The organism is Cellulomonas phragmiteti, from assembly GCF_016862775.1.
Classification (GTDB): Bacteria; Actinomycetota; Actinomycetes; order Actinomycetales; family Cellulomonadaceae; genus Cellulomonas; species Cellulomonas phragmiteti.
Genome location: NZ_BONP01000013.1, coordinates 1 through 57,395, shown reverse-complemented (window position 1 = coordinate 57,395; position 57,395 = coordinate 1). Strand labels below are relative to the sequence as shown.

At 75.2% G+C, this 57,395-nt stretch carries 47 protein-coding genes (1 of these 47 running past the window's edge); 23 read left to right on the top strand and 24 right to left on the bottom strand.

The genetic code is table 11. The annotated features are described in order from the left end of the window. A protein-coding gene (locus tag Cph01nite_RS11880) for a class I SAM-dependent methyltransferase (RefSeq protein ID WP_239069228.1) crosses the window boundary here: on the bottom strand, positions 1-408 show its 5' portion. Its footprint begins 147 nt before the window's first position; only the first 408 of its 555 coding nucleotides appear in the window; it begins with the start codon at positions 406-408; its stop codon lies beyond the left edge, outside the window. Here Cph01nite_RS11880 and Cph01nite_RS19095 point away from each other — a divergent pair. After that, positions 365-571: a hypothetical protein gene (locus Cph01nite_RS19095; protein ID WP_239069219.1), complete on the top strand. Its 207-nt coding sequence runs from the start codon at positions 365-367 to the stop codon at positions 569-571. The genes Cph01nite_RS11880 and Cph01nite_RS19095 overlap by 44 nt on opposite strands. Before the next feature lie 56 nt (positions 572-627). Here Cph01nite_RS19095 and Cph01nite_RS11875 read toward each other — a convergent pair whose 3' ends face one another. The 5 genes from Cph01nite_RS11875 to Cph01nite_RS11855 all read right to left on the bottom strand — a co-directional run bounded on the left by Cph01nite_RS11875 (position 628) and on the right by Cph01nite_RS11855 (position 15,867). Next, positions 628-1,413 (bottom strand): thioesterase II family protein, encoded by a 786-nt coding sequence (locus tag Cph01nite_RS11875; protein ID WP_203674424.1) that lies wholly within the window; start codon positions 1,411-1,413, stop codon positions 628-630. Next, positions 1,410-2,525: a Gfo/Idh/MocA family oxidoreductase gene (locus tag Cph01nite_RS11870; protein WP_203674422.1), complete on the bottom strand. Its 1,116-nt coding sequence runs from the start codon at positions 2,523-2,525 to the stop codon at positions 1,410-1,412. Before Cph01nite_RS11870 ends, Cph01nite_RS11875 begins: the two co-directional genes overlap by 4 nt. Beyond that, positions 2,522-3,655, bottom strand: a complete 1,134-nt coding sequence (locus tag Cph01nite_RS11865; protein WP_203674420.1) for a saccharopine dehydrogenase NADP-binding domain-containing protein — start codon at positions 3,653-3,655, stop codon at positions 2,522-2,524. Before Cph01nite_RS11865 ends, Cph01nite_RS11870 begins: the two co-directional genes overlap by 4 nt. Next, positions 3,652-9,165, bottom strand: a complete 5,514-nt coding sequence (locus tag Cph01nite_RS11860) for a non-ribosomal peptide synthetase (protein ID WP_239069218.1) — start codon at positions 9,163-9,165, stop codon at positions 3,652-3,654. Before Cph01nite_RS11860 ends, Cph01nite_RS11865 begins: the two co-directional genes overlap by 4 nt. A gap of 90 nt (positions 9,166-9,255) precedes the next feature. Then, positions 9,256-15,867: a non-ribosomal peptide synthetase gene (locus Cph01nite_RS11855; protein ID WP_203674418.1), complete on the bottom strand. Its 6,612-nt coding sequence runs from the start codon at positions 15,865-15,867 to the stop codon at positions 9,256-9,258. Between the two features lie 82 nt (positions 15,868-15,949). Here Cph01nite_RS11855 and Cph01nite_RS11850 point away from each other — a divergent pair, with 82 nt between their 5' ends. From Cph01nite_RS11850 to Cph01nite_RS11830, 5 genes are all read left to right on the top strand, one after another. Beyond that, the gene (locus tag Cph01nite_RS11850) at positions 15,950-17,587 is read left to right on the top strand and encodes a (2,3-dihydroxybenzoyl)adenylate synthase (RefSeq protein WP_203674416.1); all 1,638 of its coding nucleotides are present in this window, start codon (positions 15,950-15,952) and stop codon (positions 17,585-17,587) included. Then, positions 17,584-18,399, top strand: a complete 816-nt coding sequence (locus Cph01nite_RS11845) for an SDR family oxidoreductase (RefSeq protein ID WP_203674414.1) — start codon at positions 17,584-17,586, stop codon at positions 18,397-18,399. The genes Cph01nite_RS11850 and Cph01nite_RS11845 overlap by 4 nt, the downstream gene beginning before the upstream one ends. Further along, positions 18,396-19,538: an isochorismate synthase gene (locus tag Cph01nite_RS11840; protein WP_203674412.1), complete on the top strand. Its 1,143-nt coding sequence runs from the start codon at positions 18,396-18,398 to the stop codon at positions 19,536-19,538. The genes Cph01nite_RS11845 and Cph01nite_RS11840 overlap by 4 nt, the downstream gene beginning before the upstream one ends. Then, positions 19,535-20,188, top strand: a complete 654-nt coding sequence (locus tag Cph01nite_RS11835; protein ID WP_239069217.1) for an isochorismatase family protein — start codon at positions 19,535-19,537, stop codon at positions 20,186-20,188. Before Cph01nite_RS11840 ends, Cph01nite_RS11835 begins: the two co-directional genes overlap by 4 nt. Before the next feature lie 215 nt (positions 20,189-20,403). Continuing rightward, positions 20,404-21,828: a glycoside hydrolase family 10 protein gene (locus tag Cph01nite_RS11830; RefSeq protein ID WP_203674410.1), complete on the top strand. Its 1,425-nt coding sequence runs from the start codon at positions 20,404-20,406 to the stop codon at positions 21,826-21,828. Positions 21,829-21,946: 118 nt separating this feature from the next. Here the strand turns inward: Cph01nite_RS11830 and Cph01nite_RS11825 are convergent, their stop codons facing one another. Further along, complete coding sequence (locus Cph01nite_RS11825; RefSeq protein ID WP_203674408.1) at positions 21,947-22,207, bottom strand: hypothetical protein; 261 nt, start codon at positions 22,205-22,207, stop codon at positions 21,947-21,949. Between the two features lie 66 nt (positions 22,208-22,273). Between Cph01nite_RS11825 and Cph01nite_RS11820 the strand changes: the two genes are divergently transcribed. Together Cph01nite_RS11820 and Cph01nite_RS11815 are read left to right on the top strand one after the other, a co-directional pair. Beyond that, positions 22,274-23,218, top strand: a complete 945-nt coding sequence (locus tag Cph01nite_RS11820) for a pseudouridine synthase (protein ID WP_203674406.1) — start codon at positions 22,274-22,276, stop codon at positions 23,216-23,218. 170 nt (positions 23,219-23,388) lie between these two features. Next, positions 23,389-25,563, top strand: a complete 2,175-nt coding sequence (locus Cph01nite_RS11815) for a cellulase family glycosylhydrolase (RefSeq protein ID WP_203674404.1) — start codon at positions 23,389-23,391, stop codon at positions 25,561-25,563. A 60-nt stretch (positions 25,564-25,623) separates the two neighbouring features. Here the strand turns inward: Cph01nite_RS11815 and Cph01nite_RS11810 are convergent, their stop codons facing one another. Beyond that, positions 25,624-26,496, bottom strand: a complete 873-nt coding sequence (locus tag Cph01nite_RS11810; RefSeq protein ID WP_203674402.1) for an oxidoreductase — start codon at positions 26,494-26,496, stop codon at positions 25,624-25,626. Between the two features lie 122 nt (positions 26,497-26,618). Here Cph01nite_RS11810 and Cph01nite_RS11805 point away from each other — a divergent pair, with 122 nt between their 5' ends. Together Cph01nite_RS11805 and Cph01nite_RS11800 are read left to right on the top strand one after the other, a co-directional pair. Continuing rightward, the gene (locus Cph01nite_RS11805; protein ID WP_203674399.1) at positions 26,619-27,044 is read left to right on the top strand and encodes a winged helix-turn-helix transcriptional regulator; all 426 of its coding nucleotides are present in this window, start codon (positions 26,619-26,621) and stop codon (positions 27,042-27,044) included. Between the two features lie 157 nt (positions 27,045-27,201). Further along, positions 27,202-29,523 (top strand): glycoside hydrolase family 9 protein, encoded by a 2,322-nt coding sequence (locus Cph01nite_RS11800; RefSeq protein ID WP_203674397.1) that lies wholly within the window; start codon positions 27,202-27,204, stop codon positions 29,521-29,523. A 164-nt stretch (positions 29,524-29,687) separates the two neighbouring features. Here Cph01nite_RS11800 and Cph01nite_RS11795 read toward each other — a convergent pair whose 3' ends face one another. From Cph01nite_RS11795 to Cph01nite_RS11775, 5 genes are all read right to left on the bottom strand, one after another. Beyond that, positions 29,688-29,984, bottom strand: a complete 297-nt coding sequence (locus Cph01nite_RS11795; RefSeq protein ID WP_239069216.1) for a hypothetical protein — start codon at positions 29,982-29,984, stop codon at positions 29,688-29,690. Continuing rightward, positions 29,981-30,310, bottom strand: a complete 330-nt coding sequence (locus Cph01nite_RS11790) for an ArsR/SmtB family transcription factor (protein WP_203674395.1) — start codon at positions 30,308-30,310, stop codon at positions 29,981-29,983. The genes Cph01nite_RS11795 and Cph01nite_RS11790 overlap by 4 nt, the downstream gene beginning before the upstream one ends. Positions 30,311-30,414: 104 nt before the next feature. Then, positions 30,415-31,080, bottom strand: a complete 666-nt coding sequence (locus Cph01nite_RS11785) for a hypothetical protein (RefSeq protein ID WP_203674393.1) — start codon at positions 31,078-31,080, stop codon at positions 30,415-30,417. Positions 31,081-31,082: 2 nt separating this feature from the next. Beyond that, complete coding sequence (locus Cph01nite_RS11780) at positions 31,083-31,655, bottom strand: SigE family RNA polymerase sigma factor (protein WP_203674391.1); 573 nt, start codon at positions 31,653-31,655, stop codon at positions 31,083-31,085. Between the two features lie 229 nt (positions 31,656-31,884). Next, a complete protein-coding gene (locus tag Cph01nite_RS11775; protein WP_203674389.1) occupies positions 31,885-32,550 on the bottom strand; it encodes a TetR/AcrR family transcriptional regulator in 666 nt (221 codons plus the stop codon). Positions 32,551-32,646: 96 nt separating this feature from the next. Between Cph01nite_RS11775 and Cph01nite_RS11770 the strand changes: the two genes are divergently transcribed. Beyond that, positions 32,647-33,543 carry an SDR family NAD(P)-dependent oxidoreductase gene (locus Cph01nite_RS11770; RefSeq protein ID WP_203674387.1) on the top strand — a complete coding sequence of 299 codons (897 nt, stop codon included), beginning with the start codon at positions 32,647-32,649 and terminating at the stop codon, positions 33,541-33,543. Positions 33,544-33,723: 180 nt separating this feature from the next. On the opposite strand, the gene Cph01nite_RS11765 is transcribed toward Cph01nite_RS11770, so the two are convergent. Beyond that, positions 33,724-34,383 carry a Type 1 glutamine amidotransferase-like domain-containing protein gene (locus Cph01nite_RS11765; RefSeq protein WP_203674385.1) on the bottom strand — a complete coding sequence of 220 codons (660 nt, stop codon included), beginning with the start codon at positions 34,381-34,383 and terminating at the stop codon, positions 33,724-33,726. An 81-nt stretch (positions 34,384-34,464) separates the two neighbouring features. Then, positions 34,465-35,043 (bottom strand): hypothetical protein, encoded by a 579-nt coding sequence (locus tag Cph01nite_RS11760; RefSeq protein WP_203674383.1) that lies wholly within the window; start codon positions 35,041-35,043, stop codon positions 34,465-34,467. A gap of 258 nt (positions 35,044-35,301) precedes the next feature. Here Cph01nite_RS11760 and Cph01nite_RS11755 point away from each other — a divergent pair, with 258 nt between their 5' ends. Continuing rightward, positions 35,302-36,159, top strand: a complete 858-nt coding sequence (locus Cph01nite_RS11755; protein WP_203674381.1) for an NAD-dependent epimerase/dehydratase family protein — start codon at positions 35,302-35,304, stop codon at positions 36,157-36,159. 50 nt (positions 36,160-36,209) lie between these two features. On the opposite strand, the gene Cph01nite_RS11750 is transcribed toward Cph01nite_RS11755, so the two are convergent. Next, positions 36,210-36,758 carry a TetR/AcrR family transcriptional regulator gene (locus tag Cph01nite_RS11750; RefSeq protein WP_203674379.1) on the bottom strand — a complete coding sequence of 183 codons (549 nt, stop codon included), beginning with the start codon at positions 36,756-36,758 and terminating at the stop codon, positions 36,210-36,212. An 83-nt stretch (positions 36,759-36,841) separates the two neighbouring features. Here Cph01nite_RS11750 and Cph01nite_RS11745 point away from each other — a divergent pair, with 83 nt between their 5' ends. Further along, positions 36,842-37,765: a ketopantoate reductase family protein gene (locus Cph01nite_RS11745; protein ID WP_203674377.1), complete on the top strand. Its 924-nt coding sequence runs from the start codon at positions 36,842-36,844 to the stop codon at positions 37,763-37,765. 33 nt (positions 37,766-37,798) lie between these two features. Here the strand turns inward: Cph01nite_RS11745 and Cph01nite_RS11740 are convergent, their stop codons facing one another. Together Cph01nite_RS11740 and Cph01nite_RS11735 are read right to left on the bottom strand one after the other, a co-directional pair. After that, on the bottom strand, positions 37,799-38,731 hold the full coding sequence (locus Cph01nite_RS11740; protein WP_203674375.1) for an SDR family NAD(P)-dependent oxidoreductase: 933 nt from the start codon (positions 38,729-38,731) through the stop codon (positions 37,799-37,801). After that, entirely contained in the window at positions 38,728-39,162 is a 435-nt protein-coding gene (locus tag Cph01nite_RS11735; protein ID WP_203674373.1) for an NAD(P)-dependent oxidoreductase, read from the bottom strand. The genes Cph01nite_RS11740 and Cph01nite_RS11735 overlap by 4 nt, the downstream gene beginning before the upstream one ends. Positions 39,163-39,218: 56 nt before the next feature. Between Cph01nite_RS11735 and Cph01nite_RS11730 the strand changes: the two genes are divergently transcribed. Further along, complete coding sequence (locus Cph01nite_RS11730; RefSeq protein ID WP_203674371.1) at positions 39,219-39,785, top strand: TetR/AcrR family transcriptional regulator; 567 nt, start codon at positions 39,219-39,221, stop codon at positions 39,783-39,785. A gap of 49 nt (positions 39,786-39,834) precedes the next feature. On the opposite strand, the gene Cph01nite_RS11725 is transcribed toward Cph01nite_RS11730, so the two are convergent. Then, the gene (locus Cph01nite_RS11725; RefSeq protein WP_203674369.1) at positions 39,835-41,067 is read right to left on the bottom strand and encodes a GNAT family N-acetyltransferase; all 1,233 of its coding nucleotides are present in this window, start codon (positions 41,065-41,067) and stop codon (positions 39,835-39,837) included. A gap of 392 nt (positions 41,068-41,459) precedes the next feature. Here Cph01nite_RS11725 and Cph01nite_RS11720 point away from each other — a divergent pair, with 392 nt between their 5' ends. The 3 genes from Cph01nite_RS11720 to Cph01nite_RS11710 all read left to right on the top strand — a co-directional run bounded on the left by Cph01nite_RS11720 (position 41,460) and on the right by Cph01nite_RS11710 (position 48,390). Next, positions 41,460-45,746 (top strand): DUF7933 domain-containing protein, encoded by a 4,287-nt coding sequence (locus Cph01nite_RS11720; protein ID WP_203674367.1) that lies wholly within the window; start codon positions 41,460-41,462, stop codon positions 45,744-45,746. A gap of 124 nt (positions 45,747-45,870) precedes the next feature. Next, on the top strand, positions 45,871-47,394 hold the full coding sequence (locus Cph01nite_RS11715; protein ID WP_203674365.1) for a SpaH/EbpB family LPXTG-anchored major pilin: 1,524 nt from the start codon (positions 45,871-45,873) through the stop codon (positions 47,392-47,394). 120 nt (positions 47,395-47,514) lie between these two features. Then, positions 47,515-48,390, top strand: coding sequence for a class C sortase (locus Cph01nite_RS11710; protein WP_203674363.1), 876 nt, complete (start codon positions 47,515-47,517; stop codon positions 48,388-48,390). A 49-nt stretch (positions 48,391-48,439) separates the two neighbouring features. Here Cph01nite_RS11710 and Cph01nite_RS11705 read toward each other — a convergent pair whose 3' ends face one another. Both Cph01nite_RS11705 and Cph01nite_RS11700 read right to left on the bottom strand, forming a co-directional pair. Beyond that, complete coding sequence (locus Cph01nite_RS11705; protein ID WP_203674361.1) at positions 48,440-48,637, bottom strand: hypervirulence associated TUDOR domain-containing protein; 198 nt, start codon at positions 48,635-48,637, stop codon at positions 48,440-48,442. 90 nt (positions 48,638-48,727) lie between these two features. Further along, a complete protein-coding gene (locus Cph01nite_RS11700) occupies positions 48,728-49,918 on the bottom strand; it encodes a glycosyltransferase (protein WP_239069226.1) in 1,191 nt (396 codons plus the stop codon). A 184-nt stretch (positions 49,919-50,102) separates the two neighbouring features. Between Cph01nite_RS11700 and Cph01nite_RS11695 the strand changes: the two genes are divergently transcribed. Beyond that, a complete protein-coding gene (locus Cph01nite_RS11695) occupies positions 50,103-50,987 on the top strand; it encodes a UbiA family prenyltransferase (RefSeq protein WP_203674357.1) in 885 nt (294 codons plus the stop codon). 28 nt (positions 50,988-51,015) lie between these two features. Beyond that, on the top strand, positions 51,016-52,428 hold the full coding sequence (locus Cph01nite_RS11690; protein WP_203674355.1) for a phytoene desaturase family protein: 1,413 nt from the start codon (positions 51,016-51,018) through the stop codon (positions 52,426-52,428). Between the two features lie 72 nt (positions 52,429-52,500). On the opposite strand, the gene Cph01nite_RS11685 is transcribed toward Cph01nite_RS11690, so the two are convergent. Then, the gene (locus Cph01nite_RS11685; protein ID WP_203674354.1) at positions 52,501-52,830 is read right to left on the bottom strand and encodes a transcriptional regulator; all 330 of its coding nucleotides are present in this window, start codon (positions 52,828-52,830) and stop codon (positions 52,501-52,503) included. Between the two features lie 7 nt (positions 52,831-52,837). Next, positions 52,838-53,293, bottom strand: a complete 456-nt coding sequence (locus Cph01nite_RS11680; protein WP_203674352.1) for a hypothetical protein — start codon at positions 53,291-53,293, stop codon at positions 52,838-52,840. Positions 53,294-53,475: 182 nt separating this feature from the next. Here Cph01nite_RS11680 and Cph01nite_RS11675 point away from each other — a divergent pair, with 182 nt between their 5' ends. Further along, positions 53,476-53,919, top strand: a complete 444-nt coding sequence (locus Cph01nite_RS11675) for an OsmC family protein (RefSeq protein ID WP_203674350.1) — start codon at positions 53,476-53,478, stop codon at positions 53,917-53,919. Between the two features lie 68 nt (positions 53,920-53,987). On the opposite strand, the gene Cph01nite_RS11670 is transcribed toward Cph01nite_RS11675, so the two are convergent. After that, positions 53,988-54,866, bottom strand: a complete 879-nt coding sequence (locus tag Cph01nite_RS11670) for an expansin EXLX1 family cellulose-binding protein (protein ID WP_203674348.1) — start codon at positions 54,864-54,866, stop codon at positions 53,988-53,990. Positions 54,867-55,012: 146 nt separating this feature from the next. Between Cph01nite_RS11670 and Cph01nite_RS11665 the strand changes: the two genes are divergently transcribed. The 3 genes from Cph01nite_RS11665 to Cph01nite_RS11655 are packed head-to-tail and all read left to right on the top strand — an operon-like array spanning position 55,013 to position 57,338. Next, positions 55,013-56,131: an alcohol dehydrogenase catalytic domain-containing protein gene (locus Cph01nite_RS11665; protein ID WP_203674346.1), complete on the top strand. Its 1,119-nt coding sequence runs from the start codon at positions 55,013-55,015 to the stop codon at positions 56,129-56,131. Then, entirely contained in the window at positions 56,128-56,883 is a 756-nt protein-coding gene (gene fabG, locus Cph01nite_RS11660) for a 3-oxoacyl-ACP reductase FabG (protein WP_203674344.1), read from the top strand. The genes Cph01nite_RS11665 and fabG overlap by 4 nt, the downstream gene beginning before the upstream one ends. Continuing rightward, the gene (locus Cph01nite_RS11655; RefSeq protein WP_203674342.1) at positions 56,880-57,338 is read left to right on the top strand and encodes a MaoC family dehydratase; all 459 of its coding nucleotides are present in this window, start codon (positions 56,880-56,882) and stop codon (positions 57,336-57,338) included. Before fabG ends, Cph01nite_RS11655 begins: the two co-directional genes overlap by 4 nt. Positions 57,339-57,395 lie beyond the last annotated feature (57 nt).

Sequence of the window (57,395 nt, the reverse complement as noted above, 5' to 3'; positions counted from 1 at the left end):
GTCGCGGAACACCCGCCACTCGGTGCGCCAGCGCATGACGCCCTCACCGGCCGGGTCCCCGCTGATCCACCACTCGTAGTCCTGGTCGCCCAGCGACTCCCTGCACATGCGCACGAACGGGATGTGGCGCGGGGTGTCGACGCCCATGAGCTCGACGACGATGGGCGCCCCGACGGGCAGCCGCTCGGCCAGCCGGCGCCACAGCCGCACCCGCTCGGGCCGGGGGATGTGCCCGGCGACGCCGAAGATCACCACGGCCGAGAGCGAGTCGGGCAGCTCGAGCTCCTGCGCGGGCTCGGGCACCACCGTGACGCGCTCGCGCAGTGCGGGGTCGGAGAACACCCGGCTGGTCAGCACCGCGCGCATGACCGGCGACGGCTCGGCGGAGATGATGCGCGCCGAGGGCAGGATCTCGGCGATGGTCGCCGTGACCAGCCCCGACCCGGCGCCGATGTCGAGGACCGGGCCGTGCGAGGTGTCGAGGCCGGCCAGGGCGGTGCGCAGCGCCGGGGCGCTCGAGACGAGGTGGCGGTGGCCGACGAGGTCGAAGAACTCGGCGGCCGGCGAGTAGTAGTCGGCGGCGGGGATGGTGTCCTCCAGGAGGGGGTCGAGGTCCGGGGGTCGTGGTCAGGGCGTGCTGGGCCACGGCGAGGCGTCGGCGACCAGCACGGGGTCGAGGCGTCGCAGCAGCGCGTGGACGACGTCGCGTCGCACGTGGTCGAGGTAGAAGTGGTCGCCCGGGAACACCTGCACGTCGAGGCGCCCGGTGGTGGTGCGCGCCCAGCCCTCGGCACCCGCGGCGTCGACCTCGGGGTCCGCGTCCCCGAGGAAGACCGTCACCGGGCAGGTCAGCGGCGCGCCGGGGAACGGGCGGTACGTCTCGACGAGGCGGTAGTCGGCGCGCACGTTGCGCAGCACGGCCTCCCGCAGGCCGGGTTCGGCGAGCACCTCGGGCGACGTCCCGCCGAGGCGGACGAGCTCGGCGACGATCGCGTCGTCGCTGCTGCGGTGCACGGATCCGGGCACCGCGTCGGCCGGCGCGCGGCGGCCGGAGGCCACCAGCCGGGCAGGCTCGTCGGCGCCCAGCGCGCGCAGCCGCCGCGCGAGCTCGACGGCGACGGCCGAGCCCATCGAGTGCCCGAACAGCACGTACGGGCGGTCCAGCAGCGGGAGCAGCGCGTCGGCGACCCGGTCGACGAGGGTGGCCATGTCGTCGACGGGTGGCTCGGTGAACCGGTCCTCGCGGCCGGGCGGCTGCACGCACACCAGGTCGACGCCCGCGGGCAGCAGCGGCGCCCACGGGCGGTAGGCGCCGGCGGAGCCGCCGGCGTGCGGCAGGCAGACCAGGCGCACACCGGCACCGGGCCGGGGGCGGGGCCGGCGCAGCCACGGGTCGGGTGAGTGGGGGGTCATCGGGCTCCGTCCTCGGGGGCGGGCAGGATCTGGTCCAGCCGCCACGGGGTGGGGGCGTCGGGGCGGACGAGCTCGGGGCGGCCCAGCCGGGCGACCACGTCCAGCCAGAGCCGGCACACGGACAGGTCGCGCTGACCGCGGGGCATCGGGTCCGCCCCGGCACGGACGTCGGCGACCAGGGCGCGCAGGGCGGTCGCGACGGTCTGCGGCCACGTGGCGGCGAAGACCTCGCGCCACGGCGGGGGCTCGGTGCCCGGGACGACGGACACGGGCGGCTGCGCCAGGTGCTCGGTCCCCGGTCCGGTGGACAGCAGGCGCCCGTGCTCGTCGCGCGGTGCGTGCAGGCGCGGCTGCCACAGCACCGGGCCGTGCGTGTCGGTCAGCGTGAGCGTGCCGCCCTCGCCGCTGAGGGCCAGCCGGTGCCACACGAGCGCGTGGTTGTCCCCGTCGGAGGGGTGCAGCTGGTTCTGCACGCGCAGGGTCACGGGCACCCCGGCGACCGCCCCCTGCAGCACGCGGTACGGCTGCGACGTCGCGGACACCGCGGCGACGCGGTCGTCCACCGGCGCCGGGTCACCGAACGCCGCGGGCCGCACACCGCCCAGCGCGAGCGCGAGGACGTCCAGCAGCGGGTGCAGCACCTGGATCGCGCTCGTCGCGTCCACGTGCACGACCGCGCCGCGACGCCGCAGCTCACGCGCGCCGTCCAGGAACCGCGCGACGGGCTCGACGTACCGGTAGAACGGGTCGAGGTGGTAGACCACGCCGTGCCGGCGCGCGGCGCGCAGCAGGTCGGCCAGCTCGTCGTGGTGGACGGGGTGCTCCTGCAGCACGTGGACCCCCCGCGCCATGAGCGCGTGCGCGAGCTGCGTGCCCGGTCCGCCCTGCACGGCCGAGCCGACGGCCACGCACGCGACCTCCACGTCGTCCGGCAGGTCCTCGACGCGCGCGTAGAACGGCACCCCCTGCTCCTGGGCGTAGGCGCGGGAGAACGCGCTGCCCCGCGCGAGCACGCCCACCAGCTCGAGGTCGTCGGGCACCAGGCGCACCCCCTCGAGGTGGAAGCGTCCGAACCCGGTGCCGCACACCACGGTCCGCAGGGGTCGGGTCACAGCACGCCCGTCTCGACCTCGTGCCGCACCGGTCCCCCGGTCCCGACGACCTCGCGCAGGGTCGCCGCGTCGCCGTCGGACAGCAGCGCGTCGACGGCCCGCGCCGGGTCGAGCACGTCCGCGGCGTGGTGCACACCGGTCGGCACACGACCCCCGAGCACCTCGCGGGTCGTCCACGCGGCCACGTGCCCGGTGAGCCGGTAGCTGTCCGGGGTGCGCAGCACGAGGGTGCGCCGCCCGCCGTCGGCGTCGGTGGCCTCGAGCACCAGCAGGTACCACGGCGAGCGTCCGGCCAGGTCGAGGTCGGCCGCCCGCCGCAGGGTGTGCGCCGTCGTCTCCAGGTCGGCGACCGGCGCACCCGCCGCGGCGGTGAGCACCTCGCGCACGCGCCGGCCCACGTGGACCGCGTACCACTCGAGGTCCGTCACGCCCAGGTCCGGTGCGAGGCGCTGCGCCTCCCGGGTGAGGAACGGCTGGACGAACCCCGGCTCGTCGAAGTGCGGTGCCACGTGCCCGTCCCGGGACCGGAGCGCGCGCGGCTCCACCCGCCCGGCGCGCCACGCCGCGCCGGGGGTGCCGAACACCGCCGCGGCGTCCCCGGCGCCCGGCAGGGACAGCAGCAGGTCGCCCGCGGCGGCCGGTGTGCACCGCTCCAGACCGCCCGCGTACGCGCGCAGCGCGTGCAGCCCGTGCCGGGCCGCGAGCCAGCGCGGCAGCAGCGCCGACAGCCCGGGCAGCAGACCCGCCGAGACCACGACCCGGCGCCTCGCCGGCAGCGGGTCACCGGCCAGCGCCGTGCGCACGGCCTCGTCCCCCGTGACGTCCACGTGGTCCGCCCCGGCGGCGAGCGCGGCGCGGGCGACCCGGTCGCCGAGCGCGTACGACGGGCCGGCGCACCCGAGGACGACGTCGCAGCCCGCGCTGAACACCGCCAGCGAGGCCGCGTCGCGGACGTCCGCCGTCGCGACCTGCGCGTCGCCACCGAGCTCGCGCGCGAGGTCGTCCAGGGGCTCGGGCCGCCGGCCGCCGAGGCGCAGCCGCACCTCGCCCGACGCGTGCAGCGCGCGCGCCGCGGCCGAGCCGACGGCCCCGGACGCGCCCACGACGCCGACGAGCGGCAGCGGTGTCACGCGACCACGTCCCCGCCGGTGATCGCGTCCAGGTGCGTGAGGATCCCCGGCGCGTACGGCACCGACAGCATGCCGAAGTGGTCGCCCGGCACGTCCACGATGCGCAGGTCCCCGAGCACCAGCCGCTCCCAGTAGGTGGTGACGGACTCCTTGTTGCCCGGGAACGGGTACGCACCGCCGTGCCGCAGGAACGTGATGTCCCCGGCGTACGGCTCCGGCTCGTACCGGGAGATCGAGAACACGCTCTGGCGGAAGATGCGGAACACCTCCTCGAGCGCCTCCGGCGTGTAGCTGCCGCCCGAGGGCGGCACCGCGGCGCACATGCGCGCCACCCGCTCCGCCCGCGGCACCTCCGCCAGCGCGCGGAAGCTCGCCGCCACGTCGGCGTACTCACCCTCCAGGCGGCCGATCGCCCCGTCGGGCAGGAGCCCGGGGGTGGCCTCCAGCAGCTGGTCGGACGCCGCCGAGACGCGGTTCTCGTCCGCCGGGAAGCCGACCGCGACCGGGTCGATGCCCATCATCACGGCGAACGCGTACTCCGAGATCAGCTCGTCGTCCAGGCGGAACGGCGGGCGGTGCGTGCTGATCGCGGTGAGCGACGCGACGTGCGCCCCCGCCTCCGTCAACGTCCGGGCGACCTCGGTGGCGATCAGCCCGCCCAGGCAGTAGCCCACGACGTGGAACCGGTCCCCGCCGCGCTCGAGCAGCGCGTGCGCGTAGTCCGCCGCCCACCGCGTGATGACCGTCGCGGGGTCGGCGTCGAGGAACGCCGCGACGTCGGGCAGCTCGAGCCCGACGAGCGTGCCCTGCCCGGCCGAGCGCCGGCGGATCTCGGTGATGAGCGCCCGGTAGGGCACCAGCGTCCCCGTGCCGGCGTGCACGAGGGCCGTCACGACGCCCCCGCCCGGGCCGTTGAGCGGCACGTACGGGTCCCGCGACCGGTCGGCCGCGGCCTCGACCTGACCCGACAGGTCACGCAGGTACTCCGCCAGCCCCGCGACCGTGGGGGTGCGCAGCATGCGCCGCAGCACGACCTCCCACTCGATGTCCTCCCCGGTGCCGGGCAGCACCTCGCCGAGCCGCCCGACCATGCGCGCGACGAGCAGCGAGTCACCCCCGAGGTCGAAGAAGTCGTCGTCACGGCCCACGTGCGCCCGCTCCAGCAGCTCGGCCCACAGGGCCGCCAGGGAGCGCTCGAGGTCGTCGGCCGGCGCGGCGCTGACCGACTCGACGACCGCGGCCGCACCCGAGGGCAGCCGCTCCAGCAGGCCGCGGCGGTCGACCTTGCCGTTCGACGTCAGCGGCAGGCGGTCCAGCACCTGCCACTGGCCGGGCACCATGTACTCGGGCAGCCGCGCGGCGCAGTGCCGCACCAGGTCGTCCGCGTCGACGGGCACCCGGTCGGTCTTCAGCCGCGCCACCAGCAGCGACTGCCCGGTGCCGGTGAGCCGGTCCCCCTCCTCGGGGAGGACCAGCGGGTCGACCGCGCCGACGCCGCCCAGCGCGTCGTGCCACTGCGCGCGGGTGAGGAACGTCTGGTCCTGCGCCGTGCGGGCGTCGTGGTGCCCGCCGTCCAGTCCCTCCATGAGCTCCATGGAGACCAGCAGCGCCGGGTCGTGCTCCAGGGTCGTCTCGAGGACCACGAGGTGGCCACCCGGGACGAGCACCTCCCGCAGCCGGGCGAGGGCCGCGTCGACGTCCACGGCGTCGTGCAGGACGTTCGCCGCGACGACCACGTCGAACGAGTTGGGCGCGTGCCCCTGCTCGTGCGCGGGCCGCTCGATGTCGTACAGCCCGAAGGTCACGAACGGGAACTCCGCGAAGCGCTCGCGGGCCTCGGTGAGGAAGAACGGCGACAGGTCCGTGAACAGGTACTGCGCGGGCAGACCCGCGATCGCCTGCACGGCCGCGTCGCTGGTCCCGCCGACGCCCGCCCCGACCTCGAGCACCCGCAGCGGGCGGTCCGGTGAGCGCTGCGCCGCCAGCGCGGCGAGCGCGCTCGCGGCCGCCGCGTTGAGGTGCCGCACCGCCAGGTTGTCGCGGTACGCCCCGCCCGCGGTCTCGGTGGACGCCCCGGGGAACAGCAGGGACCGCACGTCGAGCTCGGCCCGCAGCAGCTCGGGCAGGCGCGCGGTGCACGTGCGCATGTACTCGAGCACCTGGGTGCCGTACGTGGTGCGGGCCTCCAGGTCGCGCAGGTCCTGCCAGCCGCGCTCGTGCTCCTGCGGCGTCACGGACACCAGGTCGTGCAGCAGGTCGCCCGTGCGCTGCAGCCGCCCGGCGGCGTGCAGGGCGTGCAGCCAGCGGCCGACGAGCCGGTGGTGGCGCCGGTCGGCCCGCAGCGCCTGCAGCACCTCCTGCTCGGTGTGCGTGCGGCCGTCGAACAGGCCCGCACCCGTCAGCGTGAGCGTCATCGCCTCCAGGGCGGTGGTGCGCATGCGCGTGAGGAACGCGTCGAGGTCGTCCCGGTCGAGGTCGGCGACCGTCGCGTCCGCCGCGGCCCGCACCGCGTCCCGGACGTCGGCCGGGACGCCCTGCGGCGTGGCACCGGACGGCGCCGCGGAGACGGCGGCGGTCTCCACGACGCCCACCAGGCGCCGGTCCTCCCGTCCGCCCGGGGCCAGGACGGTGGCCGCCGCGACACCAGGGTGGGCCAGCAGCGCCGCCTCGATCTCGGCGAGCTCGACGCGGTGGCCGCGGATCTTGACCTGGTCGTCCTCCCGGCCGAGGAACTCGATCAGCCCGTCGGGCCGGTACCGCCCCAGGTCACCGGTGCGGTACAGCCGCTGGCCGGTGCGCGGGTGCACCACGAAGCGGGCGGCCGTGCGCTCGGCGTCGCCGAGGTAGCCGAGCGCGACACCGGCCCCGCCGATGACCAGCTCGCCGGCCACCCAGTCGGGGCGGTCGCGCCCCGCAGGGTCGAGCACGTGGAACGTCTGGTTCGCCAGCGGCGTGCCGTACGGCACGCTCGGCCAGGTGGCGTCGGGCTCCCCGACGGCGTGGTGGATGGACCAGATAGCGCCCTCGGTCGCCCCGCCGAGGCTGTGCACCTGCGCGCCGGGCAGCAGGTCGCGGATACGTCCCGGCAGCGTCACGGGGATCCAGTCGCCCGAGAGCAGCACGGCGCGCAGGGTCGTCGGGACGCTGCCGGGGGTGGTCCCGAGGTAGTCGACGAGCATCGACATCTGCGCCGGCACCGAGTTCCACAGCGTCACGGCGTGCTCGGCGACCAGCTCGGCCCAGTGCGACGGGTCGCCGCGCCGTGCCGCGTCGGGCAGCACGAGGGCGCCCCCGCGGGACGTGACGGCGAACAGGTCCCAGACGGACAGGTCGAACCCCAGCGCCGCGAGCGCGAGCACGCGGTCGTGCGGGCCGACGTCCAGCAGGCGGTCGACGTCGTCGACCGTGTTGAGCGCGGCCCGGTGCGTGACGACCACGCCCTTGGGCGTGCCGGTCGAGCCCGAGGTGTAGATGACGTAAGCCGGCTCGTCGGGTCCGACCACGCGGCCCAGGTCCTCGCCGGGGGCGGTGCCGGGCGGCACCTCGTCCACCGCGACCACGGCCGGGACGTCGACGTGCTGGTCGAGCAGCCACGACTGCGTGAGCACGACGCGCACACCCGCGTCGGTGACGATCGCCGCACGCCGCGCGGCCGGCTGGGTCGTGTCGACCGGCACGTAGACGGCGCCCACGACCGACGTCGCGTGCACGGCGACGACCTGCTCGACGCCCTTGTCCATGACCACGGCGACCCGGTCCCCCGGCTCCACGCCCGCGGCCCGCAGGGCACCGGCGACGCCGTCGACCCGGGCCCACAGGTCGCGGTGCGTCAGCTCACCCTCCGGGTGCACGACGGCGACCGCGTCGGGGGTCGCGAGCATCGCCGCCAGGGGGCCCTCGTGCAGCAGCGCGTCGGGCAGGGGCGCGGCCGTCGCGTTGACGCGCTCGCGCGTCGCGCGCTGGTGCGCGGGCAGCGTCACGGGGTCGGCGTCGACCCACGCGTCGTCCGCGGTCGCCAGGCGCCGCAGCAGGTCGTGGTACGCGGCGAACGCGTCGCGCGCGACCCCGTCGACCAGCACGCCCTCGCGCACGTCCCAGCGCAGCGCGAGCCCGTCGGCGTCGCGCGACACCTGGCAGTCGAGCCACACCTGCGGGGTCTGCGACAGGCCGTGCACCTCGCGCGACGTCCAGGAGTCCGCCGGGGCGTCCTCGTCGTCCGCGCCCAGGGCGCCGGTGAACACCACGGGCATGACGACGCCCGACTCGCCCCGCCGCCGGGACAGCTCGGCCAGCACCTCGCTGCCGGAGAACAGCCCGTGGTCGAGGTCCTCGACCAGGCGCCCCTGCCGGGTGCGCGCCCGCTCGACGAACGTCGCGCCGTCCTCGGCGCGGACCGCGAGCAGCGTCAGGGTGGTGAAGTCGCCCACGAGCGCGTCGACGTCCGGGTGCAGCGGCAGCCGCTGCGGCACGGGCAGGTTGAGCGTGAGGTCCGCGCGACGCGACCACAGGGCCACGACCTCGGCGTACGCGGCCAGCGTGACCGCCGACGGCGTCAGCCCGTGCGCGGCCGCCCGCTCGCGCAGGCCCTGCCACTCGGGCGCGGACAGCCGCCCGGCCAGGCGGGTGAACCGCCCCGAGGAGTCCGCGGCGTGCTCGGCGAGCGGCAGCTCCGGTGCCGGCGGCAGGTCCTCCAGCCGCTCGGCCCAGTAGGCGCGGTCGCGGTGGTAGCCGGCGCCCTCGCGCAGCGCGCGCCGCGCGAGCACGTAGTCCCGGAACGTCACGGCCGGTGCGCCCAGGTCGCGGTCGGGCTGGTCGTACAGGTCCCGCAGCTCGCGCAGCAGCAGGCGCACGGACGCGTGGTCGGCGACCAGCAGGTCGACCGACAGGTGCAGGATCGTCGTCCCGGCGCCGCGCGTGGCGTGCAGGCGGACCAGCGGCCACGTCTGCGGGTCGGGCACCAGGTCGCGCAGGCGCTCGCGGGTGCGCTCGGCGTGCGGGTGGGGGTCGGCGTCCCCGACGTCGGTGACGGTGAACGACTCCCCGGGCGCGCGCGGGTGCACCTCCTGGTGGCCCTCGGTGCGCACCACGGCGCGCAGCATGTCGTGGCGGTCGACCAGCGCGCCCCACGCACGGCGCAGCCGGTCGGGGTCGAGCTCCCCCAGCTCGAGCTCGACGTACGCGTGGCAGGCCACACCGCCGTAGTCGTAGGCGGCCCCGCGCCCGACGAGGTAGGCGACCTGGACCTCGGTGAGGGGGAACGGGTCGTACCGGGTGGCGGGCGAGGGGGTCAGGGTCGGGGTGCGCCGCTGCTCGAGCAGGGAGACGACCGTCGCGCGGTGCGTGCGCAGCACCTCGCGCCGCTCCTCGGTGAGCGTGCCCTGGGGCGCACGGAAGTGCAGCTGCCCGTCCTGGGTCCACAGGTGGACGCCGTCCTGCGTGAGCCGGGCCAGGAGCTCCTCGACGTCGACGCCGGCGGTGCCGGCCAGGGTGCTGGGGGGTGTGTGCTGCACGATCGGGCTCCTCGGGTCGGGCGGGCCTGGCGGGTGCTGCGGAGTGGTGCTGCGGAGTGGTGGTGCGGGGTCGTCGTCGGGCGTCGGGCGTCACAGGACGCCGGTGACGACGTCCTCGCTGCTCGCCGCGCGCACCTGGTCGGCCAGCGCGGCGAGCGTGGGATCGGTGAGGAAGTCGCGGGTCGACACGTCGGGAGCGAGCGCGGTGCGGACCTGCGTGAGCATCCGCAGGGCGAGCAGGCTGGTGCCGCCGAGCGCGAAGAAGTTCGCGGTCCGGTCGGTGACGGGTGCTCCCAGCAGGTCGGCCCACGTGCGGGCCAGCGAGCGCTCGACGTCGTCGGCCGGCTCGACCGACGCCGCCGGGGCGGCCGCGTGCTCGACGGCCCGGGCGGTCAGGGCGGCGGTGTCGACCTTGCCGTTGGCCGTGAGCGGCATCGCCGGCAGGACGTGCAGCGTGCCCGGCACGGCGTGGGCCGGCACGTGCGCGCGCAGGTGGGCGGTGAGCACGTCGGGCAGGGCGTCGCCCGGCCCGGCGGCGTCGGGAGCGTCGGCGGGCACGACGAACCCGACGAGCCGACGGTCCGCCCGCTCGCCGACCGCGACGACCGCGGCCCGCCGCACGGCGGGGTGCTCGACGAGCGCCGCCTCGACCTCCCCGAGCTCGAGCCGGTGCCCGCCGATCTTGACCTGCCGGTCGGCGCGGCCCAGGAACTCCAGGAGCCCGTCGGGCCGGTACCGACCCAGGTCCCCGGTGCGGTACCAACGCCCGTCGTCGGTGGTGACGAACTTCTCCGCGGTCCGGGCCGGGTCGCCGCGGTAGCCGACCGCGACCCCGGCGCCGCCGATCCACAGCTCGCCGGGCACCCAGTCCGGGCAGTCGCGCCCGTGCGCGTCGACGACCCGGAACCGCTGGTTGGTCAGCGGCAGCCCGTAGGGCACCGACGTCCACCCGGCGGGGGCGCGGCCACCGTCGTGCGCGTTGGACCACACCGACGCCTCGGTCGCCCCGCCGAGCGCGACGAGCCGGGCGCGTCCGTCGGTCGCCACGGCCAGGCGGTCGGCGAGGTCGGTGCCGACCCAGTCGCCCGAGACCAGGGCCAGCCGCAGGGGCAGGGGCGTGCCGTCGGCGGCCAGGAGCAGCATGTCCAGCAGCGCCGGCACCGTGTTCCACAGCGTGACCCCGTGCGTGCGGCACAGCGCCAGCCAGCGGTGCGCGTCGGTGCGCTCGTCCTCCGTGGGCAGGACGAGCGCACCCCCGGCGCCCAGCACCCCGAGGACGTCGAGCACCGACAGGTCGAAGGCCAGCGCGGACAGCGCCAGGACGCGGTCCTGCGGCCCGATGCCGTAGCGCGCGACGACGTCCGCGACGGTGTTGAGCGCGGCGGCGTGGGTGACCTCCACGCCCTTGGGCTCCCCCGACGACCCGGACGTGAAGATCACGTACGCGGTGCTGCCCGCCGCGACGGGGACCGGCGCCGGCAGCGGCTCGTGGGCCAGCAGCTCGGCCACGGTGCAGGACCGGGCCGCACCGGGGTCGTCGCCCACGACGAGCACGGTCCGGGCGGCGGCGTGCACGCGGGCGCGCCGCGCGGGCGGCTGACTGACCCCGACGGGCACGTGCACGGCCCCGGCGGCGAGCACGCCGAGCGTGGCGCACACCTGGTCCGCGCCCTTGGGCAGGTGCACCGCCACCGCGTCCCCGGGCGCGACCCCGCGGGCGCGCAGACCGGCGGCGACGCGCAGCGCCCGGTCGGCGACCTCGGCGTGCGAGAGCGTGCCGGTCGCGGCGACGAGGGCGGGCGCGTCGGGGCGCTGCGACACGCGCTCGAAGAACGCGGCGTGCAGCGTGCCGCGCGGGGCGGGGGCGTCCGTGGCGTTGACCCTGGTCCGCACGCTGCGCTGGTCGGGCGGCAGCAGCTCGCCCACCAGCCGGGGCCACGCGTCCGCGCCCGCGTCCGCCAGCCCGCGCAGGAGCGCGGTGTAGGCCGCGAACATCGCGTCGAGGACGCCGGGCGCGAACAGCTCCTCGACAGCGTCCCAGGACACCTCGAGCCCGCCGGCGCTCTCCAGCACCTGGTTGTCCAGGTGCACCTGGGGGGACTGCGACAGGCCGCGGACCCGCGTCACGAACCCGCCGGGCAGGTCCAGCCCGTTCCCGTCACCGAGGCCCAGCGAGCTGGTGAACACGACCGGGACGCCGGCGTGCGCGGTCCCGTCGCGGCGCGAGATCTCCCGCAGCACGCGCTCGGCGGAGACGTCCCGGTGGTCGAGGTCCTCCCCCAGGCGCCGGTGCAGCGCGCGGGCGGCGTCCGCGGGACCCGTCCCCGGTGCGCGCTCGTACCCGGCCAGCGAGAGGGTCGTGAAGTCGCCGAGGACCCGGTGCACGTGCGGGTGCACGTCCTCGCGGTTGAACAGCGTGAGGGTCACCGCCACGCCGTCGCGGCCGCTCCAGGTGGCGAGCACCTCGCCGTAGCACGCGAGCAGCAGCGTCGACGGTGTGAGGCCCGCCGCGCGGGCGGCGGCGGTCAGCGCGGACCAGGTGGCCGCGTCGAGGTGGTCGGTCCGGCGCGTGAACCGCGGCCGGCGCACCTGCCCGGGGTCGACGGCCAGCGGCAGCGTCGGCGCGGGCGGCAGGTCCCGCACGCGCGACGACCAGTGCTCCAGGGCCCGCCGCTCGCGCTCCGGGTCGGTCTGCCGCTGGATGAGGTAGTCGCGGAACGTGACGTCGACGGCGGGCAGCGTCGCGTCGGGGTCGCGGTACAGCGCGTCGAGCTCGCGGTAGAACGTCATGATGCTCAGCGCGTCGAGGACGAGGTAGTCCAGGCCGACGCCCAGGCGCACGTGCGTGCGCCCGTCGACGGTCCAGCGCACCGCGCGCACGTCGAGCAGGGGCCAGCGCGTCGGGTCGAGCACCTGGTGGGACATCGCGTCGTGCAGGGCGGCGAGCGCCGGGCGCGGGTCGGCCGGGTCGGCCTCGACGACCGGCAGGCCCAGCGGGGGGACGTCCGGCAGCACGCGCTGGCGGCCGTCGGCGTCGAAGACGGCCCGCAGCATGTCGTGCCGCGCCACGAGCCGGTCGAGCGCGCGGCGCACGCGGTCCAGGTCGACGTCGACGCCGTCGAGCTCGGTGTAGTGGTAGGTGCCGACGCCGCCGAGCGTGAACTCCGGGTCGCGCCCGGTGAGGTACGCCTGCTGCACGCCGGTCGCGTCGAAGGGGTCGTGCCGGTGCGCGGCGTCGTGCGTGAGCACGGGTGCCGGCTCGGGTGCCGGTGCGTCCGGCGCACCACCCGCCAGCCGCGTGGCCAGGTCGGCCAGCACCGGGCGGACGAACACGTCGGCGACCGTCACGTCGCCGTGACCGCGGGCCCGCAGCGTCGCGACGAGCCGGGTCGCCAGCAGCGAGTCGCCGCCGAGCGCGAAGAACGCGTCAGTGCGGGAGACCCGCGGCACGTCGAGCAGCTCGCACCACACGGTGGCGAGCTCGTGCTCCGCGGCACCCCGCGGCGACTCGCCGGCCGCGCCCTGCCCGGCGGACCTCGTGCGCAGGTGCACCACGACCGCGGCCCGGTCGGGCTTGGCGTTGGGCGTCAGGGGCATCCGCTCGAGGACCTCGACCACGGCCGGGACCATCGTGGGCGGCAGCAGCGTCGCGGTGTGGTCCCGGACGGACCGTGCGTCCGGCGCGCGTCCGGCGGCCGGGGTGACGACGGCCGCCAGCGTGGGTGCGGGGGCGTCGAGGACGACGACGACGGCGCCGTCGACGTCGGGGTGGCTGCGCAGCGCCGCCTCGACCTCGCCGGTCTCGACGCGCACGCCGTTGACCTTGACCTGGTGGTCGGTGCGCCCCAGGAACTCCAGGGTGCCGTCGGGCGCGTACCGCGCGAGGTCGCCCGCGCGGTACCAGCGCCGCCCGTCGACCTCGACGAACCGGTCCGCGGTGACCTCCGGTGCGCCGCGGTAGCCGCGGGCCAGGCCCGCGCCGCCGACCCACAGCTCCCCCGGCACCCCGTCCGGGCGGTCGTGCCCGTGCACGTCGACCACGCGGCAGCGCACACCGGGCAGCGGGCGCCCCCACGGCACGCACGTCCACGCGGGGTCGACCCGGTCGACCTCGAGCAGCGTGGAGTGGATCGCGGCCTCGGTCATGCCGCCCAGCGCCAGGAAGCGCGCGCCCGGGGCGACGGCGCGCAGCCGCGCGGGCAGGTCGGTGCCGACCCGGTCGCCGCCCAGCAGCACGGCCCGCAGCGGCGGCGCGGGCGCGTCGCCGGACTCCACGACGGTCAGCAGCATGTCGAGCAGCGTGGGGACGCAGTTGACGACCGTCACCCCGTGCTCGGCGGCGGCCCGCGCCCAGGTGGTGGCGTCCCGGCGGTCGGCGGAGGCCACGAGCACCGCGGCCCCGCCCGTGGACAGCGGGAGCAGCAGGTCGACGACGGACATGTCGAAGTCGGTCTCGGCCAGCGCGAGCGTGCGGTCCTGCGGTCCGGTGCCGAGGACCGCGGCGAGCACGTCGACGGTGTGCGCCGCCCCGCCGTGGGGCACCTCGACGCCCTTGGGCACGCCCGTGGAGCCGGACGTGAACAGTACGTACGCCACGTCGTCGGGCGCGCACGGGCGGGTGGTGCCGGGGGCGCCGGCAAGAGCGTCGGAGATCCGGAGCACGGGCGTGCCGTGCGGGGCGTCGCCGCTGTCGTCGCCGTCGGCGGGGTCGACCAGGAGCAGCGCCGGCCGCGCGACCTGCAGGATCGCCCGGCGGCGCGCGGGCGGCTGGTGGTCGCCGGCGGGCAGGTACGCGCAGCCGGCGGCCAGCACGCCGAGCAGCGCGGCGACCTGGCGGGCCCCGCGCGGGAGCGTGAGCGCCACCGTGCTGCCGGCGGGCACGGCGCGCGCCACGGCCCCGGCCACCCGCAGCGCGTCCTGCGCCAGCTGCCCGTAGGTGACCGGCGTGCCGTCGACGTCCACGAGCGCGACCGCGTCCGGAGCGGCCTGGGCGTGCTCCAGGAAGGCGGCGTGCAGGGTGCGGGCGGCGGGCGCGGGCAGGTCCACGGCCGGTCGGTCGCGCGTGCCGTCCGTGGCCGCCGGCACCGGCGCGACGACGTGCCGGTCCCAGGTCGCCGGGTCGTCCACCAGCAGGTCGACCAGGTCCCGGTAGGCGGCGAAGGCGGCCTGCGCGGTCCCGGGGACGAACAGGTGCTCGCGCAGGTCCCAGTTGAGCAGCAGACCGCCGTCGAGCTCGGTGACCTGGGCGTCGAGCCACACCTGGGGGCCCTGGGAGATGATGTGGACCGCCGGCCCGAACGTGTCCTGCACGTCCTCGCTGAACAGCGGGCCGAGCCCGATCGCGCTGGTGTAGACCACCGGGGACGGCACCGTGGGGCGTCCGTGCAGCCGGGCCAGGTCCCGCAGGACCTCCACGCCGCCCCACGCGCCGTGGTCGACGGCGGCGTGCAGCTCGCCCTGCAGCGCACGGGCGTGCGCGGTGAACGTGCGGTCCTGCCCGGTGTCGACCGCGAGCAGCACCGAGCTGCTGAAGTCCCCGACGACGCGGTCGACGTCCGGGTGCAGCGGCGGGCGGTCGAAGAGCGGGAGGTTGAGGCTGAACCGCGGCTCCGCGCTCCAGGCCGCGAGGGTCAGGGCGAAGGCCGTGGCGAGCGCCGCCGCGGGGGTGACACCCGCCGCGCGCGACCGCTCGGTCAGGACGCGGGCCCGCTCCGGCGACAGGCGGTGGTGCAGACGGGTGGAGCGGGTGAACGGGCTGCCGGGGGGCGTCGGGGCGGTGGCGTCCTGCACCGTGGGCAGCGCCGGTGCCGGGGGCAGCGCGGGCAGACGGTCCTGCCACCACCGCCGGGCGCGGTCCGTCTCGGCCGCACGGGCCAGGGCGCGGTCGCGCAGCGCCGTCGCGTAGTCGTAGCGCGGCGCGGACCGCGGCCGGCCGCGGTAGGCGGCGCCCAGGTCGTCGAGCAGGACCCGCAGGCTCAGCGCGTCGGCGGCGACCATGTCGAGGTCGACGTGCAGGCGGGTGCGCCCGTCGGCCAGCAGCGTCAGCGCCACGTCGAGCACGTGCCCGGCGCGCACGTCCATGCGGCGGTGCGTGCCCTCGTCGCGCAGGGCAGTCAGGGCCTCGGCGGCGGCAGCAGGCCCGAGGTGGCGCAGGTCCTGCACGCGCAGCGGTGAGCCGGTGCTGCCGTAGCGCTGGCGGCCGTCGTCGTCGATGCGCACCCGCAGCATGGGGTGCGCGGCGACGACGACGTCGAGAGCGCGGGCGAGGCGGTCGGGGTCGAGCCCGTGGCCGTCGAACTCGGTGTAGAAGTGCGCGGCGACCCCGCCGAGCGGCTGCTCGTCGCCGCGGCCCACCCAGTACGCGTGCTGCATGGTCGCGAGGTCGAACGGCTCGGACGTGGGCGGCGCCGTGTCCCGGGCGACGGGGTCGGCGGGGTCGGCCGGGTCGGCCGGAACGGGGCGCACGGTGCTCGGCCCCGCCGCGAGCAGCCGGCCCCAGGCCGTGACGGTCGCATCGGCCGCCAGGTCCTCGAACGTCACCTCGTGGCCCTCGTCGCGCCACCGCCCGACCAGGCGGATCAGGCCCAGGGAGTCGATCCCGTGGTCGAAGAGGTCGTCCTCGTCGCCGAACGTGTCCGTGCCCAGCACCGCCGCCACCTGGTCACGGACGGAGGTGCGCGGCTCGACGGAGGTCTGCGACAAGGGGGCTGCTCGCTCTCGTGCGGGGACGTCGGAGTCATGCGGACGGGTGAAACCGTAATGCATATGAGTATCATTAGCATCCATGTCCTCCCCTCCTCGTCCGACCCGCGACGCCCAGGGGCTGACCCACGGGCCCACCTGGCTCCCCGTGCCGCGCACCCATGCCGAGCACCTCGTCAAGCGCGGCTGGCGCGAGCGCCGCACGCTCTCCGAGCTCCTGCGCGCACAGGTCCGGTCGCGCCCGGAGCACCTGGCCCTGGTCGCCGGGGACGTCCGGCTCACCTACGCCGACCTGGACCTTCACGCCGAGCGGTGCGCGGACGTGCTCCGCACGCACGGCGTGCAGCCCGGTGACCGGGTGCTCCTGTGCGTCGGCAACCGCGCCGAGCACGTCGTCGCGTTCTACGCCGCCGTGCGGGCCGGGGCGGTGCCCGTCCTCGTCCTGCCCACGCTCGGCGACGCCGACGTCCGGGCCGTCGCCGTCGCCGCCGAGGTGTCGGCCGCGGTCGTCGTCGAGCGTCAGGGGCGCCGTGACCTGCGTGATCTCGCCGTGTCGCTGCGCGCCCTGCCGCACGTCCGGGCGGTCCTGCGCCCGCAGGACCTGGACGTCCGGTCCACCCCCCGCGCGACGCCCCCGACGGGGTCGGGCCGCGACGACGCCGACGCCGAGGACCTGGCCCTGCTCACCCTGTCGGGCGGCACAACGGGCACGCCCAAGCTCATCCCGCGCACGCACGCCGACTACGGGTACAACGCGCTCGCATCCGCCCGCGCGTGCGGCGTCGGCCCGGACGCGGTGTACCTCGCGGTGCTGCCCGCCGCGCACAACTTCACGATGGTCTCGCCCGGGATCGTCGGTGTGCTCTCGAGCGGCGGCACCGTCGTGCTGTCCCCCGACCCGAGCCCGACGACCGCGTTCGCCCTGGTCGAGCGCGAGCGCGTCACGCTCACCTCGCTGGTCCCGGCCCTGGTCCCCGCCTGGCTCGACGAGGCGCGCCGCACGCCGGCCGACCTGGGGTCCCTGCGGATCCTGCAGGTCGGCGGGGCGCGGCTGGACGACGCCACCGCCCGGCGGGTGGGCCCGGAGCTGGGCTGCACCCTGCAGCAGGTGTTCGGCATGGCCGAGGGCCTCAACTGCTACACGGACCCGGCCGGGTCTCCGGACGTCGTGTGCACCACGCAGGGACGTCCCGTCTCGCCCGGGGACGAGGTGCTGGTCGTCGACGAGCAGGACCGGCCCGTGCCGGACGGCACCCCGGGCGAGCTCCTGACCCGCGGCCCGTACACGATCACCGGGTACTACGGCGCACGCGAGCTCGACACCGTGCGCTTCACGGCCGACGGCTTCTACCGCACCGGGGACGTCGTGACCCGCTCACCCGACGGTGACCTGACCGTCGTCGGGCGCGTCAAGGACCAGGTCAACCGCGCGGGCGAGAAGATCGCCGCGGGCGAGGTCGAGGAGCTCCTCCTCGCCCGCCCCGACGTGCGCGGCGCCGCGGTCGTGGGCGCCCCCGACCCGCACCTCGGCGAGCGCTCTGTCGCGTTCCTCGTCGTGGACGGCCCGGGGCCCACACGCGAGGACCTCCGCCGCGACCTCACGGGCCGCGGGGTCACGGCCATCGCGGTGCCCGACGAGGTGCGCGTCGTGGCCGGCCTGCCGCTGACGGGCGTCGGCAAGGTCGACAAGCAGCGCCTGCGCGCCTGGGCGCAGGCATGACGGCCCGGCGGTACGGCACCCGGCCCGTCGCGCTCGTCACCGGCGCGGCGCGCGGCATCGGACTGGCCGTCGCACGGCTGCTCGCGGGCCGCGGGGACCACGTCGCCTGCCTCGACGTCGACGCCCGCGCGCTGCACGCCGCCGTCGCCGAGGGTGTGCGCGACGGGCTCGCGCTGTCCGCCCACCCGGCGGACGTCACCGACGCAGGCGCGGTCCAGGACGCGGTGCGCACGGTCGAGGACGAGCACGGGCCCGTGGTCAGGCTCGCGCACTGCGCCGGGGTCGTCCACGTCGGCGACCTGCTGCAGGCGGACGGGCACGACCTGGCCCGACTCCTCGACGTGAACGTCGGGGGCGTCCTGCACGTGGTGGGCGCCGTCGGTGCGCGCATGGCCGCACGCGGCACCGGGGCCGTGGTCGTCGTCTCCTCCAACGCGGCCGCAACCCCCCGGCGCGGGATCGGCGCGTACGCCGCCTCCAAGGCCGCCGCCACGATGCTCGCACGGTGCCTGGCGCTCGAGCTCGCCCCGCACGGGGTCAGGTGCAACGTCGTCTCGCCCGGCTCGACCGACACGGCGATGCTGCGCGCGACCCTCGGGACCGACCTCGACGAGGACGCGCTGCGACGTGCCCACGAGCGCACGGTCGCCGGCTCCGCACCGGACTTCCGCCTGGGCATCCCCCTGGGCCGGATCGCCACGGCCGACGACGTCGCGGACGCGGTCGCGTTCCTGCTGTCCGACGACGCGCGCCACATCACCCTGCACGACCTGCGCGTCGACGGCGGAGCGACGCTGGGCGCGTCCGCGTGAGCGCCGCGCACGCCGCGCCGACGACGCCCCCGCTGATCCTCGCCGGCCCGCACGACGCGCTCGTGCTGGACCCGCGCGCGGCCGTCGCGGTGTCCGACCCGGGCGGCCCGGACGCGCTCGCCGACGCCGTGGACCGTGCGCTCGCGGACCACGGAGGGCCCGCCGTCGCCGCCGGGGCCGTCCCGTTCGACCACGGGCGCGTCGGGTCCGACGCGCAGGCTCCCCCCGCGCGGATCCTGGTGGGCCGCCCGCGCTGGACCGACCGGGACGGCGCGCTGCCCGACGTGCCCGGCCACGCGCCGGTGTGGCGGCGGGTCGCGGGTGTCGGCGGTCTGCGGCACGCCCGCCGGGTGGCGCGCGTGCTCGACGCGCTGGCCGGCGGTGCGGCCGAGAAGGTGGTGCTCGCGCGCCGGCTGGACCTCGCGGCCGACGGGCCCGCGGAGGTAAGGGCGCTGCTGCACCGGCTGGCCCGCCGCGACCCGGCCGCCACGGTGTTCTGCGTCCCGCTCGACGACGGCGGGGTCTTCCTGGGGGCGACGCCCGAGCTGCTGGTCGCACGGACCGGGCCGCAGGTCACGGCCCACCCGCTGGCGGGCTCGCTGCCGCGCAGCACCGACCCGACCGAGGACGCGGCACGCGCCCGGCGCCTGGCCCGCTCGGACAAGGACCTGCGCGAGCACGCGTACGTCGTGGACGACGTCGTGCAGACCCTGCGCCCGTGGTGCACGCACGTCGAGGTCGGGGAGCCGACCGTCGTGCGCACCGAGCGCGTGTGGCACCTGGGCACGCCGGTGACCGGCCGGCTGCGGGACCCGGGCACCGGCGCGACGCGCCTGGCCCTGGCCCTGCACCCCACCCCGGCCGTCGGCGGCACCCCGACCGGTCCGGCCGTCGCGCTGGCCCGCGCCGTCGAGGGCCGTGGTCGCGGCTACTACGCGGGCGCCGTGGGCTGGCAGGACGCGTCCGGCGACGGTCGTTGGTACGTCGCGATCCGCAGTGCCCACCTGGCCCCCGACGCCCGCCGCCTCACGCTGCACGCCGGGGGTGGCATCGTCGCCGGCTCCGACCCGGCGACCGAGGTCACCGAGACCGACGCCAAGCTCCGCACCGTGCTCGACGCCCTGGAGGTCCGCTCGTGAGCCTGCCCCGCATCGCCCCCTACCCGATGCCCGTGAGCGTCCCGCCGGGCCGCGCCACGTGGGAGCTCGACCCGGACCGGTGCGTCGTGCTCGTGCACGACGCGCAGCGGTACTTCCTCGACGCGTTCGAGCCGGGCGTCGAGCCGATGACCGTGCTGCTGGACCACCTCGAGCGCATCGTGCACGCGGCGCGCGGTCGGGGCGTGCCGGTCGTGTACTCCGCACAGCCGGGTGACCAGGCCCCGGGCCCGCGGGGACTGCTCAAGGACTTCTGGGGTCCCGGCCTGCGGGCCGTCCCCGAGCACACCGACGTCGTCGACCGGCTGGCCCCGCGGCCCGGGGACGTGCGGATCACCAAGTGGCGGTACAGCGCGTTCCAGCGCACGGACCTGCGCGAGACGCTGCAGGAGCTCGGCCGGGACCAGATCGTCGTCACCGGCGTCTACGCGCACCTCGGCTGCCTGCTCACGGCCGCCGACGCGTTCATGCGCGACCTCGAGACGTTCTTCGTCGCCGACGCCGTCGCCGACTTCTCCGAGGCCGAGCACCACGCCGCAGTGCACTACGCCGCGGGGCGCTGCGCCCGGGTGCTGCTCGCGGCCGACGTGGTGGCGACGCTGGAGCAGGGCGATAGTTTCGAGTCGCGCTGACGCGACGACGGGGCTCCGGCCGCCACGCCGCCAGCGTCGCCGCTACGACCCCGTCAGGGCCACGCCTCTGACCTGCGCGTTCACTGCACGTCCAGACGAACCGTCGGAACTGTAGCGTTTATGTTGATTGCGAAGGTTTCCTCGAAGATGGACAGTGGGGGCCTTGCCGACCGGCTCAGAGCTGACCCGGCGATCGGCTCGATCTAGGAGGAACCATGACCTCACCCAGGCCCCCGCTCGGCAGCAGGCGCACCCGCAGCGCCCGCGCCGCAGCAGCCGTCGCGATCCTCGCCCTCGCAGCGACCACCGCTGCGGCCGGCTCCGCCCAGGCAGCCGGCTCGACGCTGCAGGAGGCTGCCGCGCAGAGCGGCCGCTACTTCGGCACGGCGATCGCCGCCAGCAGGCTCAACGACTCGATGTACACGACCATCGCCAACCGTGAGTTCAACATGATCACGGCCGAGAACGAGATGAAGATGGACGCGATGCAGCCGCAGCGCGGCACCTTCAACTTCGCCTCCGGCGACCGGATCGTCAACTGGGCCACCCAGAACGGCAAGCAGGTCCGTGGGCACGCGCTGGCGTGGCACTCCCAGCAGCCCGGCTGGATGCAGAGCATGGAGGGCTCGGCCCTCCGCACGGCGATGCTGGACCACGTCACGCGGGTCGCCACGTACTACCGCGGCAAGATCCACAGCTGGGACGTGGTGAACGAGGCGTTCGCCGACGGGTCCTCCGGGGCGCGTCGTGACTCGAACCTGCAGCGCACGGGCAACGACTGGATCGAGGCGGCGTTCCGTGCCGCCCGCGCCGCCGACCCGCAGGCCAAGCTCTGCTACAACGACTACAACACGGACGACTGGACGCACGCCAAGACCCAGGCCGTCTACAACATGGTCCGCGACTTCAAGGCCCGCGGCGTGCCGATCGACTGCGTCGGCGTCCAGTCGCACTTCAACGCGCAGAGCCCCGTGCCGAGCAACTACCAGACGATGCTCTCGAGCTTCGCCGCGCTCGGCGTGGACGTGCAGATCACCGAGCTCGACATCGAGGGCTCCGGCTCCGCGCAGGCCGAGAACTACCGGCGCGTGATCCAGGCGTGCCTCAACGTCCCGCGCTGCACCGGCATCTCCGTCTGGGGCGTGCGTGACCCCGACTCGTGGCGCGCCTACGGCACCCCGCTGCTGTTCGACGGCAACGGCAACAAGAAGCCCGCCTACACCGCGGTCCTCGACACGCTGAACGCGGCCTCGCCGTCCAGCCCGCCGCCCACCACGCCGCCGCCGACCACGCCGCCGCCGACGACCCCGCCGCCGACGACTCCCCCGCCGACGAGCCCGCCGCCCACCACGCCGCCGCCCACGTCGGGCAGCTGCTCCGCGGCCCTGACGATCGCGAACAGCTGGCCCGGTGGCTACCAGGCCACGGTCACGGTCACCGCCGGCTCGGCCGGGCTCAACGGATGGCGCGTCACCCTGCCGGGCGGCGTCTCGACGTCGAACGTCTGGAACGGCGTCATCTCCGGGAGCGTCGTGTCGAACGCGCCGTACAACGGCTCGCTCGGGTCCGGGGCGTCGACGTCCTTCGGGTTCATCGGCAACGGCAACGCACCTGGTGCCGGCTCGCTGACCTGCAGCTGACCAGCTCCTCCCGACCGGCTCCGCGCCGGCCGACCTGACGACGGCGCCGCACCTCCACGGGTGCGGCGCCGTCGTCGTGCGTGGACGGGCGGGCGGGCGCACGACGGCGCGGGGCCGGTCAGCGGAGGTACTGGGTGACCGCCTCGCGCACGACCGCGGCGGCGCGCCGGTCGAGCGCGTCCGGGGACGCCGACGCGGGCGAGGTGCCGGGCTCCCGCCCAGCCGCCCAGGCCCGGACGAGGGCCGCGCGCGCGTCGTCCGGCGTCGCCGACGGCACCTCGTCGAGCACGGCCGGCACGAGCCAGTCGACGTCGAGCGTGCCGCCCGGAGGGCCGAACACGCGCTCCCCGCTCACCCAGTCGGTCGGTCCGGTGCTCATGCGGCCATGGTGCGCGCCCGGCGGTCGTCCCGCCAGGGGTGAGCGCGCGCCTCGTACGATCGACGGGTGCCACCCCGCTCGCCGCTGCCGGCACGCCACGGCCTGGCCGCTGCGCGGCTGCGCACCCCGGACCGCGTCCGCACGGTCACCGACCCGTGGGCGACGATGGGCGCGTGGCTGCGCCACCGCCTCCCCGAGCACGTCGACGTGACGCAGATGCTCGCGCAGGGGCGCTTCGTCGACGAGGACGGGCGCGCGCTGCGGGACGACGACGCGTACGCGCCCGCCCGGCACGTCTGGTTCCACCGCGACCTGCGCGACGAGCCGGTGGTCCCGGGCGAGATCCACGTCGTGCACCGCGACGAGCGCCTCGTCGTCGTCGACAAGCCGCCGTTCCTGTCGACGATCCCGCGGGGGAACCACGTCATGCAGAGCGTCGTGGTCCGGCTGCGCGCCGCGCTGGACCTGCCGGAGCTCTCGCCGCTGCACCGGCTCGACCGGGTCACGTCCGGGCTGCTCATGCTGGCGACCGAGCAGCGGTGGCGCGGCCCGTACCAGACGGCCTTCGAGCGCCGCGCCGTCGACAAGACGTACCGGGCGCTGGCGCCGGTGCGCGACGGCCTCGAGCTGCCGACGGTCGTGCGCAACCACATCCGCAAGGAGCGCGGCACCCTGTGCGCCGAGGTGGTGCCGGGCGCCGCGGTCAACGCCGAGACGCGGGTGGAGCTGGAGCGCGAGGTCGACGGGCTGGGGCTCTACCGGCTGACGCCCCGGACCGGCCGCACGCACCAGCTGCGCGTGCACCTGAACGGCCTGGGCATCCCGATCGTCGGGGACCCGCTGTACCCGGTGGTGCGCGACGTGCCCGTGGACGACTTCCGGCACCCCCTGCAGCTGCTGGCCGCGGAGGTCGCGTTCACCGACCCCGTCGACGGGCGGCACCGGGAGTTCCGCTGCGTGCGGTCCCTGCCGCTCGGTGAGCAGCCGCCGTCGGAGCAGATCCAGCGCTAAATGTTTCACCGGTGGTTCGGTGATCGGGGCGCTCCTACGTTGCGTCGTCGGAGGCGCGCCGCCCTTCCACTCGTCCTGGCGTCGGCGCGTGCGCGCGCGACGGAGCCGTCGCGCAGCGGTCCGGTCGCCGTCCGCAGGGTGCGGGCTGCGGGAGCGGCGAGGAGAGACCCATGATCACAGCGGGACTACCGGGCCGGGCGCGCAAGCGCTTCGCCCTGCTCGTCGGCGCCCTGGCGGTGCTGCTCCTCGGCAGCGGCATGACGGCCCCCGGCGCCCAGGCCGCGGCCGGGTGCCGCGTCGACTACACGGTCCCCGGGCAGTGGCCGAGCGGCTTCACCGCCGACGTGAAGGTCACCAACCTCGGTGATCCGCTCGACGGCTGGCGCGTCGCGTGGACGTTCCCGGCGGGTCAGCGCGTCACGCAGGCCTGGAACGCGACGACCACCGCCACGGGCGACCAGGTCGTCGCGTCGCACCTGGGCTACAACGCCCGGGTCGCCACGGGCGGGACGTTCTCGTTCGGGTTCAACGGCTCCTGGGCCGGCAGCAACACGGCGCCGAGCGCGTTCACGCTCAACGGCGTCGCGTGCACCGGCCAGGTGGGGTCCACGCCGACCCCGACGCCCACCACCTCGCCGACGGCCACGGCGTCGCCCGCGCCCACGCCCACGACCTCGCCGCGACCGACCACCTCACCGACGCCGACGCCGAGCGCCACCCCGTCCCCCACACCCACGCCCACCCCCACGCCGCAGCCCGACGACGCCATGGCCGTCGTCGCCGCGATGCAGCCGGGGTGGAACCTGGGCAACACGCTCGACGCGATCCCGGACGAGACCGCGTGGGGCAACCCGCTGACGACCCGCGAGCTCATCCGCCACGTGCGGTCGGAGGGCTACCGCAGCATCCGGATCCCGGTGACGTGGAACGGGCACCACGGCCCCGCGCCGGACTACACGATCGACCCGGCGTGGCTCGCGCGCGTCGAGCAGGTCGTCGACTGGTCGCTGGACGAGGACCTCTACGTGATGCTCAACCTGCACCACGACTCCTGGGAGTGGATCGACGACTACCCGGCCGACCGGGCCGGCGTCCTGGCGCGCTACCGGGCGCTGTGGGACCAGCTGGCCACCACGTTCCGCGACCGCTCGTCCCGGCTCGTCTTCGAGAGCGTCAACGAGCCCCAGTTCGCCGGCAGCACCGACGCCCAGGGCGACGTGTACACCCACGAGCTCAACGTGGACTTCGTCGAGCGCGTCCGCGCGTCCGGCGGGGGCAACGCGACGCGGCTGCTGGTCCTGCCGACCCTGCACACCAGCAGCGAGCAGCCCCGCCTCGACGCGCTGGCCGCCACGATCGACCAGCTCGACGACCCGAACCTCGCGGCGACCGTGCACTTCTACGGGTGGTGGCCGTTCAGCGTAAACATCGCGGGCGGCACGCACTACTCCAGCAACGTCGAGGAGGACCTCGTCGCCTCGTTCGACCGGGTGGCCGCCACGTTCGTCGAGCGCGACGTCCCCGTCGTCATCGGGGAGTGGGCGCTGCTCGCCTGGGACCACACCCGGCCGGGCATCATCCAGCGCGGCGAGTTCCTCAAGTACCTCGAGGCCGTCGGGTATCACGCCCGCACCCGGGGGCTGACGACGATGGTCTGGGACGCCGGCCAGTTCCTCGAGCGACCCACCCTGCAGTGGCGTGACCCGGGCGTGCACGCCATGATGCGCTCGAGCTGGACGCAGCGCTCCGGGACCGCGTCGTCGGACCAGGTGCACCTGCCGCGCAGCGGCACCCTCACCGCCCGCTCGCTCACGCTGAACCTCAACGGCACCACGTTCCAGGGGCTGCGGCACGGCGGTACGGACCTGGTCCGTGGCACCGACTACACGCTCGCCGGCACCACGCTGACGCTGACGCCCGCCGCGCTGACCCGCCTGGCCGGGGACCGCGCGTACGGCGTCAACGCCACCCTTGAGGCCCGGTTCTCCACGGGGGTGCCGTGGCGGATCAGCATCATCACCTCCGGGACACCGGTCCTGGCGGCCGCGACGGGCACCACCAGCGCGTTCGCGATCCCCACGCAGTTCCGCGGGGACACGCTGGCCACCATGGAGGCGCGGTACGACGACGGCTCGGGGGCCGGGCCCGCGTCGTGGACGACGTACAAGGAGTTCTGGAGCAGCTTCCGGCCCGACGCGTCCGGCACCGCCATCACGCTGACGCCGGAGTTCTTCCAGGAGGTCCGCGACGGCCGCGTGACGCTGACGTTCCACTTCTGGAGCGGGGCGCAGGTGACGTACGTGATCACGCGGTCCGGCACGTCGGTGGTGGGCGGTCCGGCCTGAGGCCCTGAGGGCGCCCGAGGGCGTGAGGTGCCGCGGCCACCCCACGCCCTCGGGCGTCGGTCAGCCCGCGATGCCGTCCAGCTCGGCCACGTCGTCGTCGGACAGCACGAGGCCGGCCCCGGCGACGTTCTCGCGCAGGTGAGCGGTCGAGGACGTGCCGGGGATCAGCAGGGTGTTCGGGGACCGCCGCAGCAGCCATGCCAGGGCGACGGCCGTGCGCGTGGCGCCGAGCCGGGCGGCGACGTCCGCGAGCGCGTCGGCCTGCAGGGGTGTGAAGCCGCCGAGGGGGAAGAACGGCACGTAGGCGATGCCGTCGGCGGCGAGCGCGTCGACGAGGGCGTCGTCGTGCCGGTGGGCCAGGTTGTACATGTTCTGCACGCACACGACCCGGCCGATGCCCCGGGCCTCGGTCACCTGGTCCGCGGTGACGTTGCTGAGGCCGAGATGCCGGACCAGGCCCTCACGCTGCAGCTCGACGAGCGTCCCGAAGGCCTCGGCGAGCGACCCTGCGCGGGGGCCCTGGGCGTCACCCATGCGCAGGTCGACGAGGTCGAGCCGGTCCACGCCGAGGCTCTCGAGGTTCTCGTGGACCTGGCGCCGCAGGTCCGCCGGGCGCCGGGCGGTGGGCCACCCGCCCTGGGCGTCGCGGGTCGCGCCGACCTTGGTGGCGATCACCAGGTGGTCGGGGTACGGGTGCAGCACCTGGCGGATCAGCTCGTTGGTGGTGCGCGGCCCGTAGGCGTCGCTGGTGTCGAGGTGCGTGATCCCGAGGTCGACCGCGGTCCGCAGGACTGCGCGGGCGGCGTCGGGGTCGGGGGGCGGGCCCATGACGCCGGGCCCGGCCAGCTGCATGGCCCCGTACCCGAACCGGGTGACCGTCAGGTCGCCGAGGGCCCACGTGCCGCCGGGGAGCGAGAGCGTGCTGGTGGTCATCTGTCAGCCTTTCGAGGACGGCGGTGGTGCCGGTCCGCACCGGTGGCTAGCCTGGGCGACATGCTTCCTCTTCGGAAGTAGTTACCCGGAAGTGCGTTGGTACCCGTGAGGACGTGGTGAGGATGACGACGACGGCCGCACAGCGCCGCGCGCAGGCCAAGGTGCAGTACGACGCCTACCTGGCCGCGTGCCCCAGCCGGCAGCTGATCGACCGCGTCTCCGACAAGTGGGTGACCCTGGTGCTGTCCGCCCTCGGCAGCGGGCCCGACTGCACCGGTGACCCCCGCCCGATGCGCTACTCCGAGATCGCCCGGGTACTCGCGGGCGTGAGCCCGAAGATGCTGGCCCAGACCCTGCGCTCGCTGGAGGGCGACGGCCTGGTCTCCCGGACGGTCACGGCGACGGTCCCCGTCACGGTGACCTACGAGCTCACGGACCTGGGCGTATCCCTGCACGCGACCCTGCGTCAGATCAAGCGCTGGGCCGAGGAGCACATGGACGACGTGCTCGCCCACCGGGCGGCGCACGCGCGCACGACCTCGGCTTAATCGATTCCGGGTCGGCACCCCCCTCCGGCGTCCGACGTCGCGGACCTACCGTGAGCGAGGCGCTGCGGCGTCGGGGCTGCCCAGCGACGGGCCGCGCTCGACGCGGGCGCCGTCCCGTCACGCCGTCCGCCACGTCGTCGCCCACCTGAGGACCGTCATGTCACCGATCACCCGACGCCGCACCGTGCGCCACGGCCGGCCCGCCCGCGGGGCGGTCACGACCGCCCGCGTCCTCGCGATCACCCTGGCCCTCGCCGTCGCCGGCATGGCTGCACCCCCGGCGGTCGCCGCACCCGACCCGGGCACGCCCGTGAAGGTCAACCAGGTCGCCTACGTGCCCGGCGTCGCCAAGGTCGCCACGCTCGTCAGCACGTCGACCACCCCGGTCGCCTGGACGCTGCGCGACGCCGCGGGGCGCACGGTCGCGTCGGGCACGACCACCGTCCGCGGCGCGGACGCCCTGTCCGGCGACCGGACGCACCTCATCGACTTCTCGGCCTACGACACCCCCGGCACCGGGTACGTCCTGTCCGCCGGCGGCGCGAGCAGCCACCCGTTCGACATCTCCGCCGGCCCGCTGCGGCAGCTGCGGTCCGACGCGCTCGCGTTCTTCTACCACCAGCGCTCGGGCATCGCGATCGAGTCGCGGTACGTCGGCAGCACCTACGCGCGCGCCGCCGGGCACCTGGGCGTCGCACCCAACCAGGGCGACACGAGCGTGCCGTGCCGGACGTCGTGCGGCTACAGCCTGGACGTGCGCGGCGGCTGGTACGACGCGGGCGACCACGGCAAGTACGTCGTCAACGGCGGCATCGCGACGTGGCAGCTGCAGAACGCGTACGAGCGCACGCTGCACGTGCCCGGCGCGGACCGCGCCGCCCTCGGCGACGGCACGGCGGCCATCCCGGAGCGCGCCAACGGCGTGCCCGACGTGCTCGACGAGGCCCGCTGGGAGGTCGAGTTCCTGCTGCGCATGCAGGTGCCCGCCGGCCGCACCGACGCCGGCATGGTGCACCACAAGATGCACGACGAGAACTGGACGGGCATCCCCACGGTCCCGTCGCAGGACTCCCAGCGCCGCGTGCTCGCGCCCGTGAGCACCGCGGCGACCCTCAACATGGCCGCCGTCGCCGCGCAGGCGTCACGCCTGTGGGCGTCGTACGACCCGGCGTTCTCCGCGCGGGCCCTGACGGCCGCGCAGACCGCGTACGCCGCGGCGAAGGCGAACCCGAACCGCATCGCGTCCGACACCGACGGCACCGGCGGCGGCGCCTACGGCGACCGGTCCGTCACGGACGAGTTCTACTGGGCGGCCGCCGAGCTGTTCGCCACGACCGGGTCGGCGTCGTACCGCGCCGACGTCACCGGCTCGTCGTTGTACCGCGGCACGAGCTTCGCGCAGCGCGGCTACGACTGGGGCTGGACCGGCGGCCTGGGCGACACGACGCTCGCCCTCGTCCCGACGGACCTGCCCGCGGCCGACGTCGCGGCGACGCGCGCCGCCATCGTGTCGTTCGCCGACGCCGCCCTCACGCGGCTCGCCGGCCAGGCGTACCCGGCCCCCAACAACCCCGGGAGCCTGTACTACTGGGGCTCGAACGGGCAGGTCGCCAACAACGCCAACGTCCTCGCCCTCGCGTACGACTTCACCGGCCAGGCACGGTACCGGACGGCCGTGTACGGCGCGCTCGACTACTTCCAGGGCCGCAACCCGCTCAACCAGTCGTACATCGCTGGCTACGGCGAGAACCCCGTGCGCAACGTGCACCACCGGTTCTGGGCGCACCAGGCCGACGCGTCCCTGCCGATCGCGCCGCCCGGGTCGTTCTCCGGCGGGCCCAACAGCGAGCTGCAGGACCCGGTCGCGGCCGCCGAGCTCGCCGGCTGCGCGGCGCAGAAGTGCTTCGTCGACGACATCGAGGCGTACTCGGTGAACGAGGTCGCGATCAACTGGAACTCGGCGCTCGTCTGGCTCGCCGCGTGGGCCGCGGAGCAGGCGGGCGGGTCGACACCCACCCCGACCCCGACCCCCACGCCGACGACGACGCCGACGCCGACGCCGACGGTCACCCCGACCCCGACCCCGACCGTCACGCCCACGCCCACGCCGACCGTCACCCCGACGCCGACCGTCACCCCCACCCCGACGCCCAGCCCCACGGCCTCCGCGTCCTGCCGGGTCACCTACACGGCGAACTCCTGGGGCACGGGCTTCACCGCCGCGGTCACCGTGACCAACACGGGCTCGACGCCGTGGTCGTCGTGGCAGCTCGGCTTCACGTTCGCCGGTGACCAGCGGGTCACCCAGGGCTGGAGCGCGACCTGGAGCCAGACGGGTGCCGCGGTCACCGCGACCAACGCCGCCTGGAACGGCTCACTGGCCGCGGGCGGGTCGACGAGCATCGGGTTCAACGGCTCGTACAGCGGCACCAATGCGGCGCCGACCGGGTTCACGGTGAACGGCGCGGCCTGCGCCTGACCCCACGCGTGCCCGGGGCACCCCCGGGCACGGCGACGGCCGCCGGTCCTCGTGACCGGCGGCCGTCGTGTCGGCCGTCGAGGCCGCGGATCGGGAGGCTCGAGGCCCCCTGCGGGCCCGGCTCGTCGGCGACCGGCAGGCCACCGACGAGCGGCGTCGCGAGGTCAGTGCTCGTCGTAGTGGTCGTCGTGCGCGGCGTGCTTGTGGCCGTCGTGGACGAAGTCGACGTGGTCGCCGTGCTCGACGGCCTCGTGGCCGCAGTCGGTCCCGTGCGCGTGCTGCTCGGTGGTGTGCTCGGCGACGGACTCGTGCTCGTCGTAGTGGTCGTCGTGCTCGGCGTGGCGGTGCGCGCCGTGCAGGTAGTCCACGTGGTCGCCGTGCTCGACGGCCTCGTGGCCGCAGTCCGCACCGTGGCGGTGCTGGTCGAGCGTGTGCTCGGCGTGGGTGTCGGTGATCGTCATGCGTGTTCCTCCGAGGGTCCGTGCGGGGCGGCTGGGTGCGGTGGCTCCCGGGTGTGGGCGATCGCGTCGGCCACCACGTGGGCGACGTGCTCGTCCGCCACCCGGTAGGTGACTTCCCTGCCGTTGCGGACGGCGACGGCCAGCCGGCCCTCGCGCAGCGAACGCAGGTGCTGGGACACCAGCGGCTGCGACATTCCTGTCGCCTCGGCCAGTGCACCCACCGTGCGCGGCTCGTCGTGGATCAACGTCAGCAGCCAGAGCCTCGACTCGTGGCCGAGGACCTTGAAGACCTCTGCTGCGGCCGCCAGTCCCGGGTCACCGTCCACGTGACCAGCACACCACTCATATCGTGATATTGCAATGTTGACATGTGTTCTCACGTGGCCCACCGCCCCGCCTCGACGCGAAGGGACCCGCCCGGCTGCGCGCGTCAGTCCCGGCAGTACATCGTGACCTGCACGGTCCCCACGACACCGTCCCCGTACAGCTCGACGAACCGGGCGGCGTCCTCCTGCGTGTCGAAGTACATGGCCATCGCCGCCTCGTCCGGGTCCCGGCCGAGCGCCTCCGCCGCTCCCCGGTCGCACGCCAGGCTCCCCCCGCGGAGCCTCGTGTAGCCCAGGGCGGTCAGGCGCGCGTCGGCCTCCGCCAGCGCCGGGTCGTCGTAGGTCGGGGTCACCGCGACGTAGACGGCCCACGCGGTGCTGCCCTGCACCTCGTCGGACGGACGCGGCAGGGCGGGCGCGCTCGGCTCCGGGGGGACGGACGGGTCGGGCGTGACGACCGGGTCCTCCACCGGCGGGGGCGAGGGGGACGGTGCCGGAGTGCTCGTCGGGGTCGGCGTCACCGTGGGGGCACGGGTCGCCTCGGCCGTCGGCGACGGGGCGACGACGTCCGTTCGCTCGACCCGGTCCAGGAGCGCGGCCGCCCCGACGACGAGGCCGCCGGACGCCGCGACGGCGACGACCGCGACGGTCGCCGCGCGCGCCGCACGCCGCGCACGCAGCCGACGGCCGAGCTCCTCGACGGGCAGACGCGCCTCGCGCGCCGTGTCGTCGGCCAGCTCGCGCATGCCGTTCTCGAGATCGAAGTCCATGGTCAGCTCCCGGGTCGGGTGGTGTCGTCGATCTCGACCGTGAGGACGTCGACGGCACCGTCGGCGTCGTCACGACGGCTCGCCAGCGGGCCGAGGACGGACTCGAGCCTGCCGATCGCGTTGCTCAGGTAGCGCTTGACCGTCCCGGTCGCGAGCCCCATCCGGTCGGCAATCTCCGGGACGGTCAGGTCCTCGTAGAAGCGCAGCACGACGCACGCGCGTTCACGGGGTGTGAGCACCAGCAGGGCCGCGCGCAGGTCGAGCCGGTCGGGAGCGGACACGTCCGGGCCGTCACGGGCCCCGTCGTGCGCGAGCAGGTGGCGCAGCGCACCCAGGTGGCGCCGCCTGCGGTAGCCGTCGACGTACAGCGTGAGGATCGCGCGCCGCACGTACGCCTCGGCGACATCGGGCCGGAAGCCCGCGCGAGCACGCACGAACACCTTGAGCAGCGCGTCCTGGACCAGGTCCTCGGCCGCAGCCCGGTCGCCGGTCAGCAGGGAGGCGTACCCGACGAGCGCAGGGCCACGCTCGCGCGCCAGGGTGGCGAACGTGTCACGGACGTCCTGCGGGGTCATCGACGCTCCTGTGGTCGGGCCGGGCCACCCGCCCGGTCACCCCTGTGACGGACCGCGCCCCCGAAACGTTGTACGCGACCCTGGTCCGGCTCGTCACGTCCGGCCCCGGGTCCCACGAGCGGTCCACGTGGCATGCTGCCGGTGCCGGCTCAGGGTCGAACCAGGGTGTCACCTCGAGGCTGCAGGGTCGCGGAGCGTGCGACTGTCCGTGCCGCGTCTCACCGTCCGGTCAGGGGCGCGGCAGCACGCCCAGGAGCGCGGTGGTGAAGGCGGTGCGCAGCGCGTCCTGCAGGTCGAGGTGGAGCGCGGCGAGCGCGGGCTCCTGCGCGTAGGCGGCCAGGACGCTGGGCGGTGGGGGCGTGTAGGACGACAGGGCGCCGGCCGTCACGAGGGCCGTCAGGCAGAACAGCCGCGCGCCGTCGCCGAGCTCGGGGACGTGCTGCCGCACGAGGCGGGCCATGTGCTCCAGCAGCGCGAGCGAGGTCCGCTTGTGCCGGGTCACCACCCCAACCGAGACGTTGTGCTCGAGGACGCCGCCCTGCGCACCGAAGAGGTCGCACAGCACCGTCCGGCCGGCCAGGGAGCGGCTGAGGACCTCGGCGAGCTGCCGCGCGCGCTCGTCCGGTGCCGCGTCCGCGACCACCCCTGCCACCAGCTCGTCGGCCAGCTCGGTCAGCCAGCGCTCGAGGAAGTCGTCGAGCAGCTCGAGCAGGACCGCCTCGCGGGACTCGAAGTACCGCAGCACGTTCGACTTGGCCAGGCCGACGCGTCGGCTCAGCTCGTTGAGGCTCACGTCGGCCACGGGCATCTCGTCGAGCATCGCGGCCGCGGTGTCGAGGATCGCCCGGCGGCGGACCTCCCGCTGCTCCTCGCTGCGCGCCCGCTGGAACGTCATGCCGCCACCCTACCGTTACGGACCGCCGGTTCCTTGTGAACAGACCACTGGTCTGTTACGTTCTCACCACCGGCCCGACGACGCGAGGAGCCCACCATGAGCAGCTGGACCGAGCAGGACATCCCCGACCAGTCCGGCCGGGTGGTCGTCGTGACCGGCGCCAACACCGGGCTGGGCCACGAGACGGCCCGGGCGCTCGCCGAGCACGGGGCGCGCGTGGTCCTGGCCGTCCGCGACGTCGCGAAGGGCGAGCAGGCCGCCGCGCGGCTCCCGGGGGACGTCTCGGTCCAGGCGCTCGACCTGACATCCCTGGCGTCGGTCCGGGCCGCGGCGGCCGACCTGCGCGCCGCGCACCCGCGCATCGACCTGCTGATCAACAACGCGGGCGTGATGTACACGCCGAAGCAGACGACCGCCGACGGGTTCGAGCTGCAGCTCGGCACCAACCATCTCGGCCACTTCGCCCTCACCGGCCTGCTGCTCGACCGGCTGCTGCCCGTCCCCGGCTCCCGCGTCGTGACGGTCAGCAGCAACGCGCACCGCCTGCGGGCCGCCATCCACTTCGACGACCTGCAGTGGGAGCGGTCGTACGACCGGGCCGGCGCGTACGGCCAGTCCAAGCTCGCCAACCTCATGTTCACGTACGAGCTGCAGCGCCGGCTCGCATCGCACGGCACCACGGTCGCGGTCGCCGCCCATCCCGGGCTGTCGCGCACCGAGCTCGCGCGCAACGCGCCGACCGCCCTGCGCCTGCCCCTCACCTGGCTCTCGCCGCTGTTCCCGTCGGCGGCGATGGGCGCCCTGCCCACGCTGCGCGCCGCGACCGACCCCGGCGTCGTCGGCGGGCAGTACTACGGCCCCGACGGCCGCCGGGAGGTCCGCGGGCACCCGACGCTCGTCACGTCCAGCCCCGACTCCCACGACCGGGCCACCCAGCAGCGCCTGTGGACCGTCTCCGAGGAGCTCACGGGGGTCGCGTTCCCGGTGGGGTGAGCGGCGGTCGGGCAGCGGACGGCGCTACGCGATCTCGCAGTAGCGGCGGGCCGGCACCGCGGGGCGGCGCAGTCCGCCGCCCGTGCGGCGATCGGCCTCGCTCAGTGCCTGGGGTGAGACCACACCGACCTCCGTCCTGCGTCGCGACCCGACCATCCTCCCGCGACCGGCTCGAGGTGCTCAGCCGAACCGGACCCACCGCCCCTCGGAGACGACCTCCACGGCGCCGTCGACCACCGCGAGCGCCGTCTGCTCGTCGATCGCGTAGGCGGGGACGCCGATGTCGGCGGCCCACTGCTCGGCGTGGGCCCGGGTGTTCGTCGGGAAGGCGTCGAGGTGCGGGAAGATCGCGAAGTCGACGACGCCGAGGGTCCGGTCGTCCGGGGCGGCGGGCCACTCGACGAACCACGAGCCGATCCGCGGCGTCATGACCATGCTGCCCGCACTGACCCCGACCCAGACGGTGTCCGGCAGGGAGGGCAGGAGGTCGACCATCCCCGACGCGCGCATCCAGTGGGCGAGGTAGGTCGCGTCCCCGCCGTCGACGAGGAGCACGTCGGCCTGCCGCACCCACGGCACCCAGCGCTCGGCGTCGATCGTCGGCAGGGCCGTGAGCTCCAGGACGCCGAGCGACGCCCAGCCCAGGCCCGTCAGGTGCGGGGACGCGGGCCCGGCGGCGGCCAGCCTGCGCACGCCGTCCGGGCCGCACAGCGGGTGACCCCACTGCGCCGTCGGGATGCACAGCGCGCGGCTCTCGGCGACCGGCTTGCCGAGCATCCGCACGAGCGCCGCGTGGATGGCGGCGTTGGTCACGCCGCCCGACGTCAGGAGGAGCTTCACGGTGCCTCGCCTTCACGGGTGGACGGTGGGTCGTGGGGACGGCTCCGGCCCGCAGGGCCTCAGGCCGGTGGTTCTCGCCGGTTACATCCACAGCGGCGGGCACGCGTCCTGGGCGTCGAGCAGCCGGTCCCCCGGGACGTCGCCGTACACGACCCACCCCGGGTCGCTCGGGGTCGACGTGAGGCCGGCCAGCGCCGCCTCGTCCGTCGGCCGCGCCGGGACGGGGTACCCCGCCGCGGCGAGGCACGCCGCGACCGCGTCGAGCTGCTCGAGCCGCAGGCGGGCCGCCTCCGGGGAGAGGGCCGGGGTCGGCTGGTCGTAGCCGAACTGCGCCTCGCACGTCGCCACGTCCTCCAGCAGAGCAGGGCGCTGCTCTGCGGAGGCGTTCGCTGAGATCGACCCGTTCACGGACTCCGCCTCCCACCCGTGGGTCCGCAGACAACCGATCATGTTGACCAGGTAGTCCGACCTCGGCGCGATCGTCGACGTCGGTGTGGGCGTCGGCGTCGCGGTCGGCGTCGGCGTCGCGGTCGGTGTGCTGCGCGGGGTCGGTGCTGCGGCCGGGTCCTCGCCCGACGATGAGCAGCCGGTCGCGACGAGGGCGGTGACCAGCACGGACACCGCGAGCGTGGCCGCTCGACGCTCACGCCGCCGCGTCACGCAGCGCCCCGAGGGTGCGGCGGCGGACAGGGCTGACCGGGGGGTGTGCACGCGCGAACCTTGTCCGACCCGCTCAGCGCCGTCAACCGCCGTCCACCGCCGTCCACCCACGACGCTGCGGTCGGGCGTGAGATGCAGGAGGCCTGTCCTCCACCCCTGCCTGACGCGGGACCCGACCTCCCGGACCTCGGCGTGATCTGATGGCGGGATGACGCAGACGGTCGACGCACGCAGCCCGGAGCCGGTGGAGGGCGGCGCATGAGCCGCGTCGTCGTGACCGGCGGGAGCGGCAAGCTCGGGCGCGCGGTCGTCGAGCACCTGGCGACGCACAGGTACGACGTGGTCAACGTCGACACCGCTCCGCCGCCGGAGGGTCAGAGGGCGCTCTTCACCCGGGTCGACCTGACGGACCTCGGCCAGGTGACCGAGGCGCTGACCGGCATCGACGACCGGTACGACGGCGTCGACGCGGTCGTCCACCTCGCCGCGATCCCGGCGCCGGGCCTGCGGCCGAGCGGCGCGACCTTCGCGCACAACGTCGTCGCCACCCACCACGTGTTCAGCGCCGCCCGCCGCGCCGGCATCCGGAACGTCGTGTGGGCCTCCAGCGAGACCGTCCTCGGGCTCCCGTTCGACACGCCGCCGCCGTACGTCCCGGTCGACGAGGAGTACGCCGTCCGCCCGGAGAGCACCTACTCGCTCGGCAAGGCGGTCGAGGAGGAGATGGCCCGGCACTTCGCCCGCTGGGACCCCGAGCTCAAGCTCATCGGCCTGCGGTTCTCCAACGTGATGGAGCCGGGCGACTACGCCGCGTTCCCGGGCTTCGCGGCCGACCCGCGCAGCCGCATCTGGAACCTGTGGGGCTACATCGACGCCCGCGACGGCGCGCTCGCGGTGCGGCTGGCGCTCGAGAGCGACCTGCGCGGCTTCGAGGCGTTCATCATCGCCTCGCCCGACACGGTGCTGGAGCGGCCCTCGGCGGAGCTCGTCGCCGAGTACCTCCCGGACGTCCCCGTGACCCGCCCGCTCGAGGGCCGCGAGACGCTCCTGTCCATCGACAAGGCACGTCGCCTCCTGGGCTACGACCCGCAGCACACCTGGCGCGACGAGGTCTGAGGCGCGGTCCCCTCGCGGCGGCCGGCGCGCGACGAGCCGCCACGGGAGGGTCAGGCGGCTCTCAGCCCCGCGAGCAGCAGCTCCACGGCAGCACGCGCCTCCGACGCCCAGTGCGGCCGGTCGGTGGCCGAGCCGATGCCGTGCAGCACGATCATGACCGCGCCGACGGGGACGTCGTCGCGGATCGTGCCGTCGCCCGCCGCGCGGGTGAGCAGGTCGGCGACCGTCGACTCGAGCGCGTTCCCGCCGTCGGCCTGCACCGCCGGGTCCACGACGGCGGCGAGCGTGCGCGCCAGGCCGCCGTGCGCCACCACGTACTCCACGAAGGCGCGCAGGAGGGCGGCGAGGTTCTCGGCGGCGGACCGCGCCGGGTCACGCGCCTCGTCGCAGAGCGCCGCCACCTCCCCCTCGTACACGGCCGCGGCCAGCGCCTCCCGCGTCGGGAAGTGCCGGTAGAGCGTCCCCACCCCCACGCCGGCACGTGCCGCGAAGTCGTCGAAGCGCAGCTGCTCGTCACGGTCGAAGACGTCGCGTGCGGCCGCCACGATCGCCTCGCGGTTGCGGCGTGCGTCCGCGCGCAGCGCACGTCCTTCGGCCACGGCGCACCCTCCCGTTGACAAGTGGAGACCGTCTCCATATCTTGTCAAACGGAGACGGGCTCCATCTTAGGGAAGGGGTCGTCATGCGCGTCCTGATGTTCGGCCGTGGCGTGATCGCGACGATCTACGGCCGCGTGCTGCACGCCGCCGGGCACGACGTCGAGTTCTACGTGCGCCCGGGTCGTGCGGCGGAGTACGGCGACGAGGTGCAGCTCGACTGGATCGACGGACGTCGCGGACCGATCGGCCGGCGGGTGCGCGAGTCGTTCCGGACCACGTTGCGCGAGTCCGTCGGGCCGGACGACGGCGTCGACCTGGTCGTGCTCAGCGTCGGGCACCACCGCCTCGCCGAGGCCGCCGCGTTCCTCGCTCCTCGGCTCGGCTCTGCGACGGTGCTGGTGTTCGGCAACCTCTGGGACGAGCCGCTCGCCGCCGTCGCACCGCTCCCGGCCGACCGCCTCGTCCTCGGGTTCCCGCAGGCGGGCGGCGGCTTCGGGGAGGACGGCGTCCTCTCGGCGGCGCTGCTGCCCGCCGTCGTCATCGGCACGACGGCCGGCGGCCCGAGCCGGCGCGAGCAGGAGGTGATCGCGGCGTTCCGCCAGGCGGGCCTGAGCATCCGGCAGGAGGGGGACATGCGCGGGTGGCTGTGGATCCACTTCGCCGCCGACGCCGGCATGTTCGCCCAGGCGCTGCGCAGCGGTTCGCTGGCGGCCATGATCGGCGACCGTCGGGCGTTCGCCGAGGCGTTCCTCACGACGCGCGAGCTGCTGCCCCTCCTCGAGGCCCGGGGCGTCGACCTCCGCCGGCACCGAGCGGCCGTGCTGCCGTTCCGGCTGCCCCGGCTGGTCGCCCCCGCGATCGGCTGGGCGACCGCGCACGTCCCGATCGCGCGCAGGAGCCTCGCGGCCCACACCGACCCGCACGCCGCGGAGGCGCGCGCCGTCCTGGCCGACACGCGGGCCGTGGCGCGCCGGCTCGGCGTCCCCACCCCGCGCCTCGTGGGGTGAGCGGGCACCCCGAGCGGGCGGCCCCGGCTCGGGTCAGCGGTCGAACCACCGGGCACTCACGTCGTGCAGCCGCTGCTGCACTGCTGCGTCGTGGGAGACGTCGGGCGTCGTCGCCACCCTCTCGCGGTGGTAGTAGCGGCCGGTGACGCCCGCCAGCGCGGGGTCCGTGGCCAGCCGCAGCGCGGCGGCGGCGCCGTCGCGGGGCGTCAGCAGGGCCCGGCGGATCAGCGGGCCGAGCGGACGCAGGGCCGGCGGGACGACGTCGTCGATGATGCCGGTGGCCACGATGCCCGGGTGCACCGAGTTCACCGTGACGCCGTGGGGCCGCAGGAGGCGCGCGACGTGGTAGCCGCTGGTGACGGTGAGGAGCTTCGCGCGCGCGTACGCCTCGAAGGCGACGAAGCCGTCGGCCGGGTTGAGCAGGGTGAGGTCCGCGAGGTGCGCGGGGTCGAGGCGGGGCGGGCGGGCGCGGCCGACGACCTTGACCTGCCGGGTGTCGTTGAGGGTGTCGGACGCGACGTGGACGACGCGCGCGGCGGCAGCGACGAGGTTCTCCTGCAGCAGGTGGGTGAGCCCGAAGCCGGCCAGGTAGTCCACCGCGACGTGCCGCTCGACCCCGTCGGGGGTCAGCCGCCTGTCGGGGAAGTGCGCGCCGGCGTTGTTGACCAGCAGGTGCACCTGCGCGTGGCGTCGGCCGATCGCCGCGGCCGCGTCGACCACGCCCTGGCGCAGGGACAGGTCGGCCTGGACGACCTCGAGGCCGGCGTGGGCGCCGACGGTCTCCCGCAGCAGGCGCTCGGTGCGCGGCGCGTCCCGCGCGACGGCCACGACGTGCGCGCCTGCGCGGGCCAGCTCGTCGACGACGACCCGGCCCATGCCCCCGCCGGCCCCGGTGACGACCGCCACCTGCCCCGTGAGGTCCGCACCGACGACGGGGTCGGCGGCGCGCGTGCGCCGGGCGTTCACGCGGCGATCCGCGGGTAGGCGCGCACGTGGCGCGGGTCCTCGACCTCGTCGACGAGGAAGTCGGCGAGGTCGGCACGCCCGACGGAGGTCCACAGGCGCACCGGCAGGTGGTCGGAGACCCGGTACCTCCCGGTCGCGGGGACGGTGGCCGCCATGGCGTCGGTGCACACGGAGGTCGGGGCCTTCGCCGCCCCGCCCAGGGCGCTGACCACCGCATCGGCGCCGTCCAGCGCGGCGGACAGTGTCGCCGCGTCGTGGACGTCCGGCCACTCCACCTCCTGCAGGCCGGCGGCGGGTGCGAGCGACCCGGACCGGCGCACCAGGGCGGTGACGTGGTGGCCCCGGCCCACGGCCGTCGAGACCACCAGGCGGCCGGTGGCCCCGGTCGCCCCCAGGACGACGATCCTCTGCTGTGCGACAGTTTGTCTCATAGCTGCAGGGTGACACCCGCGGCGCTCTGAGTCAAGATGTCTCATAGGATCGTCGGATGGTGCCCACCCACGACGACCCCCGGTACCTCCGCAGCCGTGAGGCGATCGTCGCCGCCGCCCGCGAGGTGCTGCTGACGCACGGACCCGGGGCCCTCACGCACGCCCGCGTCGCCGAGCAGGCGGGGATCGCACGCGCCACCGTCTACCGCCACTGGCCGCGCAGCGACCAGCTCCTCTCCGAGGCGATGGCCACGGTGCCGATGCCGTTCTTCGACGCGCCCGCCAGCCCCACGCGCGACTGGCTGGTCCGTGAGCTGACCACGTTGGCGCAGCAGCTCGGCCACCACGACGTCCGCGTGGTCGCGACCACCCTGGCGAGCGCCGCGTTGTGGGAGGACGACATGGACGCCCGCCGCGCACGCTTCGCCGACCTGCTCGCGAGCCGGCTGGCCGACGCCCTCGACGACGCCCGGGCGCGGGGCGAGGTCGACCTGCACACCGATCCCCGCGACGCCGCCGCCCTGGTGATCGGCCCCCTGTACTACCGGGCGACCATCGAGCGCGGCACCACCGACGAGCACGTCGTCGCGACCCTCGTCGACGGCCTGGGTCGGTGGCGGTGACCGGCCGCCGACCGCCGCTCAGCAGCCCCGCGCGCCCGGCGGAACGAGGTCACCAGGGCAGGTAGTAGGTGAGCAGGTCGGCGGTGAGGGGCGGGAACAGGGCGCCGTAGAAGTCGGCGTCCGGCGCGTAGACGTCGGGGTGGAGCCGCTCGAGGCCCTGGATGCCGAGCTGCCCGAGGAGCAGCGCGGGCAGGAGGTCCGGGGCCACGCCCGCGCCGCCGGCGACCCCGGGCGACTGCATCGGACCGCCGACCTCGACGCGGCCGAGCCCGGCGTCCGCGGTCCACGGCAGCCGGTAGTGGCGGCCGAACGTCGAGATCACGACGTCCCGGCCGAGCCCGGCGGCGCGCAGGCGCGCCGTGAGCACCGGTCGCAGCGCGTCCAGGACCAGCTCGGGGCGCTCCAGCCGTGCGTAGTACTGCGTCGCGTCGGTCCCGCCGGGCTCGAGGTGCTCCGCCCACGCACGTCCCGGCGTCGTGAGCGGCCGGTGCACGATCGTCAGCGGCTCGCCGAGCCCGCGCAGGCCGTCGAGCAGGTCGTGCGCGGCCGTCGCGTCCGCCGCGGCCGCCTCCGCGACGAGCAGGCCCTCGTCCGGTGGGCCCGTCCGCGCCGACGCGACGACCACGCCGTCGCGCTCGAGGACCCGCGTCGTGCTGCCCTCGTGCGCGAGCAGCCAGCCCCAGCGCTCCTGCGGGTGGGGCATCGCCACGTCGTACGGGGCCTGCGCCTCCTGCTGGAGCGCGACGAGCGCCGGGACGTCCGCGGGCGTCGCTGCGCGCAAGATCGACCCGGCCGGCGCCCCTCCGCGGGCCGGGGCCGGGTCGACGGGCGGGCTCGCCGGCGGGCGCGACTCCCGCAGCGCCCGCGCCCGGGGGATGTCGATCGCGTACTCGTACCCGAACAGCCGGTAGAAGTACGGGATCCCGATCATGACCTGGAGCAGGTGACCGCGGTCGCGCGAGCGGTCGTGGGCCCAGCCCATCAGGGCGCGGACCAGGCCCCGGCCCTCGTACCCCGTGGCGGTGGCCACCAGCTCGACCTGCCCCGCCGGGAGCACGACGTCGCCGACCCGGACCGTCTCGTCGAGGAGCGTCGCGGTCGAGACCACGCGCTCACCGTCGACCACGACGGCGCACGCGTCCCAGCCGAGCCCGCCCTCCACGACGAGCCGGTGGTCCAGCGCGTCCGGCTCCTCGCCGCGCTCGACGAGCAGCGCCGCGATCTGGTCGAGGTCGGCAGGTCGGGCCGTACGGAGCTCGAGACCACCGGGCAGCGTCGTCATGGTCCGCAGCCTCGCCCGCCCTGCGGTGCCGCGTCCAGCCGTTTGCGCGCCCGTCGACCCGGGACCACCACCTATCGGCCCGAATCGGATATGTCCGTAGAATTCCTGACAGAGAGGAACTGTCCACTATCTGGATTCACCCGATGCAATTTCTGCCCGTGGTCGTGACGGCCCGCCGATCATGTGGTGACATGAGTCATCGGCACGTCCGACATTGATTCGGATGATGTTGCAGACAAGGGTGGCACCCCTGAGTGCACATCTCCATGTCGTCGGTCGTGCGCTCTCCCACAAGTGCGCCACGGTCGGGTTGACCACGCGTTCCGGGGGGGCCGCAGGTGATCTTTCGCTCAGCCGGCGGCGCGCGCCACAATGCAGTCCGCCGTATCGGAATGGGCGCGGCAGCAACCGCAACAATCGTCGTCCTGGCATTGAACGGCGCCGCCCCTGGCGCGTCGGCCGCGAGCATCACGCCCACGGACGCACCCGAGCCCGCCGCGTCGTCGTCTCCGGACCCGTCTCCCACGACGACCGCCCCGACCCCCGAGCCGACCCCACGGCCGGCGCCGCAGGACGGCGAGCAGACGCCACCGAGCGCCACCGCACCGGTCACGGAGACGACCGGTCCCGAGCCGGACGTCCTGGGGCCGACCGTCACCGGACCGACCGACACCGAGCCGAGCGATCCCGGGCCGACCGACACCGAGGAGCCCGTGCCGGGACCGAGCTCGCCGCAGGCCGCGTCCGCCTTCGCGGCGCCCTCCGACGTGTCGATCCTCGCGGCGGGAGTCCCCGAGGCGCCCACGCAGCTCTGGCTCGAGGACTTCGAGCCGAGCACGACGCCGGCGCAACTCGGCACCTACGCCTCGAGCCGGTTCACCGCGACGTCCTTCTGGCTGAACTACTCCGGCTGCAACGGCGTGATCGTGAACTACACGACGACGTTCCCGTCGAGCGGCTTCTGCGGCTCGTCCCTCGACGTCGTGCCCCGCAACCAGACGCGCCGCCTGGCCGACGTCCTGGGCCAGCTCCGCCTCGGGGTCGTCGGCAGCACGAGCAACACCACGCCGGTCAACGGCTCCACGTCGGGCGCCGCCGGGTCCCAGGCCAACCGGGCGGTCGCCGGGCTGACGATGACGAGCCTCCTGGAGCCGGGCAACCAGACGGTCGTCGAGTCGACCGCGCCGGTCGGCCTGACCGCCACGGCCGATCGCTACTACGCGGCGTCCGTCGACGTGGCCGAGGACGCGTGCTCCGCCCGGTTCCTCGGGATCAACAACAACTCGCGCCTCGACGTCGCGCTCGTCGTCGGCGGGACGGCGTCGCCCCTGACCGCGTCGCCGATCATCGCCTGCAACGTCACCGGGGGGCGCTACACCTCGCCCGCCCTGACGAGCGGGTTCGGCTCCGAGACCGCCGTGCGCGCGGGGCGGTTCTTCACGGACAGGGCGGTCCGGCTCACCCCCGCACAGGCCGCGCAGGCGCGGATCCGGGTGAGCAACCAGGTCTCCGCCGCCGAGGGCAACGACTTCGCGTTCGACAACCTGCGGATCGTCGACGCGACGCCGAGCCTCGACAAGGCGTTCGCCACAGGCGTCGGCACGGCCGGCGCACCGACGACCCTGACGTTCACGGTCACGAACACGAGCGAGCTCGCGGCCAAGACCGACTGGAACTTCACCGACGCCCTGCCCACGGGTCTCGTCGTCGCCCCGACGCCGGCGGTCGGCGGCACGTGCGCGAACGTCACCGGGGCGGCCTTCACCGTGCAGGCCGCCGCGGGAGCGACCTCGATCGTCGTCACCGGGGGTGACCTCGCCAGCGGGGCGGTGAGCTGCACGGTCACCGTGAACGTGGTGGCGACCGCCCCCGGGACCTACGTCAACGGCCCGGCCAACGTCACCACCGTGCTCGTGCCCCCGGAGAGCGCGACCTTCGTCGCCGAGGCCCCGGCCCGCCTCACGATCCGGAAGAACGTGACTGCCCGGGCCGCGGTCGGCGACCAGTTCCGCCTGGCGCTGAGCCTCGGCGCGACGGAGGTCGCGACCGCCACCACGACCGGCGCCACCACCGGGCTGCAGGCCGCGCAGGTCGGGCCCGTCGACGTCACCCGCGGGAGCGTCTACACGATCTCGGAGACCATCGTCTCCGCGGCGACGCTGAACACCTACACGACGAGCTACCAGTGCCTGCGCGGCACGACCACGATCGCCACCGGCACGTCGGTCTCCGGTCCGATCACCATCCCGGACGAGGCGGGCGCCGAGATCGTCTGCACGTTCACGAACACCCCGCAGACGGCGTCGCTGTTCTGCGACGGCACCTACTACTACGCCGTCCGCGCCAACGGGTCGATCGCCCAGGTCAACGCCACGAGCACCGCCGCGCCGGCGCAGCTCGTCGGCGCCGTGACCGGTGCGACCGACGTCAACGCGCTCGGCGTGAACGGCGACGGCACGCGCGCGGTCGCCATCGACCGCACGGGGACCAACGCCGTCAGCGCCAGCGGGGTCGTGAACTACACGGTCGTCGGCGGCGCGCTGCAGGGCACCCGCACGGCCCTCACCGCGGCCCAGGGCGCGTTCCTCGACCGCTCCGGCGCGGCGCTCGACGGCACGATCGTCGCCGGTGCGGTCGACCCCATCGACGGCCGGCTGATCGTGGGCAAGTCGGCGACCGGGTCGGTGCGGCTGTGGGAGTACACCCCGGCAGCCCTCACCAACGGCAGCCGGTTCCTCTACCTCGGACAGGTGACGACGGGCACCGCGACGGGTGAGAACGGCGACGCCTCCTTCGACGCGCAGGGCAACCTGCACATCGTGCTGGCCGCGGCCGACTCGAGCAGCGTCGGCATGTTCAGCGTCACCCGGGAGTCGCTCCTCGCCGCGTCGGGCGGCACGATCCCGGCCAGCGCCACCGTCCGCCGTGCGCTCGCCGGCACGGACGCGGGGGCCGCCCTGACGGCGGTCAACGGCATGGCCTTCTCGCCGACCGGCACCGTCTACCTCGGCAACGCGACGTCCGCGTACCAGTTCGACCCCGTGACCTGGGTGCGCATCCCCAACAGCCCGCGCGCCACCATCGGCACGACGGCTCCGAACACCGCCACCGACCTCGCCGGCTGCGCCTCGCCGTCGACGATCTCCCTCGAGAAGAACGTCGCCGGCAGGCTGAACGCCGCCGACCAGTTCCGGCTCGCGCTGTCGAGCGGGTCCCCGCTCGTCGAGGCGTCCGTGGCGACCACGAGCGGGTCGGCCACGGGCGTGCAGGCCGCGCGCGTGGGACCCACCCCCGTGCAGATCAACACGACCGTCACGATCTCCGAGACGATGGCCGCGGGCTCGGTGTCGCCGCTGACCTCCTACACCTCCGTCTACGAGTGCTGGGCGGACGGCGTCCGCATCTTCACGGGGACGACCAAGTCCGCCACGATCACGATCCCGAACCGGCTGAGCGTCGGTGTCGCGTGCACCTTCACCAACTCCCCGGCGCCGTTCGCGACCGTGCGGGTGACCAAGGTCGTCGAGGACTGGAGCGGCGCCAACCGCACGCCCACCCCCGGGTGGACGACGACGACCACGGCGACCGCCAACGCCGGCAGCGTCGTGACCGTCCTGCCCGCGCGGGACCCGTCCCAGGTCACCGGTGCGGACGGGTCCGCGACCTGGCAGGTGCTCTTCGGTGCCGCGTCCCACCGCGGCCGCGTGACCGTGGCCGAGACGGCGCAGGCCGGGTTCCGGTACCAGAGCCTGGTGTGCACGGTGAACGGCACGACCGCGGCCACCACCGTCACGACCGTCGGCACCCAGGTCCGGGGCGTGGTCGACGTCGACGTCGCACCGGGCGGCGCCGTCGACTGCGTCTTCACCAACCGGCCGGTCGCGACGCTCTCGCTCGTCAAGAACGTCTCCTTCGGGACCGCGACGCCGTCGCAGTGGCAGCTCGCCGCCACGCGCAACCTGGCCACGGCACTCCCGGGGCCCAGCGGCGCCGGCGGCAGCGGCGCCGTCACCGCGGTGACCGTGTCGGCCGAGACCCCCTACCGGCTCTCGGAGGCGGGCGGACCCGCGACCTACGTGCAGGTCGGGGGCTGGGCGTGCGTCACCACGTCCGGGAGCACCGTGACCGTCACCGCCGCGGGGGACGTGACCCTGGCCCGCGGGACCGACGTGACCTGCACCGTCACGAACGCGACCGCCGCGCTGACCCTGCTGAAGAACGTGCAGAGCCCCTCGACGGGGTTCGTGCCCGCCACCTGGAACCTGACGGCGACACCGGCCCCGCTGGCCGGGTTGACCGCGACGACCGTGAGCGGCGCGGACTTCGCGCCCCTCGGCAACCCGGCCAGCACGTTCCCCGTCCGGCCCGGGCACGGCTACACCCTGAGCGAGGCGCTCGCGCAGAGCGGGACGCGCCTCGCCTACCAGCAGCTGCGCCTCGAGGTGCGGCAGCCGGACGGCAGCTGGTCCCCGGTGACCTCTCCGACCATCACGGCCCCGGCGGCCGGGCAGACCGCGGTCTACCGGTTCGTCAACGCCCCCGTCCTGCCACCCGCGCTACCGCTCACCGGCGGGACGAGCAGCGACGCGTTCCTCGCCGCCGGGCGGGCACTGCTGGTGCTCGCGATCGCGATCGCGGTCTGGCAGCGACGTCGCCGCAGGGGAGGGAGCGTGACGTGACCCGTTGACGACCGACCCGCTCCCGACCACCCGTCCTCTCCGACCATCCACTCCTTCCCGACCACGCACTCCTTTCCGACCACCACCACGTAGCACCACTTCTCACCGATGACAGGAGCCACACATGTCCAGGTCCTTCACCAGGTGGTTCACCGCCGCGATCGGCGCCTTCGTCCTGGCCGCCGGTGCGGCGATGGTCGCCGTCGCCCCCGCGCAGGGGGTCACCCTGCCCGGCAACATCGACCCCGACCAGCCGCGCAGCCTCACGGTGCACAAGTTCGCGCTGGGTCCGGCCAACGGCCAGGTCGCCGGCACGGGTCAGGAGCTCCCCTCCACCGCCGGCCTCGGCACGCCGCTGCCCGGTGCCGTCTTCACCGCGACGCAGGTCGCCGGGGTCGACCTCACCACGCCCGAGGGCTGGACGATCGCGAACAACCTGACCCCGCAGACGGCGTCGACGCGGCTGACCGGCACGCCCTTCACGTCGACCCCGTCGGCGGCGAACGGCACCGCGACCTTCCCGACCGGCATGCCGCTCGGCCTGTACTACGTGCAGGAGACGGTCCTGCCCGCGGACGCCACCAACCCGACGGCGCCGTTCCTCGTCTCGCTGCCGCTGCCGACGGGCCCCGTCGGCGCCCCGGCGAACCAGTGGATCTACGACGTGCACGTCTACCCGAAGAACGCCGTCACCGAGACGACGAAGACGCGTGTCCCCGCTCCCGCGAACTCCGCGGAGGCGCGCAACCCCGACCTCATCCGCTGGTCGATCGCCGCGAGCATCCCGACGCTCGCCGCGGGTGACACGATCAGCACGTTCACCCTCACCGACACCGTCCCGGACGCGCTGGTGTTCCCCGACACCCTGCCCGTGGGTGTCTCGCCGTCGACCGTCACGGTGACGAACTCCGGAGGCGTGGCGCAGAGCTTCGTCGAGGGCGTGGACTACACGATCACGAACACGGCCGCGACGTCGACGACGCAGGCGACCTCGGTGCTCACCTTCACCACCGCGGGCCTGACCCGGCTCACCGGTCTGCAGGGGGGCCTGGTGTCGTTCAACGTGCTGACCCGTGCCGTGTCGATCCCGCCGAACGGCGTGATCACCAACACGGCGACGGCCAACGTCAACGGCGCGACGGAGACGGTGACGGGCTCCAGCCCGATCGGTCAGCTGACGGTGTTCGCGTTCGAGAGCAACACCGGCGGCCCGCGCACCCCGCTGGCCGGTGCGGTCTACCAGGTGTACCTGAACCAGAACGACGCGAACAACCAGCAGAACCCGGTCTCGGTCAACGGCACGTCCAGCTGGACGACCGACGCCACCGGGTTCGTCGCGATCCCCATCATCACGCCCGGCAACTACTACGTGCGTGAGATCACCCCGCCCGCCGGCTTCAACCTGCCGCAGACCAACCCGGTCCAGACCGTCGTCGTCGCAGGTCTGACGTCCACGGTCGCGCCGGTGCAGAACTACGTCGAGTTCAACCACACCCAGGTCTCGGCGGCGAACTTCCTGCTGCCGTACACGGGTGGCGACGGTGGTCTGTGGTTCGGGATCGGTGGCGGTGCGCTCCTGGCGATCGCCCTCGGTGCCGCGTTCCTCGTGGCTCGTCGGCGTCAGGCCGCCGAGCTCGCGTCCGCGTAGTCCGACGTGATGAGGACGAAGGCGGGGCGCCTTTCGGGGCCCCCGCCTTCGTCGTCCCCGGACATGCGCGGGACGACGAGCCGCACACGCCGGACAAAGGGCACGGAAGAGCGATGGCGCATGCCGTGGATCTCGCTCCTCATCGCCGTGATCGCCGTGCTGGGCGCCGGCCTGCTGATGTTTCCCACCATCGTGTCCTGGTTCAGCCAGTACGAGCAGTCGCAGCGCATCGACGACCTGAACGCGGACGTCGCCGACCTCGGCTCGGCGACCCTGCAGGACGAGCTCGACCGCGCCCGCAGGTACAACGAGGACCTCGTCGGCGGAGGGGCGAGCGTCGTCGCGAACGGGCGCCTGCCGGTGGCCGACGAGCCGGACCAGGCGGGCGAGTACGAGAGCATCCTGCGCGCCGACCGGACCGGCCTGATGGCCCGCCTCAAGATCCCGGCGATCAACGTCGACCTGCCCGTCTCGCACGGCACGAGCGGGCCCGTGCTCGAGCACGGCGTCGGGCACCTCGAGGGCACCGCCCTGCCGGTGGGCGGGGCCTCCACCCGCTCCGTCCTGACGGCCCATCGCGGCCTGGCGACCGCGGAGCTGTTCACGCACCTCGACCGGGTGAAGGTGAAGGACACCTTCGTCCTCGAGGTGTTCGGGGAGGTCCTGACCTACCGCGTCATCGACACCCGCGTCGTCGAGCCCACGGACGGCGAGAGCCTGTTCCCGGTCGAGGGGCGGGACCTGGTGACCCTCGTGACCTGCACCCCTCTCGGCGTGAACAGCCACCGCATCCTGGTCACGGGCGAGCGCGTCATCCCCACGCCGCAGGACGATCTCGACGGCGCCGGTGAGAGCCCGGAGATCCCGACCTTCCCGTGGTGGGTCCTCGTCGCCACCGGCGTGCTCGTCACCGCCGGCGTGTACGTCTGGCTGTCGGGACGGCCCCGCGCTCGTCCCGACGTCGCCACGGCCGGCTCGGAGCCGCCGGGGTCGTGACGCCGACGACGAGGTCGTTGGCGGGATCCGTCGACTCGGGGTGGGGCGGTCACGCCACGGTGAGGCTCGACTCCTTGTGGGCGGCCCGGGCGCCCGTCTTCTCCGACTCGACGATCCAGTACGGCTCGTCGTCCGACGCCCGGAACTGCTGGCCCTCGAAGGTGAAGTCGCTGGTCCGGCGCTCGACGGTGGTGCCCACCGTGCGGCCCTGCGAGGTGTTCCAGTGCACCTTCTGACCCTTGCGCATGGCCTCGACGCTACGCGGCCGGTCCCCCGCACGCGCGTCGACGCCGGCCCCGGTGGCGGCGGACGGCAGCCGTCGGCTCCCGGGGTGTCGTCACAGCGACGCGAGCACGTCGAGCGCGGCCCCCAGGCCGTCCTCCTGACGCATCGCCGCACCGACCTCGGCAGCCCGCTCCTGGCAGGCGAGGGCGTCGGTGATCGCGCGCGTGAGGACCTCGGCCGTCAGCCGCCGGACCGGGACCGGGCGCGCGGCGACGCCCCGCCGGTGCAGCTGGGCGCCCCAGAACGGCTGGTCCGCGGTGACCGGCACGACGACCGCGGGGACGCCCGCCCGGGCGACGTCGTGCGTGGTACCGGCGCCGCCGTGGTGCACGGCCAGCGCGGCTCCCGGCAGCACGGTGTCGAACGGCGCGGACGGCACCGCCAGCACGTCGGGGCCGCGGCAGTCGTCGGGCAGCGCCAGCCCGCCCCACCCGGTGAGCAGGAGCACGCGCAGGCCGTGGGCCCGCGCGCCCGTGACGACCGCCCGCGCGCGGGCCTCGGCGCCCCCGACGGCCATGGAGCCGAAGGACGCGACGACGTGCCCGCCGCCGTGCACGAACTCCGCCACGACGGCGTCGACCGGTGCCGTGCGCGACGCGCCGTGCCACGACCCGGTGAGGTGGACGTGCGGCGGCCAGTCCCGCGGCCGCGGCAGCAGCTGCGGGCTCACGGCCATGAGCGTCGCCCGCGACGGCGTCCGCGACGCCGGACGGCGACCGCCCGGGAGCCGCGCCGCGGCCCGGGCGACGTCGGCGTCGAAGACCCGTGCGGCGGCGCGCGGGACGGCGTACGTGGCCCGGTTGTGGCGGCCCAGGTCACGGGTGGCGGTCGGGCCGCCCGCGGCCGGGAACTGGCTCGACGGCGTCGCGACGGGCGCGAGCTCCACGAGCACCCGGGGCACGCCCAGCGCGTCCGCCGCCATGGGGGCGGACAGGATCAGCGGGTGGTGCACCACGACCTCCGGCGCGAACGCCACGGTCGCCTCCACCGCGGCGGCGAGCATCCGCCGCATCGCGGGCCGCACCTCCCCCCGCAGGTGGCGCGCGATCCCCCACGGCGTGCGGTCCGGCGCTGCGAGCAGCCGGCGGAAGTCCACGTCGAGGCCGACGGTGTCCACCCCGGGCGGCGTGCCGACGTCGTCGGGCAGCCCCAGCCGGACCTCGTGGCCCTGCGCGGCGGCGTGCCGGGCCAGGGCCAGGAACGGCTCGACGTCGCCCCGGGACCCGGCCGTCAGCAGCATCATCCGCACCCGCCCAGTCTGCCCCCGTCACGCCCACCGACCTGCCGCCTCCGGCCCGGCCGGCCCCGTGCCACCCGACCGGGCGGGGCGCCGAGGGCCGGGTTATATTCAGCCGCCAGGTCGGCATCCGACGGGCGGCCGGTCGCCCCGGCCGGGGTCGGACGGGACGAGCGCGAGGAGTGACGGCATGCGCGAGCTCGGCCCGACCCCGCACGCCCGGACCGGCTCGGTGGTCGGGCGGCTCGTGCACATCTCGCGCCCCGTCCTGTGGATCAACACCATCGGCACCGGCGTCGTGGGCGTCTGGCTCACCGGCGCCCTCATGGACGTGCGCGCCCTGCCCGTCCTGCTGTGGCTGACCCTGCCCTTCAACCTGCTGATCTACGGCGTCAATGACATCTACGACCAGGAGACGGACGCGGCCAACCCTCGCAAGGGCTCGCTCGAGGGCGCGCGGATCAGCCCGTCGGAGGTCCAGCTGATCGCCTGGGCCGTCGCCGTGGTCAACCTCCCGTTCCTCGTCTACTTCGCGCTGGCCCTGCCGCCAGCGGCGATCGGGGCGATCCTGCTGTACGCGTTCGTGTTCGTCTTCTACTCCGCGACGCCGCTGCGGTTCAAGGCCGTGCCGTTCGTCGACTCGCTCAGCAACGCCGCGTACGCGCTGCCGCTGGTCATCATGCCGCTCGCGCTGGGTGTCGCGCCCGTGTGGCCCGCGGCCGTCGGGCTCATGACGTGGAGCGTCGCCAAGCACGCGTTCGACGCGGTGCAGGACATCGTCGAGGACCGCGAGGCGGGCATCACGACGACCGCGGTGCGGCTGGGGCCGCGGGGCGTGGCGCTGTGGAGCGGCGCCTGGTGGGTGCTGTCGTCGGCACTCTTCGCCCAGGTCAGCGTGCCCGTGGCGGTGGTGAGCCTCCTCATCGCCGGCGTCCTCGTCGTCCGGCTCCTGCGCGACCCGACGCCCGGGACCGGCCACCGCCTCTACCCGTTGTCGGTCGCCTACCCGTACCTCGCGGGGTCCGTCGCCGGCGTGCTGCTCGTCGTCGGCATCTTCTTCGGGCGCTACCCGTGAGCGCCGCACGACCGGCCGGGTGGCACGCGTGAAGCGCGTCGTCGTCGTCGGCGGCGGGCTCGGCGGGCTCGCCGCCGCCGCGCTGCTCGCGCGGGCCGGGCACCGGGTGACGCTGCTCGAGGCGTCGGGCGAGCTGGGGGGCAAGAGCCGCCGGGTGGTGCTGGGCGGCGAGCGGATCGACACCGGGCCGTCGCTGGTGACGTTCCCGGCGGTCTGGGACGAGCTCCTGCGGCGGCTCGGCGACGACGCCGGGACGGACTCCGGGAGCGGCCGGCTCGACCTCGTGCGGATGCCCGAGGTCGGCCGGTACTACTACCGGGGCGAGGAGACCGTCCTGCCCGTCGCGCACGACCACCCCTGGTACCCGGCCTGGCGCCGTTTCTGCGACCTGCACGCACCGCTCGCGGACGACGTGGCGGCCCTGCTGCTCACCGATCCCCTCGAGCTGGCGTCGCTCCCGGCGCCGCGGCGACTGCTCGGCGTGTACGGGTCGCGCCTGACCACCCGCGCCTACCTCGACGGGCTCACCTGGCTGCCCGAGGGCCTGCGCGACATCCTCGCGATCCACACGCTCAACGCGGGCGTCTCGCCCTCGCGCACCCCCGCGCTCTACGCCAGCATGCCGGCGATCATGGCCGAGACCGGCGTCTGGGCGCCGCGGGGCGGGGTGCACGAGATCGTGCTGGCGCTCGCCCGGCTGGCCGAGGCGGCCGGCGTGGACGTGTGCCGCGGCGAGACCGTCACGCGCATCGAGCGGGGCCGGGTCACCACCACCCTGGCGCAGCACCCCGCCGACCTCGTCGTGAGCGCCCTGGACGCCGACCGCCTGGCGCCGCTGGTCGGCCCGGCGCGGGCGCGCGGCCGTCGACGCTCGCTCTCGTGCTCGGCGGTCGCGGTGTACGGGGTGCTGCGCGAGGAGCTGCCCGCGAGCCTCGCCGCGCACAGCGTCGTGCTGCCGACACGGCCCGACGCCCTGTACCGCAGCCTCGAGGCGGGCGACGAGCCGGCCGACACCATGGCGTTCGTCAACCTGGGCCGCCCGGGCGAGGTCCACCCGAACCGGCGCAGCACCGTCGGCCTCCTGCTCACCGCCCCGGCCGACGGCGGGCGCTACACCCTGGACCACCCGTTCGTCCGCCGCGAGGTCGAGCGGATCTCGACCGCCCTCGGCCTCGACGCCCCGCTGACCGACCACCTCGACGAGCACGTCGTGCTCGATCCGCGGCACTACGGCACCTTCGGCGAGCCGCACGGCGCGCTGTACGGCGCGGCCCGTCCGCCGTGGCTGAGCGGGCCGCTCCACCGCCCGTCGTACAACGACCCGTGGCGGCCCTGGCTGTGGCGGGTCGGGGCGTCCGTGCACCCGGGCGGCGGCATCCCGGCCGTGCTGTCGGGCGCGATGATCGCGGTGCGACGGCTGCTGCGGGCGGCGCCCGCCTGAGGCGCCGTGCGCGTTGCCGCCCTGCCCGTCGGCGCGGCTGACCCCGCCCCGGTCCCGGCCGCTCCCGTGGCCTCAGCCGACGACACCCTGGGCGATGGCCCGCAGCTCGGCGACGTGCGCCGAGAAGGCACGCCGGCCCTCGTCCGTGAGCCGGAGCCAGGTCAGCCGGCGTGCGTCCGACCGGTGCGCGGACGCCGCCTTGCGGACGTCCACGAACCCAGCCTCCGCGAGCACCTTGAGGTGCTTGGACAGGGTGGCGTCGGAGACCTTGAGCGCATCGCGGACGACCGAGAACTCGACCTGCTCCGCCGCCGCGAGCAGCCCGCACACCCGCAGCCGGACGGGCGCGTGGATGACCTCGTCGAACCGGGGCGCGGCGTCGGGTGCGACGTCGTCCGCCACCGAACCGTCAGCGGACACGGTCGACGGCCCGGCGTCCGGCCGCGTCGAGCCGGCGCAGCAGCGCGTACGCCACCGCCCCGGCGGCCAGGACGGGCAGCGCCACCCACACGTGCAGACCGCCCGCGACGAGCCCGAACGAGACGCTGAGCAGCAGGAGCACGACGGCGAGCAGCGTGACGACGAGCCCGGCGCCCGCCACGCCGGCGCCCGGCAGCCGGACGCGCCGGCGCTGCTGGACGAGCACGGCCAGCACGAGGAGGGCTCCGCCGATCATCGAGACGGTCGGCGTGCGGTCCTCGCCGAGCAGCGGGACCGCGACATACGCGGCGGTGAGCGCAGCGACCGTGGGCACGTACCAGGACGGCGTCGTGGCGTGCCGCGCGAGCGTCGATCGGTCGCCCGCCAGGTCCGCGAGCAGCTCGCCCGCCCGCTGGGGGTCAGGGGCGGCAGAGTGAGTTTCCATGTCGGCAACTGTACTGTGACTTTCCGATCACGCAAGTGATCGATCGGATCCGGCGGATCGGGCGTTGACGCGCGGGTCAGGACGCCTGGCGATGCGGGGGCCGCCCTCTGGACGTCAGGCGGCGCGCGCACGAGACTTCCGGACGGAGCCCGGCCCGGTCGACGACGCAGGAGGCAGACCACGTGGAGTACACCGCCTCGGTCCGGAGCTCGTTCGGAACCCACCAGGTCGAGGTCACCGCGGGTGGGTCGCACCGGACGCTCGACGTCCCCGCGCGCGAGGGTGCACCAGGCTCGGCCGTCAGCGGCGGCGAGCTCCTCTTCCTCGCGCTGGCGACGTGCGCCATCAACGACGTCTACCGCGAGGCGGCCGCCCGGTCCCTGCCTGTGACCGCGGTCGACGTCCAGGTCTCCGGGTGGTTCGACGCCCCCGGCGCACCAGCGCGGGACGTGTCGTACCGCGTCGCCGTCGTGTCGCCGGCGCCCGAGGAGGACGTGCGCGCGCTCGTCGCGCACGTCGACGCGATCGCCGAGGTGCACGGCACGTTGCGCGGCGGCGTCGAGGTGCGGCTCGACGAGGTCCGGGTCAGCACTCCGGCGGACGAGGCCTCGGGCGCGCAGAGCTGAAGGGGATCCGGTCCGGGCTGCGCGCGTGAGGCGCCGTCGTCGTCGACCGCGACGGCTGGTCGCCGCTGTCAGTACAGACGTGCCGCGGTGGACTGCAGCACGCCCGGGGTCAGCGTGATGCCGTCGGCGACGGCGGACTGCCCGTGGACGTCGGTGACGCGGACGCGGTACGGACCGGCACCCGGGCTGCTCTCCAGGGTCCACCCCCAGAACTGCCGGGTGAGGGGACGGAACGCCCCGTCGCCGTCGGCGACCTCGACCAAGGCCACGGCGTTGCCCACGTTGTCGAGGTGCAGCCCCAGCCACCACTGCGAGGACCCGTCCTTGACCTTGACGTCCAGGCCGCCGGTGACCGGGGGGTTCCGCACCACGCGGGAGACGATCGGGACGACGCCCTTCACCGGGTCGTCGACCGCGGCGAACGCCTCGGCGCTGAGGTCCAGGTGGCCCGGCTCGCACTCGGGGCAGAGGTTGTCGATCTTCACCAGCACCGTGCCGCGCGCACCCGTCACCTCGACCCACGACCCGCAGGCGCGGCCATCGTCGAACAGCGCGGGGCCGGCGGCGGCCGTGTAGCCGTTAGCGGGGAAGGTCAGGGGCATGCACGCCCCGCCGGACCCGGCGGCCGTGTAGTAGGTGGCGACGCCGGTGACCGGGTCACCCAGGGTCGCCGGCGCGGCGGGTGCGGCAGGGCTCGGTGACGCCTCCGGGGCCGCCGCCGGCGTCGGTTCCGGGGTGGGCGTCGGGGTGCTGGTGGGTGCGGGCGTGCGGGTGGGCGTCGGGGTGGTCGGGGACGCCGAGGCCGATCTCGCCGCTGCGTGCTTGTCCGGCCGCGCGTCGGGTGCCGCGAGGGACGACGCGGACAGCGCCCCGAGGACGACCGCCACCGCCGCGAGGGCGGCGACCGCGGACCGTCGGACGACGCGCCCGACCGGCGAGTCGTTCATCGTGCCCTCCGGGTGCTGGACGAGTGGCGAACCGGACGTGACCCTGTCAGCGGCCCGGGGCCGAGGTCAACACTCTCGACATACCGGTCGGTCGGTATGCCAGGTAGGGTGAGCCGCGCAGTCAATGGCGTCGGCGGGAGGGTCGCATGGAGATCGTCGGGGCGGTGCTCGAACGGTCGGGCAGCCCGGCACCCTTCGCCGCGTCGCGGCCTTTCACGGTCTCGCGGCTCGAGCTCGACGACCCTGGCCCGGGCGAGGTGCTCGTCCGCATCGAGGCCGCGGGCGTGTGCCACTCCGACCTGTCCGTCGTCGACGGCAACCGCGTCCGCCCTACGCCCATGCTGCTCGGGCACGAGGCCGCCGGGATCGTCACCGCGCTCGGCGCCGGGGTGACGGACCTGTCGCCGGGCGACCGCGTCGTCCTCACGTTCCTGCCCCGGTGCGGCGACTGCCCCGGCTGCGCCACCGACGGACGCCTGCCCTGCGTGCCCGGCAGCGCGGCGAACGCGGCCGGGGCCCTGGTCGGCGGCGGCACCCGCCTGCACCGGGACGGCGCACCGGTACACCACCACCTCGGCGTCTCGGGGTTCGCGACGCACGCCGTCGTCAGCCGCACCTCGCTCGTGCGCGTGGATCCCGACGTCCCGCCGCAGGTCGCGGCGCTGCTCGGCTGCGCGGTGCTCACCGGCGGCGGGGCGGTCGTCAACGCCGGCCGGCCGCGGCCCGGCGAGCCCGTGGTCGTCGTCGGGCTCGGAGGCGTGGGGATGGCCGCGCTGCTCGTCGCCGTCGCGCTGGGGCACGACGTGATCGGCGTCGACACGGTGCCGGACAAGCTCGCCACCGCGCGGGACCTCGGCGCGGGCGTCGCGTGCACGCCGGCCGAGGTGGCCGAGCGGGGGCTGCGCGCGCCCGTCGTCGTCGAGGCCGCCGGGTCCGCGCGCGCGCTCGAGACCGCGTTCGCCGCCACCGCGCCCGGTGGCACGACCGTCACCGTCGGGCTCCCCTCCCCCGACGCGCGAGCCGCACTGTCCCCCCTGAAGCTGACCGCCGAAGCACGCACGGTCGTCGGCTCCTACCTCGGCTCCGCCGTGCCCGAGCGCGACATCCCCCGGTACGTCGACCTGTGGCGCGCCGGCCGGCTGCCGCTCGAACGGCTCGTGTCCTCGCACATCACGCTGCACGACCTCGACTCCGCCATGGACCGCCTCGCGGCCGGTGGCGAGCTCCGTCAGCTCCTCACGTTCGACGAAGGGACCACCCCGTGACAACACCTCGTACCGCCCTGGTGACCGGCGCCGCCCGGGGCATCGGCGCCGCGACCGCCCGCCGGCTCGCCGCCGACGGCCACCAGGTCGCCGTCCTCGACGTGCGCGAGGCCGACGCCGAGGCGACCGCCGCCGCGATCCGGGACGCCGGCGGGACCGCGCTCGCGCTGGGCGCCGACGTGGCGGACGAGGACGCGGTGACGGCCGCGGTCGCGCGCGTCGCGGACGAGCTGGGGCCGCCGACGATCGTCGTCAACAACGCGGGCATCCTGCGCGACAACCTGCTGTTCAAGATGACGGCCGACGACTGGGACGCGGTGCTGTCGGTTCACCTGCGCGGCGCGTTCCTCGTGAGCCGCGCCGTCCAGCAGCACCAGGTCGCCGCCCGGTGGGGGCGCGTGGTCAACCTGTCGAGCACGTCGGCGCTCGGCAACCGCGGCCAGGCCAACTACGCCGCCGCCAAGGCCGGCATGCAGGGGCTCACCAAGACACTCGCGATCGAGCTCGGGCCGTTCGGCGTCACCGTGAACGCCGTCGCGCCCGGCTTCATCGAGACCGACATGATGCGCGCCGTCGCCGAGCGCACCGGCATGCCCTACGACGACCTGCTGGCCGCCGCAGCCAAGGATGTCCCGGTGCGCCGGGTCGGCCAGCCCGAGGACGTCGCCGCCGCGGTGGCGTTCTTCTGCTCCGAAGACGCGTCGTACGTGTCCGGCCAGGTGCTCTACGTCGCCGGAGGGCCGCGCGCATGACCATCACCGTGACCTCGCCCGCGGACCTCGGCGATGCCGTGGGTCAGACCGCCACCGGGGAGTGGCGCGTCGTCGACCAGGACCGCGTGAACCTGTTCGCCGACGCGACCGACGACCACCAGTGGATCCACGTCGACCCCGCACGCGCCGCCGCCGAGTCGCCGTTCGGCGGGCCCGTCGCGCACGGATTCCTCACGCTGTCCCTGCTCCCCGCGCTGACCGACGGGCTGCTCGACGTGGGTGGGACCGCGATGGTCGTCAACTACGGGCTCGACCGCGTGCGGTTCCTCCAGCCCGTGCTCGCGGGGTCGCGTGTGCGGGCGAGCACGGTGGTCGAGAGCGCCGAGCCGACGGCGCAGGGTGTGCGGGTGTCGTCGACCGTGACTGTCGAGATCGAGGGGGCGCCGCGCCCGGCGCTCGTGGCGCAGACGATCGCGCTGTTCGTGCTCGCTTGACCACCGGGACGGTGACACTGCCTCGGCGGGGCCACCAATCTCACGAGACGCAACAAC

Coding starts and splice junctions, on each gene's coding strand:
- Cph01nite_RS19095 (WP_239069219.1), top strand. CDS start 365: ATGACCGGCGACGGCTCGGCGGAGATGATGCGCGCCGAGGGCAGGATC.
- Cph01nite_RS11875 (WP_203674424.1), bottom strand. CDS start 1,413: ATGACCCCCCACTCACCCGACCCGTGGCTGCGCCGGCCCCGCCCCCGG.
- Cph01nite_RS11850 (WP_203674416.1), top strand. CDS start 15,950: ATGTCCTCCCCTCCTCGTCCGACCCGCGACGCCCAGGGGCTGACCCAC.
- Cph01nite_RS11845 (WP_203674414.1), top strand. CDS start 17,584: ATGACGGCCCGGCGGTACGGCACCCGGCCCGTCGCGCTCGTCACCGGC.
- Cph01nite_RS11830 (WP_203674410.1), top strand. CDS start 20,404: ATGACCTCACCCAGGCCCCCGCTCGGCAGCAGGCGCACCCGCAGCGCC.
- Cph01nite_RS11825 (WP_203674408.1), bottom strand. CDS start 22,207: ATGAGCACCGGACCGACCGACTGGGTGAGCGGGGAGCGCGTGTTCGGC.
- Cph01nite_RS11815 (WP_203674404.1), top strand. CDS start 23,389: ATGATCACAGCGGGACTACCGGGCCGGGCGCGCAAGCGCTTCGCCCTG.
- Cph01nite_RS11810 (WP_203674402.1), bottom strand. CDS start 26,496: ATGACCACCAGCACGCTCTCGCTCCCCGGCGGCACGTGGGCCCTCGGC.
- Cph01nite_RS11805 (WP_203674399.1), top strand. CDS start 26,619: ATGACGACGACGGCCGCACAGCGCCGCGCGCAGGCCAAGGTGCAGTAC.
- Cph01nite_RS11800 (WP_203674397.1), top strand. CDS start 27,202: ATGTCACCGATCACCCGACGCCGCACCGTGCGCCACGGCCGGCCCGCC.
- Cph01nite_RS11795 (WP_239069216.1), bottom strand. CDS start 29,984: ATGACGATCACCGACACCCACGCCGAGCACACGCTCGACCAGCACCGC.
- Cph01nite_RS11785 (WP_203674393.1), bottom strand. CDS start 31,080: ATGGACTTCGATCTCGAGAACGGCATGCGCGAGCTGGCCGACGACACG.
- Cph01nite_RS11780 (WP_203674391.1), bottom strand. CDS start 31,655: ATGACCCCGCAGGACGTCCGTGACACGTTCGCCACCCTGGCGCGCGAG.
- Cph01nite_RS11775 (WP_203674389.1), bottom strand. CDS start 32,550: ATGACGTTCCAGCGGGCGCGCAGCGAGGAGCAGCGGGAGGTCCGCCGC.
- Cph01nite_RS11770 (WP_203674387.1), top strand. CDS start 32,647: ATGAGCAGCTGGACCGAGCAGGACATCCCCGACCAGTCCGGCCGGGTG.
- Cph01nite_RS11755 (WP_203674381.1), top strand. CDS start 35,302: ATGAGCCGCGTCGTCGTGACCGGCGGGAGCGGCAAGCTCGGGCGCGCG.
- Cph01nite_RS11745 (WP_203674377.1), top strand. CDS start 36,842: ATGCGCGTCCTGATGTTCGGCCGTGGCGTGATCGCGACGATCTACGGC.
- Cph01nite_RS11735 (WP_203674373.1), bottom strand. CDS start 39,162: ATGAGACAAACTGTCGCACAGCAGAGGATCGTCGTCCTGGGGGCGACC.
- Cph01nite_RS11730 (WP_203674371.1), top strand. CDS start 39,219: ATGGTGCCCACCCACGACGACCCCCGGTACCTCCGCAGCCGTGAGGCG.
- Cph01nite_RS11725 (WP_203674369.1), bottom strand. CDS start 41,067: ATGACGACGCTGCCCGGTGGTCTCGAGCTCCGTACGGCCCGACCTGCC.
- Cph01nite_RS11720 (WP_203674367.1), top strand. CDS start 41,460: ATGGGCGCGGCAGCAACCGCAACAATCGTCGTCCTGGCATTGAACGGC.
- Cph01nite_RS11715 (WP_203674365.1), top strand. CDS start 45,871: ATGTCCAGGTCCTTCACCAGGTGGTTCACCGCCGCGATCGGCGCCTTC.
- Cph01nite_RS11710 (WP_203674363.1), top strand. CDS start 47,515: ATGCCGTGGATCTCGCTCCTCATCGCCGTGATCGCCGTGCTGGGCGCC.
- Cph01nite_RS11705 (WP_203674361.1), bottom strand. CDS start 48,637: ATGCGCAAGGGTCAGAAGGTGCACTGGAACACCTCGCAGGGCCGCACG.
- Cph01nite_RS11700 (WP_239069226.1), bottom strand. CDS start 49,918: ATGATGCTGCTGACGGCCGGGTCCCGGGGCGACGTCGAGCCGTTCCTG.
- Cph01nite_RS11695 (WP_203674357.1), top strand. CDS start 50,103: ATGCGCGAGCTCGGCCCGACCCCGCACGCCCGGACCGGCTCGGTGGTC.
- Cph01nite_RS11680 (WP_203674352.1), bottom strand. CDS start 53,293: ATGGAAACTCACTCTGCCGCCCCTGACCCCCAGCGGGCGGGCGAGCTG.
- Cph01nite_RS11670 (WP_203674348.1), bottom strand. CDS start 54,866: ATGAACGACTCGCCGGTCGGGCGCGTCGTCCGACGGTCCGCGGTCGCC.
- Cph01nite_RS11665 (WP_203674346.1), top strand. CDS start 55,013: ATGGAGATCGTCGGGGCGGTGCTCGAACGGTCGGGCAGCCCGGCACCC.
- Cph01nite_RS11655 (WP_203674342.1), top strand. CDS start 56,880: ATGACCATCACCGTGACCTCGCCCGCGGACCTCGGCGATGCCGTGGGT.